This window comes from Haemophilus sp. HMSC061E01 (assembly GCF_001810345.1).
Taxonomy (GTDB): Bacteria; Pseudomonadota; Gammaproteobacteria; order Enterobacterales; family Pasteurellaceae; genus Haemophilus_D.
In genome coordinates this window covers 57672-111259 of the sequence record NZ_KV801021.1, presented here as the reverse complement: position 1 = coordinate 111259, position 53588 = coordinate 57672, and the positions used below count along the sequence as shown (strand labels likewise).

General features: G+C 39.7%; 73 protein-coding genes and 2 pseudogenes (2 of these 75 cut by a window edge). 44 read left to right on the top strand and 31 right to left on the bottom strand.

What is annotated here, in order from left to right; genetic code table 11:
• Together trkA and mscL are read left to right on the top strand one after the other, a co-directional pair.
• A protein-coding gene (gene trkA, locus HMPREF2732_RS09595; RefSeq protein WP_070592738.1) for a Trk system potassium transporter TrkA crosses the window boundary here: on the top strand, positions 1-1183 show its 3' portion. The gene continues 194 nt to the left of window position 1, outside the view; 1183 of the gene's 1377 nt are visible here — the last part of the coding sequence; its start codon lies off the left edge, out of view; it ends in the stop codon at positions 1181-1183.
• A 78-nt stretch (positions 1184-1261) separates the two neighbouring features.
• Complete coding sequence (gene mscL / locus HMPREF2732_RS09590) at positions 1262-1648, top strand: large-conductance mechanosensitive channel protein MscL (protein WP_049364681.1); 387 nt, start codon at positions 1262-1264, stop codon at positions 1646-1648.
• A 58-nt stretch (positions 1649-1706) separates the two neighbouring features.
• On the opposite strand, the gene ispF is transcribed toward mscL, so the two are convergent.
• From ispF to ftsB, 3 genes are read right to left on the bottom strand one after another with little or no spacing between them, the layout of a single operon-like run.
• Positions 1707-2183: a 2-C-methyl-D-erythritol 2,4-cyclodiphosphate synthase gene (gene ispF / locus HMPREF2732_RS09585; RefSeq protein WP_070592734.1), complete on the bottom strand. Its 477-nt coding sequence runs from the start codon at positions 2181-2183 to the stop codon at positions 1707-1709.
• Positions 2180-2863, bottom strand: a complete 684-nt coding sequence (gene ispD, locus HMPREF2732_RS09580) for a 2-C-methyl-D-erythritol 4-phosphate cytidylyltransferase (RefSeq protein WP_070592732.1) — start codon at positions 2861-2863, stop codon at positions 2180-2182. The genes ispF and ispD overlap by 4 nt, the downstream gene beginning before the upstream one ends.
• On the bottom strand, positions 2863-3141 hold the full coding sequence (gene ftsB / locus HMPREF2732_RS09575) for a cell division protein FtsB (protein WP_070592728.1): 279 nt from the start codon (positions 3139-3141) through the stop codon (positions 2863-2865). Before ftsB ends, ispD begins: the two co-directional genes overlap by 1 nt.
• A 250-nt stretch (positions 3142-3391) precedes the next feature.
• Between ftsB and HMPREF2732_RS09570 the strand changes: the two genes are divergently transcribed.
• A complete protein-coding gene (locus HMPREF2732_RS09570) occupies positions 3392-4210 on the top strand; it encodes a 5'-nucleotidase, lipoprotein e(P4) family (protein ID WP_065244050.1) in 819 nt (272 codons plus the stop codon).
• A gap of 67 nt (positions 4211-4277) precedes the next feature.
• On the opposite strand, the gene fabR is transcribed toward HMPREF2732_RS09570, so the two are convergent.
• Both fabR and oxyR read right to left on the bottom strand, forming a co-directional pair.
• Positions 4278-4901 (bottom strand): HTH-type transcriptional repressor FabR, encoded by a 624-nt coding sequence (fabR, locus tag HMPREF2732_RS09565; protein WP_054418423.1) that lies wholly within the window; start codon positions 4899-4901, stop codon positions 4278-4280.
• Positions 4902-4926: 25 nt separating this feature from the next.
• Positions 4927-5832, bottom strand: a complete 906-nt coding sequence (gene oxyR, locus HMPREF2732_RS09560) for a DNA-binding transcriptional regulator OxyR (protein ID WP_065244052.1) — start codon at positions 5830-5832, stop codon at positions 4927-4929.
• A gap of 131 nt (positions 5833-5963) precedes the next feature.
• Between oxyR and pgdx the strand changes: the two genes are divergently transcribed.
• Complete coding sequence (gene pgdx, locus HMPREF2732_RS09555; protein WP_070592724.1) at positions 5964-6689, top strand: hybrid peroxiredoxin PGdx; 726 nt, start codon at positions 5964-5966, stop codon at positions 6687-6689.
• 96 nt (positions 6690-6785) lie between these two features.
• Here the strand turns inward: pgdx and HMPREF2732_RS09550 are convergent, their stop codons facing one another.
• Entirely contained in the window at positions 6786-7103 is a 318-nt protein-coding gene (locus HMPREF2732_RS09550; RefSeq protein ID WP_014064561.1) for a DUF5389 domain-containing protein, read from the bottom strand.
• Positions 7104-7199: 96 nt separating this feature from the next.
• On the opposite strand from HMPREF2732_RS09550, the gene HMPREF2732_RS09545 reads away from it, so the two are divergent.
• Together HMPREF2732_RS09545 and HMPREF2732_RS09540 are read left to right on the top strand one after the other, a co-directional pair.
• Positions 7200-7775: a rhomboid family intramembrane serine protease gene (locus HMPREF2732_RS09545; protein WP_070592743.1), complete on the top strand. Its 576-nt coding sequence runs from the start codon at positions 7200-7202 to the stop codon at positions 7773-7775.
• A 21-nt stretch (positions 7776-7796) separates the two neighbouring features.
• On the top strand, positions 7797-8552 hold the full coding sequence (locus tag HMPREF2732_RS09540; RefSeq protein ID WP_049373094.1) for a DeoR/GlpR family transcriptional regulator: 756 nt from the start codon (positions 7797-7799) through the stop codon (positions 8550-8552).
• A 422-nt stretch (positions 8553-8974) separates the two neighbouring features.
• Here the strand turns inward: HMPREF2732_RS09540 and trmL are convergent, their stop codons facing one another.
• Both trmL and rsmD read right to left on the bottom strand, forming a co-directional pair.
• Positions 8975-9451 carry a tRNA (uridine(34)/cytosine(34)/5-carboxymethylaminomethyluridine(34)-2'-O)-methyltransferase TrmL gene (gene trmL, locus HMPREF2732_RS09535; protein WP_054418431.1) on the bottom strand — a complete coding sequence of 159 codons (477 nt, stop codon included), beginning with the start codon at positions 9449-9451 and terminating at the stop codon, positions 8975-8977.
• A 9-nt stretch (positions 9452-9460) separates the two neighbouring features.
• Complete coding sequence (gene rsmD, locus HMPREF2732_RS09530) at positions 9461-10045, bottom strand: 16S rRNA (guanine(966)-N(2))-methyltransferase RsmD (RefSeq protein ID WP_070592723.1); 585 nt, start codon at positions 10043-10045, stop codon at positions 9461-9463.
• Positions 10046-10143: 98 nt separating this feature from the next.
• Between rsmD and ftsY the strand changes: the two genes are divergently transcribed.
• The 31 genes from ftsY to rplQ all read left to right on the top strand — a co-directional run bounded on the left by ftsY (position 10144) and on the right by rplQ (position 27261).
• Positions 10144-11601: a signal recognition particle-docking protein FtsY gene (gene ftsY, locus HMPREF2732_RS09525; RefSeq protein WP_070592722.1), complete on the top strand. Its 1458-nt coding sequence runs from the start codon at positions 10144-10146 to the stop codon at positions 11599-11601.
• Between the two features lie 14 nt (positions 11602-11615).
• On the top strand, positions 11616-12272 hold the full coding sequence (gene ftsE, locus HMPREF2732_RS09520) for a cell division ATP-binding protein FtsE (RefSeq protein WP_070592721.1): 657 nt from the start codon (positions 11616-11618) through the stop codon (positions 12270-12272).
• A 9-nt stretch (positions 12273-12281) separates the two neighbouring features.
• A complete protein-coding gene (gene ftsX / locus HMPREF2732_RS09515; RefSeq protein ID WP_070592719.1) occupies positions 12282-13214 on the top strand; it encodes a permease-like cell division protein FtsX in 933 nt (310 codons plus the stop codon).
• A 330-nt stretch (positions 13215-13544) separates the two neighbouring features.
• On the top strand, positions 13545-13856 hold the full coding sequence (gene rpsJ, locus HMPREF2732_RS09510; RefSeq protein WP_001181005.1) for a 30S ribosomal protein S10: 312 nt from the start codon (positions 13545-13547) through the stop codon (positions 13854-13856).
• A 16-nt stretch (positions 13857-13872) separates the two neighbouring features.
• On the top strand, positions 13873-14499 hold the full coding sequence (gene rplC / locus HMPREF2732_RS09505; protein WP_005632753.1) for a 50S ribosomal protein L3: 627 nt from the start codon (positions 13873-13875) through the stop codon (positions 14497-14499).
• Between the two features lie 15 nt (positions 14500-14514).
• Positions 14515-15117, top strand: coding sequence for a 50S ribosomal protein L4 (gene rplD / locus HMPREF2732_RS09500; protein WP_005695085.1), 603 nt, complete (start codon positions 14515-14517; stop codon positions 15115-15117).
• Positions 15114-15413, top strand: coding sequence for a 50S ribosomal protein L23 (gene rplW / locus HMPREF2732_RS09495; protein WP_005632756.1), 300 nt, complete (start codon positions 15114-15116; stop codon positions 15411-15413). The genes rplD and rplW overlap by 4 nt, the downstream gene beginning before the upstream one ends.
• A 17-nt stretch (positions 15414-15430) precedes the next feature.
• Positions 15431-16252 carry a 50S ribosomal protein L2 gene (gene rplB, locus HMPREF2732_RS09490; protein ID WP_014064570.1) on the top strand — a complete coding sequence of 274 codons (822 nt, stop codon included), beginning with the start codon at positions 15431-15433 and terminating at the stop codon, positions 16250-16252.
• 24 nt (positions 16253-16276) lie between these two features.
• Positions 16277-16552 carry a 30S ribosomal protein S19 gene (gene rpsS / locus HMPREF2732_RS09485; RefSeq protein ID WP_005539416.1) on the top strand — a complete coding sequence of 92 codons (276 nt, stop codon included), beginning with the start codon at positions 16277-16279 and terminating at the stop codon, positions 16550-16552.
• An 11-nt stretch (positions 16553-16563) separates the two neighbouring features.
• Positions 16564-16896 (top strand): 50S ribosomal protein L22, encoded by a 333-nt coding sequence (rplV, locus tag HMPREF2732_RS09480; RefSeq protein ID WP_005625897.1) that lies wholly within the window; start codon positions 16564-16566, stop codon positions 16894-16896.
• Between the two features lie 17 nt (positions 16897-16913).
• On the top strand, positions 16914-17621 hold the full coding sequence (gene rpsC / locus HMPREF2732_RS09475) for a 30S ribosomal protein S3 (protein WP_005640982.1): 708 nt from the start codon (positions 16914-16916) through the stop codon (positions 17619-17621).
• 13 nt (positions 17622-17634) lie between these two features.
• Entirely contained in the window at positions 17635-18045 is a 411-nt protein-coding gene (gene rplP, locus HMPREF2732_RS09470) for a 50S ribosomal protein L16 (protein ID WP_005695088.1), read from the top strand.
• Complete coding sequence (gene rpmC / locus HMPREF2732_RS09465; RefSeq protein WP_014064571.1) at positions 18045-18236, top strand: 50S ribosomal protein L29; 192 nt, start codon at positions 18045-18047, stop codon at positions 18234-18236. Before rplP ends, rpmC begins: the two co-directional genes overlap by 1 nt.
• Positions 18236-18493: a 30S ribosomal protein S17 gene (rpsQ, locus tag HMPREF2732_RS09460; RefSeq protein ID WP_005695091.1), complete on the top strand. Its 258-nt coding sequence runs from the start codon at positions 18236-18238 to the stop codon at positions 18491-18493. The genes rpmC and rpsQ overlap by 1 nt, the downstream gene beginning before the upstream one ends.
• 238 nt (positions 18494-18731) lie before the next feature.
• Positions 18732-19103, top strand: coding sequence for a 50S ribosomal protein L14 (gene rplN, locus HMPREF2732_RS09455; protein WP_005619403.1), 372 nt, complete (start codon positions 18732-18734; stop codon positions 19101-19103).
• Positions 19104-19116: 13 nt separating this feature from the next.
• Positions 19117-19428, top strand: a complete 312-nt coding sequence (rplX, locus tag HMPREF2732_RS09450) for a 50S ribosomal protein L24 (RefSeq protein ID WP_005695092.1) — start codon at positions 19117-19119, stop codon at positions 19426-19428.
• 17 nt (positions 19429-19445) lie between these two features.
• Complete coding sequence (gene rplE / locus HMPREF2732_RS09445; protein ID WP_018356926.1) at positions 19446-19985, top strand: 50S ribosomal protein L5; 540 nt, start codon at positions 19446-19448, stop codon at positions 19983-19985.
• An 11-nt stretch (positions 19986-19996) separates the two neighbouring features.
• Positions 19997-20302 carry a 30S ribosomal protein S14 gene (gene rpsN / locus HMPREF2732_RS09440; RefSeq protein ID WP_007242504.1) on the top strand — a complete coding sequence of 102 codons (306 nt, stop codon included), beginning with the start codon at positions 19997-19999 and terminating at the stop codon, positions 20300-20302.
• 36 nt (positions 20303-20338) lie between these two features.
• The gene (gene rpsH / locus HMPREF2732_RS09435; protein WP_005625877.1) at positions 20339-20731 is read left to right on the top strand and encodes a 30S ribosomal protein S8; all 393 of its coding nucleotides are present in this window, start codon (positions 20339-20341) and stop codon (positions 20729-20731) included.
• Positions 20732-20746: 15 nt separating this feature from the next.
• Positions 20747-21280 carry a 50S ribosomal protein L6 gene (rplF, locus tag HMPREF2732_RS09430; protein WP_070592717.1) on the top strand — a complete coding sequence of 178 codons (534 nt, stop codon included), beginning with the start codon at positions 20747-20749 and terminating at the stop codon, positions 21278-21280.
• A 13-nt stretch (positions 21281-21293) separates the two neighbouring features.
• Complete coding sequence (gene rplR, locus HMPREF2732_RS09425; RefSeq protein ID WP_005695097.1) at positions 21294-21647, top strand: 50S ribosomal protein L18; 354 nt, start codon at positions 21294-21296, stop codon at positions 21645-21647.
• Positions 21648-21661: 14 nt separating this feature from the next.
• Entirely contained in the window at positions 21662-22162 is a 501-nt protein-coding gene (rpsE, locus tag HMPREF2732_RS09420) for a 30S ribosomal protein S5 (RefSeq protein WP_005695098.1), read from the top strand.
• Between the two features lie 6 nt (positions 22163-22168).
• A complete protein-coding gene (gene rpmD / locus HMPREF2732_RS09415; protein ID WP_046339253.1) occupies positions 22169-22348 on the top strand; it encodes a 50S ribosomal protein L30 in 180 nt (59 codons plus the stop codon).
• A gap of 4 nt (positions 22349-22352) precedes the next feature.
• The gene (rplO, locus tag HMPREF2732_RS09410) at positions 22353-22787 is read left to right on the top strand and encodes a 50S ribosomal protein L15 (RefSeq protein WP_005695100.1); all 435 of its coding nucleotides are present in this window, start codon (positions 22353-22355) and stop codon (positions 22785-22787) included.
• A 7-nt stretch (positions 22788-22794) separates the two neighbouring features.
• Positions 22795-24120 (top strand): preprotein translocase subunit SecY, encoded by a 1326-nt coding sequence (gene secY / locus HMPREF2732_RS09405; protein ID WP_005695101.1) that lies wholly within the window; start codon positions 22795-22797, stop codon positions 24118-24120.
• 28 nt (positions 24121-24148) lie between these two features.
• Entirely contained in the window at positions 24149-24262 is a 114-nt protein-coding gene (gene rpmJ, locus HMPREF2732_RS09400; protein ID WP_005625868.1) for a 50S ribosomal protein L36, read from the top strand.
• A gap of 141 nt (positions 24263-24403) precedes the next feature.
• Complete coding sequence (gene rpsM, locus HMPREF2732_RS09395; RefSeq protein ID WP_005548758.1) at positions 24404-24760, top strand: 30S ribosomal protein S13; 357 nt, start codon at positions 24404-24406, stop codon at positions 24758-24760.
• A gap of 16 nt (positions 24761-24776) precedes the next feature.
• Positions 24777-25166: a 30S ribosomal protein S11 gene (rpsK, locus tag HMPREF2732_RS09390; protein WP_005543603.1), complete on the top strand. Its 390-nt coding sequence runs from the start codon at positions 24777-24779 to the stop codon at positions 25164-25166.
• A 29-nt stretch (positions 25167-25195) separates the two neighbouring features.
• Entirely contained in the window at positions 25196-25816 is a 621-nt protein-coding gene (gene rpsD / locus HMPREF2732_RS09385; protein WP_005625866.1) for a 30S ribosomal protein S4, read from the top strand.
• Positions 25817-25847: 31 nt separating this feature from the next.
• Positions 25848-26837: a DNA-directed RNA polymerase subunit alpha gene (locus HMPREF2732_RS09380; protein ID WP_005695102.1), complete on the top strand. Its 990-nt coding sequence runs from the start codon at positions 25848-25850 to the stop codon at positions 26835-26837.
• 40 nt (positions 26838-26877) lie between these two features.
• The gene (rplQ, locus tag HMPREF2732_RS09375; protein ID WP_005695104.1) at positions 26878-27261 is read left to right on the top strand and encodes a 50S ribosomal protein L17; all 384 of its coding nucleotides are present in this window, start codon (positions 26878-26880) and stop codon (positions 27259-27261) included.
• A gap of 55 nt (positions 27262-27316) precedes the next feature.
• Here the strand turns inward: rplQ and rluA are convergent, their stop codons facing one another.
• Positions 27317-27976, bottom strand: coding sequence for a bifunctional tRNA pseudouridine(32) synthase/23S rRNA pseudouridine(746) synthase RluA (gene rluA / locus HMPREF2732_RS09370; protein WP_070592710.1), 660 nt, complete (start codon positions 27974-27976; stop codon positions 27317-27319).
• Position 27977: 1 nt separating this feature from the next.
• Entirely contained in the window at positions 27978-30740 is a 2763-nt protein-coding gene (gene rapA, locus HMPREF2732_RS09365) for an RNA polymerase-associated protein RapA (RefSeq protein ID WP_070592706.1), read from the bottom strand.
• A 199-nt stretch (positions 30741-30939) separates the two neighbouring features.
• Here rapA and pnuC point away from each other — a divergent pair, with 199 nt between their 5' ends.
• The gene (pnuC, locus tag HMPREF2732_RS09360) at positions 30940-31623 is read left to right on the top strand and encodes a nicotinamide riboside transporter PnuC (RefSeq protein ID WP_070592705.1); all 684 of its coding nucleotides are present in this window, start codon (positions 30940-30942) and stop codon (positions 31621-31623) included.
• 34 nt (positions 31624-31657) lie between these two features.
• Here the strand turns inward: pnuC and HMPREF2732_RS09355 are convergent, their stop codons facing one another.
• Complete coding sequence (locus HMPREF2732_RS09355) at positions 31658-32356, bottom strand: tRNA1(Val) (adenine(37)-N6)-methyltransferase (RefSeq protein ID WP_070592702.1); 699 nt, start codon at positions 32354-32356, stop codon at positions 31658-31660.
• A 70-nt stretch (positions 32357-32426) separates the two neighbouring features.
• Between HMPREF2732_RS09355 and srmB the strand changes: the two genes are divergently transcribed.
• Entirely contained in the window at positions 32427-33755 is a 1329-nt protein-coding gene (gene srmB / locus HMPREF2732_RS09350; protein WP_070592701.1) for an ATP-dependent RNA helicase SrmB, read from the top strand.
• A 43-nt stretch (positions 33756-33798) separates the two neighbouring features.
• Here srmB and HMPREF2732_RS09345 read toward each other — a convergent pair whose 3' ends face one another.
• The 14 genes and pseudogenes from HMPREF2732_RS09345 to nudE form a co-directional block, all read right to left on the bottom strand.
• Positions 33799-34002, bottom strand: a complete 204-nt coding sequence (locus HMPREF2732_RS09345; protein ID WP_049357284.1) for a surface antigen — start codon at positions 34000-34002, stop codon at positions 33799-33801.
• Between the two features lie 129 nt (positions 34003-34131).
• Entirely contained in the window at positions 34132-34452 is a 321-nt protein-coding gene (locus tag HMPREF2732_RS09340; protein ID WP_070592700.1) for a DUF4298 domain-containing protein, read from the bottom strand.
• Between the two features lie 79 nt (positions 34453-34531).
• On the bottom strand, positions 34532-35986 hold the full coding sequence (gene gnd / locus HMPREF2732_RS09335; RefSeq protein WP_070592699.1) for a decarboxylating NADP(+)-dependent phosphogluconate dehydrogenase: 1455 nt from the start codon (positions 35984-35986) through the stop codon (positions 34532-34534).
• Positions 35987-36061: 75 nt separating this feature from the next.
• Positions 36062-36931, bottom strand: a complete 870-nt coding sequence (locus HMPREF2732_RS09330) for an LbetaH domain-containing protein (RefSeq protein ID WP_049364698.1) — start codon at positions 36929-36931, stop codon at positions 36062-36064.
• A gap of 55 nt (positions 36932-36986) precedes the next feature.
• Positions 36987-37147: pseudogene (locus HMPREF2732_RS09995) on the bottom strand (GNAT family N-acetyltransferase); the annotation flags it as partial.
• A gap of 16 nt (positions 37148-37163) precedes the next feature.
• Entirely contained in the window at positions 37164-37496 is a 333-nt protein-coding gene (locus HMPREF2732_RS09325) for an avidin-fold protein (protein WP_049364699.1), read from the bottom strand.
• Between the two features lie 31 nt (positions 37497-37527).
• Positions 37528-37944 (bottom strand): hypothetical protein, encoded by a 417-nt coding sequence (locus HMPREF2732_RS09320; RefSeq protein ID WP_065421611.1) that lies wholly within the window; start codon positions 37942-37944, stop codon positions 37528-37530.
• A gap of 26 nt (positions 37945-37970) precedes the next feature.
• Complete coding sequence (locus tag HMPREF2732_RS09315; RefSeq protein ID WP_049364701.1) at positions 37971-38363, bottom strand: GNAT family N-acetyltransferase; 393 nt, start codon at positions 38361-38363, stop codon at positions 37971-37973.
• Between the two features lie 33 nt (positions 38364-38396).
• Entirely contained in the window at positions 38397-39095 is a 699-nt protein-coding gene (gene pgl / locus HMPREF2732_RS09310; RefSeq protein WP_049364702.1) for a 6-phosphogluconolactonase, read from the bottom strand.
• A 61-nt stretch (positions 39096-39156) separates the two neighbouring features.
• The gene (gene zwf / locus HMPREF2732_RS09305; RefSeq protein ID WP_049364703.1) at positions 39157-40638 is read right to left on the bottom strand and encodes a glucose-6-phosphate dehydrogenase; all 1482 of its coding nucleotides are present in this window, start codon (positions 40636-40638) and stop codon (positions 39157-39159) included.
• Between the two features lie 72 nt (positions 40639-40710).
• Positions 40711-41517, bottom strand: coding sequence for a 3'(2'),5'-bisphosphate nucleotidase CysQ (gene cysQ / locus HMPREF2732_RS09300; protein ID WP_049364704.1), 807 nt, complete (start codon positions 41515-41517; stop codon positions 40711-40713).
• A gap of 9 nt (positions 41518-41526) precedes the next feature.
• Positions 41527-41931, bottom strand: a complete 405-nt coding sequence (locus HMPREF2732_RS09295; protein ID WP_049364705.1) for a hypothetical protein — start codon at positions 41929-41931, stop codon at positions 41527-41529.
• A 50-nt stretch (positions 41932-41981) separates the two neighbouring features.
• Positions 41982-43982 (bottom strand): OPT family oligopeptide transporter, encoded by a 2001-nt coding sequence (locus HMPREF2732_RS09290; RefSeq protein ID WP_080970223.1) that lies wholly within the window; start codon positions 43980-43982, stop codon positions 41982-41984.
• 115 nt (positions 43983-44097) lie between these two features.
• A complete protein-coding gene (gene nudE / locus HMPREF2732_RS09285) occupies positions 44098-44646 on the bottom strand; it encodes an ADP compounds hydrolase NudE (RefSeq protein ID WP_049364706.1) in 549 nt (182 codons plus the stop codon).
• A gap of 64 nt (positions 44647-44710) precedes the next feature.
• Here nudE and hslR point away from each other — a divergent pair, with 64 nt between their 5' ends.
• Positions 44711-45106, top strand: a complete 396-nt coding sequence (gene hslR / locus HMPREF2732_RS09280; RefSeq protein WP_049364707.1) for a ribosome-associated heat shock protein Hsp15 — start codon at positions 44711-44713, stop codon at positions 45104-45106.
• Positions 45107-45144: 38 nt separating this feature from the next.
• Here hslR and HMPREF2732_RS09275 read toward each other — a convergent pair.
• From HMPREF2732_RS09275 to aphA, 3 genes and pseudogenes are all read right to left on the bottom strand, one after another.
• Positions 45145-45702: pseudogene (locus tag HMPREF2732_RS09275) on the bottom strand (TIGR00645 family protein).
• Between the two features lie 82 nt (positions 45703-45784).
• The gene (gene rmuC, locus HMPREF2732_RS09270) at positions 45785-47395 is read right to left on the bottom strand and encodes a DNA recombination protein RmuC (RefSeq protein WP_049364708.1); all 1611 of its coding nucleotides are present in this window, start codon (positions 47393-47395) and stop codon (positions 45785-45787) included.
• Positions 47396-47510: 115 nt separating this feature from the next.
• A complete protein-coding gene (gene aphA, locus HMPREF2732_RS09265) occupies positions 47511-48218 on the bottom strand; it encodes an acid phosphatase AphA (protein ID WP_014064597.1) in 708 nt (235 codons plus the stop codon).
• Between the two features lie 221 nt (positions 48219-48439).
• Between aphA and hslV the strand changes: the two genes are divergently transcribed.
• Complete coding sequence (hslV, locus tag HMPREF2732_RS09260) at positions 48440-48970, top strand: ATP-dependent protease subunit HslV (protein ID WP_049364709.1); 531 nt, start codon at positions 48440-48442, stop codon at positions 48968-48970.
• A gap of 9 nt (positions 48971-48979) precedes the next feature.
• Positions 48980-50314 (top strand): HslU--HslV peptidase ATPase subunit, encoded by a 1335-nt coding sequence (gene hslU, locus HMPREF2732_RS09255; protein WP_049364710.1) that lies wholly within the window; start codon positions 48980-48982, stop codon positions 50312-50314.
• A 78-nt stretch (positions 50315-50392) separates the two neighbouring features.
• Here the strand turns inward: hslU and slyD are convergent, their stop codons facing one another.
• The 3 genes from slyD to rraB all read right to left on the bottom strand — a co-directional run bounded on the left by slyD (position 50393) and on the right by rraB (position 52280).
• Positions 50393-51031, bottom strand: a complete 639-nt coding sequence (slyD, locus tag HMPREF2732_RS09250; protein WP_049364711.1) for a peptidylprolyl isomerase — start codon at positions 51029-51031, stop codon at positions 50393-50395.
• Positions 51032-51075: 44 nt separating this feature from the next.
• Positions 51076-51789 (bottom strand): SIMPL domain-containing protein, encoded by a 714-nt coding sequence (locus HMPREF2732_RS09245; RefSeq protein ID WP_049364712.1) that lies wholly within the window; start codon positions 51787-51789, stop codon positions 51076-51078.
• A gap of 62 nt (positions 51790-51851) precedes the next feature.
• Positions 51852-52280, bottom strand: coding sequence for a ribonuclease E inhibitor RraB (rraB, locus tag HMPREF2732_RS09240; protein WP_070592695.1), 429 nt, complete (start codon positions 52278-52280; stop codon positions 51852-51854).
• A gap of 206 nt (positions 52281-52486) precedes the next feature.
• Between rraB and truD the strand changes: the two genes are divergently transcribed.
• Both truD and surE read left to right on the top strand, forming a co-directional pair.
• On the top strand, positions 52487-53509 hold the full coding sequence (gene truD / locus HMPREF2732_RS09235) for a tRNA pseudouridine(13) synthase TruD (protein ID WP_005699713.1): 1023 nt from the start codon (positions 52487-52489) through the stop codon (positions 53507-53509).
• Positions 53509-53588: the 5' portion of a 5'/3'-nucleotidase SurE gene (gene surE / locus HMPREF2732_RS09230; RefSeq protein WP_049364714.1), read on the top strand. The gene runs 661 nt beyond the window's last position; the window shows 80 of its 741 coding nt (coding positions 1-80); the start codon lies at positions 53509-53511; the stop codon falls past the right edge of the window. The genes truD and surE overlap by 1 nt, the downstream gene beginning before the upstream one ends.

Below are 53588 nucleotides of genomic sequence, written 5' to 3'. Positions count from 1 at the left end.
TGCAGATTTGATGATTGCCGTAACAGCATCAGATGAAATCAATATGATTGCTTGCCAGTTGGGATATACCCTTTTCAATACCCCAACACGTATTGCACGTATTCGTAATGCGGAATATTTGCGCGAGAAAGATAAATTATTTAATAATGAAAACGTGCCTATCGATCATCTGATTTCACCAGAAAATTTAGTTACGGATGAGATTACACGTTTAATTGCTTTTCCAGGTGCGTTGCAAGTGGCGCATTTTGCCAATAATCGAATTAGCATTGTGGTTGTAAAAGCCTATTACGGTGGTCCCTTAGTGGGTTATGCGCTATCTGCTTTTAAAGAGCATATGCCACACATTGATTGCCGAATCATTTCGATTTTACGTAATGATAGATTAATTCGTCCGCAAGGTTCGACCATTATTGAGGCGGGCGATGAAATTACCTTTATTTGTGCGACGGAACACATTAAAGCGGTGATGAGTGAGTTGCAACGCCTTGAGAAAACCTACAAACGTATCATGATCGTTGGCAGCGGGAATATTGCCTCAGGTGTGGCAAAACAGCTAGAAGATAAGTATCAAGTAAAACTCATTGAGCGTGATGGAGAAAAAGCGAAAGTTTTAGCAGAAAGACTCTCTAAAACCCTGGTTTTCCATGGTGATGCTTCTGATCAAAATTTACTTTTTGAAGAGCATATTGAGAGCGTTGATGTCTTTTTATCTCTAAGTGCGGATGATGAAGCCAATATTATGTCGGCGTTACTGGCAAAACGCCTAGGGGCTAAAAAAGCCATGGTGCTTATTCAACGCATGGCATATATCAATTTGATTCAAGGTGGAACCATTGATATTGCGGTTTCACCACAACAGGCAACAATCTCCGCTTTATTAGGACATGTGCGTAAAGGGGATATCAAAAATGTGGCCTCTTTGCGTCATGGTTCTGCAGAAGCCATTGAACTTGTTGTACATGGCGATGCGACAACATCCAATGTGGTAGGAAGACAAATTGGCGATATTAAGCTGCCTGTAGGGGCGATGATTGCGGCAATTTTACGTAAAAATGAAGTAATCATTGCTCGTCGTCAGGTTGTTATTGAAGAAGGCGATAATGTGATTGTTTATATTAATGACAAGAAATCTGTGTCAGAAATTGAAAAATTATTCCAACCAAGTGCATTTTTTATTTAAATAACAGTTTACTTTTTAATCTGAAAACCTATAATACGCACTCTTTTAATTTTTTAAACCAACACAAAAGGAAATTTTATGAGCTTTCTTAAAGAATTCCGCGAATTCGCAATGCGCGGCAACGTAGTAGATATGGCAGTCGGTGTGATCATCGGTGGTGCTTTTGGTAAAATCGTAAGTTCACTTGTCGGTGACGTAGTAATGCCTGTATTAGGTATTTTAACTGGTGGCGTGGATTTCAAAGATTTGAAAATCACGTTAGCTCAAGCTGTAGGTGAAACCCCAGCAGTAACCTTAAACTACGGTGTATTTATTCAAAACGTCTTTGATTTCATCATCATTGCATTCGCAATCTTCATGATGATCAAAGGTATCAACAAAGTGAAAAAACCAGTAGAAGAAGTAAAAGGTCCTTCACAAGAAGAATTACTTACTGAAATTCGCGATTTATTAAAAAAACAATAAGAATTTAATCCAAATAAAAAAGGTTGGTATTTTACCAACCTTTTCTTTTACCTAAAATTTAAGCTTTTAATAATAATGCGACGGCCTCGCAAGCAATGCCTTCACTTCGGCCTGTAAAGCCAAGTTTTTCTGTTGTAGTTGCTTTCACATTGACTTGCTCAATATCACAATGTAAATCTTCCGCAATTTTCGCTCGCATTGCATCGATATGAGGACGCATTTTAGGGGCTTGAGCAATAATGGTTACATCCACATTACCGACCTTATAGCCTTTTGCTTGTACTTGGCGGAATGCTTCTCGTAATAAAACACGACTATCTGCATTTTTATATTGCGTATCGGTATCAGGGAAGAGTTTACCTATATCTCCTAATGCTGCCGCACCTAATAAGGCATCCGTTAAGGCATGTAAGGCGACATCACCATCAGAATGGGCAATAAATCCGGTATGGTAAGGCACTTCAACGCCACCAATAATTAAAGGGCGATCTTCACCAAAGGCATGAACATCAAACCCATGTCCAATTCGTATCATAGAGTTTTCCTTGTTAAATAAAATTCGGCTAAAGCTAAGTCTTCTGGACGCGTTACTTTAATATTATCACTTCGTCCCGCGACTAAGTGCGGTCGAAATCCGGCAAGTTCCATCGCAGAGGCTTCATCTGTAATATTGGCACCTTGAGATAGCCCCTGTTCAAGTGCGTTTCTTAATAGATCGCAACGGAAAAATTGAGGTGTTTGTGCAAGCCAAAGTTCAGTGCGGTCTTCTGTTTTTATGATATCTTGCTGTTTATTCGCGCGTTTAATCGTATCGACCGCTGGAATGGCCAAAATAGCGCCGTGTTCATTATCGATTTGGAGCAATTTATCTAAATCTTGATGTGTTAAACAAGGTCTGGCTGCATCATGCACCAATGCCCAAGCATGGTTATTTTTGATCGCATTTAGTCCATTTAGAACTGACTCGGCTCGTGTTTCACCACCTTCAACGAGGGTGATGTTTTGATGAGGAAATAAAGTCATTTTAGAAAGATAGGGATCATTTTTTCCTACTGCAAGAATAACGTGATTGATTGCAGGGTGGGATAGAATGACAGAGAGAGTATGTTCCAGAATCGTCTTGTCTAGGATTTTCAGATATTGCTTAGGTTTATTTGCCTGCATACGGCTTCCAACACCCGCGGCAGGAATGACGGCAATAATTTCACGGTTCATTATTTATGCTCTTTGACGATGTGATAGAACACCTCGTTTGGTTTGACCATATCGTGGCCCATGCGAGCACGTTCTTCAATGGATTCAAAGCCTTTTGTTAACCCTTGAATTTCAGCTGAAATCATTTGATTTCTTTGTGAGAGCTTTTCATTTTCAGCTTTATTCTCTTTGATTTGAGCTGCGACATCTTTGTAATCAAAATATCCGTTTTTACCAAACCAAAGATCGTACTGAAATAGCACGAGAACACCCACTAAAATTCCAATGAAAAGACGCATAAATTACCTATTATTTCTGAAAACTTGGGATAGTTTACCGTGAAATACAGCGAAATGCGATGAAAAAGTGCGGTTAAAAATAAGATGATTTTTGAAGTGATCTTATTCGGCTTATCAGGTAACTTAAAATTTAAAAATGTGATCTTCCTCACAAATTAGTTATAAAGTTTGACAAACCCATAGTCACCGCCCAAATAGGCTTGTTATACTTTTGCTTGTCATTATGACTTTTTAACAGAAGGAACAATCAATGAAAACAACATTAAAACTTACCGCTATTGCAGCGATGTCAGCATTTATTTTAACTGGTTGTGCGACTCAAGATAAGAGTGCAGAAGCGGATGCGCAGCTTCAACAACAAGCGGTATTAGGTCTTAACTGGATTCAACAATCAGGTGAATACCAAGCCCTTTCTTACCAAGCATACAATGCAGCAAAAGTGGCATTTGATCACGCTAAAGTGAAAAAAGGTAAGAAAAAAGCGGTTGTGGTGGATTTAGATGAAACCATGCTAGATAACAGCCCTTATGCAGGTTGGCAAGTTCAAAACAATAAACCATTTGATGGCAAAGACTGGACTCGTTGGGTAGAAGCTCGTCAATCAGGTGTGGTACCAGGTGCAGTAGAATTCAATAACTATGTAAATACCCATGGCGGTAAAATGTTCTATGTTTCTAATCGTAAAGACAGCAATGAAAAAGCAGGTACGATTGATGACATGAAACGTTTAGGTTTTAATGGTGTTGAAGATTCAGCGTTTTACTTGAAAAAAGATAAATCACCAAAAGCAGCACGTTTTGAAGAAATTGAAAAACAAGGTTATGAAATCGTCGTTTATGTGGGTGATAACCTAGATGACTTCGGTGATGCGATCTACGGTAAACAAAATGCAGAACGTCGTGATTTCGTGGCACAAAACAAAGCGAAATTTGGTAAAACATTCATCGTATTACCTAACCCGAACTACGGTGGCTTTGAAGGCGGCTTAGCAAAAGATTATTTCAAAGGCGATTCAAGCAGCAAAGTAAAAGCACGTTTAGATGCAGTTAAAGCTTGGGATGGTAAATAATTCCCTTCTTGAGATAAACAAACACCCGCAGAGATGCGGGTGTTTTGTTTTAGTCTAAAAGTGCGGTCTATTTTCGCATCATTTTTTCTTTATGAGATGCGAAGTCCGCGCCTTTCGCCAGCATGCGAAGTTGTAAAATAACACGCTCTTTTAGTAAATCTTGTTCAGCTTTTGTCATGTCTAAAGCGTTGGAACCTGCCGTGAATACGATGGTTACCATTCCCTCAGCCTGAACATAAGACACATATTGCGAGTAGTGATTTTTCTTCGCAATATATTCAGCCAATTCATCAACAAAGTGTTTGATTTCACGAGCGGCTGCAGTACGGAAAGCCTGAGATGTGCCCGAACTTTCACGTAAGAGCAAACGGAACACGTTGGTGCTGTGAGTGATAAATTCAAAAAAGGTTTCCACGGATACGCGGATCACACTGCCACCTGCATCAATACGTTTACGCGCTTGGCGCATTAATTGACGGAGGGTTAAACCTGCTTCATCTACCATTTCTAATCCGAGCTCATCCATATCGCTAAAGTGGCGATAGAAAGAAGTTGGTGCAATGCCCGCTTCACGGGCAACTTCACGCAAGCTTAAATTAGAAAAGCTTTTTTCTGCACTCAATTGATTGAATGCAGCGTCAATTAAAGCTCTACGGGTTTTTTCTTTTTGAATTGCTCGAACACCAGCCATTGGGTTTTCCTCAGCTTATGATAAATTATTTTTTATTCGCTAAAATCGATTTAACTTGTTCACTGACCGCACTTGCAACGCGTTCATAGCGATTACGTAATGGTGAACCTGGGCGGTAAACGAGAGCAATAGTACGAGACGGTTCTGGCGAATGACAAGGAATATATTTTACACCTGCACGTGTGCCTTCATTTAATACAGCAAGTTCTGGCATAAAGGTGATGCCTGCATTAGCTGCCACCATATTACGCAACGTTTCAAGGCTAGTGGCTTGGAAGTGAGAGTCTTCTTTAGCACCGGCCGTAAAACAATAATCGAGTGCTTGATTACGTAAGCAATGCCCATCATCCAACATAAGCATTTCTTGCCCTTTTAAGGTATTCATGGCAATTTTACTTTCTGAAGCCCAAGGATGTTGGTCGGATACAGCGAGTAACATTTTTTCATCAAAAATAGGCACTTCGATAAACGCTTCAGTTTCGGGTACGCGAGCCACAATCGCACAATCTAATCGGCCAGTTTCTAATTGTTCTAATAGTTGGTGAGTTTGGGCCTCGTAAAGAAAAACTTCTAAATCTGGGAAAGTTTCTTTCAATGTTGGTACAATATAAGGAAGTAGGTAAGGGCCAACGGTTGGGATTAATCCAATGTGTAATGGACCTGTCATTTCTTTACCTTGATTACTAGCCATTTCTTTGAGTAATTTTACTTCGCGTAATACAGTGCGAGCTTGATCGACAAGTAACATACCAGATTGCGTGAAAAGTACTTTACGGCTAGTACGTTCAAGTAAAATAATGCCTAATTCATCTTCGAGTTTGCGGATTTGGCCACTTAAAGTGGGTTGGCTAACATTGCAAGAATCCGCCGCTCGACGGAAATGTTTAAACTCAGAAAGGGCTACTAAGTATTCTAAATCACGAATATTCATAGGGTTCTCACTTTATAGAATATGTCAATTAAAAGGATAGAATTAATTGATTATGACTATATCACAAAACTTTCTATAATGCCTATCAAGTTTTTAGGATAAATTAATTTAACTCACAGAGGAGACACATTATGTCTAATATGGAAGGAAAAAAAGTTCCACAAGTTACATTCCGCACTCGCCAAGGCGATCAATGGGTTGATGTGACCACATCTGAATTATTTGATAACAAAACAGTTGTTGTTTTCTCATTACCAGGTGCATTCACGCCAACTTGTTCATCTTCTCACTTACCACGTTATAACGAACTTGCGCCAGTGTTCAAAAAACATGGTGTAGATGATATTTTAGTTGTGTCTGTAAACGATACTTTCGTTATGAATGCTTGGAAAGAAGCGGAAGAAGCACACAATGTAAAATTCATTCCAGATGGCAACGGTACTTTCACTGAAGGTATGGGCATGTTAGTTGGAAAAGATGATTTAGGTTTTGGTAAACGTTCTTGGCGCTATTCTATGCTCGTGAAAAATGGTGTAGTGGAAAAAATGTTTATTGAACCAAATGAGCCAGGCGATCCGTTTAAAGTATCTGATGCCGATACCATGTTGAAATACATTGCACCAGATTTCCAAGTGCAAGAATCAATCGCCATCTTCACAAAACCAGGCTGCCCATATTGCGCGAAAGCAAAACAACTTTTACGTGATAAAAGTTTAAGCTTTGAAGAAATCGTATTAGGTCAAGATGCAACTATCGTGAGTGTACGTGCGGTTTCTGGTCGTGCAACTGTGCCACAAGTATTCATCGGTGGTAAACACATCGGCGGTAGCGACGATTTAGAAAAATACTTTGCATAATTGATTGCTAGGTAGGAAATTTTTTTATATTTTTGATTATTAGGAACATAAGTTAAAAGGGAGCGAAAGCTCCCTTTTTATTGTATTGTTATGTTCTTAAGCGTTAAAACCAATGTAGCAAACCGAGATTAAAACGACGTAGAAAATGAGCGCACTTAGCAGTAATAATTTTACGGCAAGTTTAGGTTTGTGCTGATGCAACTTATAAAGTAAACGTGCAATCAAAACCAAAACAAAGGGGTAAACCCAAAAGATAATCGAGAAAAGATCGATCTGAAAATCGCTCAGTGTAGGGTTTTTTACAAAAGAAGTAGAAAGCAAAGAGGCCATAGGCCACAGTAAAATGGGTAAACAAAATGCCGCGATTCCCCAAGCGAAGCCGCTAAATCCTGTCGGCATAGTTTGTTTTTTCATAATGAACCTTATATGATTGACGAAAAATAAAAAGGAATATAACAAATGCCGTCTTTATTTGATAGTGAAACCGATGCGCCAGAAGAGAGAAAAGTATTGAAACGCACATTGGGCGCACAAAAAATCACGTTTATTTTGACCGCACTTTGCGCGGTGATTTATCTCTTGCAGAATGTAGGGTTTGAAGAACCAATTGTGGATTTATTCCATTATCCAGCTTATTCTTGGGAAGATCAGGAAATATGGCGTTATTTCACACATGCTATTATTCATTTGTCGGTACCGCATATTTTATTTAACCTTTCGTGGTTTTGGTTATTTGGTGGCGCGATTGAACGCCGATTTGGTTCTTTCCATTTTTTATTATTGGTCTTAGTGTCTGCCGCAGTGAGTGGCGCCGTACAGAATTATTTTACCGGTCCAGCTTTTTTCGGATTATCTGGCGTCGTGTATGCGGTGTTAGGTTATGTGTTGGTGGTGGACAAATTGCACCCGCATAGCTTTGACTTACCGGAAGGTTTTTTTACAATGTTACTGGTAGGTCTTCTCTTTGGCTTTATTAGTCCGTTGTTTGGTATTAAGATAGGTAACGCAGCTCATATTTCAGGCTTTATCTTAGGATTGGTTTGGGGATTTCTGCAGAGTAAAATTAATATTAAAAAGTTTAGCTAATTCAAATTTATAGGCATTTATATGAAACAATCATTACGCCATCAGAAAATTATTGAGCTTGTAAAGCTAAAAGGGTATGCCAGTACAGAAGAGCTGGTTATCGAACTGGAAGTCAGCCCACAGACCATTAGACGCGATCTTAATATCCTTGCAGAACAAGATTTAATTCGTCGTCATCATGGTGGCGCGGCACCTTCTTCTACCGCAGAAAATTCTGATTATATTGAACGTAAACAATTTTTCCCTTCCCAAAAAAGCGCCATTGCTCGTGAAGTGGCAAAACGTATTCCAAACGGTGCATCCTTATTTATTGATATTGGTACCACGCCTGAAGCTGTAGCAAGTGCTTTATTAAACCATGAACGGTTACGTATTGTGACGAATAATATCAATGCCGCTCATTTATTACGCCAAAATGAAACCTTTGATATTACGATGGCGGGCGGTTCCTTACGTAAGGATGGGGGCATTATTGGTGAGGCAACGGTTAATTTTATTTCGCAATTCCGTTTAGATTTTGGGATTCTCGGGATTAGTGCGATCGACCTTGATGGTTCATTATTAGATTATGATTATCATGAAGTTCAAGTGAAGCGAGCTATTATAGAAAGTTCGCGTCAAACTTTATTAGCGACCGATCATTCGAAATTCTCTCGACAAGCGATTGTGCGATTGGGTGAGCTCAAAGACGTGGATTATCTTTTCACTGATGATGTGCCAAAACAAATTGCGGATTATTTAGAAAATAGCAACACAAAGTTAGTGATTTGCAAATGATAGAAATAGGAAGTGCGGCCAAAATTGACCGCACTTTTTTTTGTAGGCATCCATGCTTAGCCACTGCTGTTTCGACCAATCCAAAATTAACCCCATTCATGCCAACATCCTTATTAATATGAGATAAGGCTAATTTTGCTGCATATTAAATTTTAGGGATAAAAACGGACGACAAATCATTCGACTGCCAATTCTTTATTTAGGACTACGGGGAAGGTTTGCTTGAAGAGTCAAGAAAGACAAGATCTTGATAGATCAAGTGGAGTACATCGAGATCCCTCTCTAAATGTAATTTATTTATACTGCTGTTTTTAAAAAAAGGGAATATTAAAATTACAAATCTGTGATCGAGATCACAATTTAAATGCAAAAAGCAAGCCACTTATTTTTGTTAGAAAATAAGCGGCTATTTTACAGATTTTTTATCGATTTAAATTCACAGCGCCTTCATAACCAAGTTGTCGCCACGCCTCATAAATCGTCACGGCTACCGAGTTAGATAAGTTCATGCTACGGCTATTTGCGGTCATAGGAATCCGGATTTTTTGCTCCATTGGCATGCTATCTAAAATAGACATCGGAATACCACGAGTTTCAGGGCCAAACATCAAGTAATCCCCTAATTCAAATTGTACTTCGCTATGTGCTGGGCCGCCTTTGGTTGTAAGTGCAAAAAGACGTTTCGGTTTTTCACTTTCTAAAAAGGCTTCAAAAGTTTTATGCTTTTTGATTTCGGCAAATTCATGATAATCCAGACCCGAGCGACGTAATTTTTTATCATCCCATGTAAAGCCAAGTGGCTCGATTAAATGAAGGCGAAAGCCAGTGTTCGCACAAAGACGAATAATATTTCCCGTATTTTGTGGAATTTCAGGTTCGTATAACACAATATCTAACATAATAATTTCCTAATCTTTTTGATACAGGCGATAACTCACCATGCCTGCGGTTTTCTCTTTCAGTAATTGCCAATTGTCAGGCACGCTAAGTGGTTTGTCTTTTTCTGTTTCAACATAAATCAATGTATGAGGTAAGAGCCAATTCTTTTCTTCTAAAAGTGCAATCGCTTGTTCTGCTAAACCAAAATGGAAAGGCGGATCTAAAAATACTACATCAAAGTGCGGTTGATTTTGCGCTTGTTTTAAAAATTCTAAACTATTTTGATTGATCACCTGAGCTTGTTCACTCGTTGTTTTTAGTGTGTGCAAATTTTTCTTTAATTGATTTGCTACATTTTTATCTAACTCTAAAAACGTCACCTGTTTCGCTTGGCGAGAAAGAGCTTCAAAACCAAGTGAGCCACTGCCTGCAAAGCAATCAAGACAATGGCTATCCACAATGTAAGGCATCAACCAGTTGAATAAGGTTTCTTTTACGCGATCGCCTGTTGGACGCAAACCTTCAGCATTTAAAACCGGTAATTTTCGTCCACGCCAAAGACCCGCGATGATTCGAACTTCGCCTTTGGCATTTTGAACTTGCATTTTTTTCATAAAGAAACAGATTTTTAGTGAAAATTGTGCTTAGTTTAGACGATTTTTTGCTAGAATAGGCAGTATTTTTTACAGATTTGTGTTTAAGAGAAGAATTTATGTCAGAAGAAAAGAAAAAAGGTGGATTTTGGGCCTCCCTTTTTGGTCGCAATAAAAAGCAAGAAGAACAAAAAATTGAGCCAATTATTGAAGAGCCATCTGTAGAACCTGTCGATGTTTCACCTGAGGAAGAAATTGTTCACGCTGAAGAGAACGTTCAATTAGAACAAGTTGAACAGGAAGAATTACAGGAATTAGCTGAACAACTGCAAGAAGATAAAGCAGAAGAGGTCGTTGTTGAGCATCTTGAACCTATCGTAGAACAAGTGATTTCACCTGAAAGTGCGATCAATATTGAACCTGTTTTAGATACACCGGTGATTGAAACAATTGACGAAGAAACGGTGAAAACAGAAGAAATTTCAATCGCACTTCCTACAGAAGAGCCAGCAGAAAGCATTATTGAACCAGATAATGTCATTGAAGATCTTCCTGTGGTTGAAGCGGAGATTGAATCTGAAATTGTTGAAGATGTTAAAGACGAATTACGTTCAGATATCAATACCGAAACGCAAGAAAAACCAAGTGAAGGTGGCTTTTTCAGCCGTTTAGTTAAAGGCTTGCTCAAAACCAAACAAAATATTGGTGCGGGTTTCCGATCTTTCTTTTTAGGCAAAAAAATTGATGATGATTTGTTTGATGAGTTGGAAGAGCAGCTTTTGATTGCCGATATTGGCGTGCCAACAACCAATAAGATCATTAAGAATTTAACGGAGCACGCAAGTCGTAAACAATTACAAGATGCGGAATTACTTTACCAACAACTTAAAGTTGAAATGGCGGAGATCTTAAAACCTGTCGCGCAGCCGTTAGTTATTGATAGCACTAAAAAACCGTACGTTATTTTAATGGTTGGCGTAAATGGTGTAGGTAAAACAACCACAATTGGTAAGTTAGCTCGTAAATTCCAAAATGAAGGTAAATCAGTCATGTTAGCAGCAGGGGATACTTTCCGTGCCGCAGCAGTAGAACAACTTCAAGTATGGGGTGAGCGAAACAATATTCCGGTGGTGGCACAAAGTACGGGTTCAGATTCTGCGTCGGTGATTTTTGATGCAATGCAATCTGCCGCAGCACGTAACATTGATATTTTAATTGCGGATACGGCAGGACGTTTACAAAATAAAAATAATCTCATGGATGAATTGAAGAAAATTGTTCGTGTCATGAGAAAATACGATGAAACCGCACCGCACGAAATCATGCTTACCTTAGATGCGGGTACAGGGCAGAATGCCATTAGCCAAGCCAAACTCTTTAATGAGGCTGTTGGGTTAACAGGTATTACATTAACCAAATTAGATGGAACAGCAAAAGGTGGGGTAATTTTCGCCATTGCAGATCAGTTTAATTTACCAATTCGTTATATTGGTATGGGTGAAAAAATTGAAGATTTACGCGAATTTAATGCAGAAGAATTTATTGAAGCATTGTTTGTTCACGAAAATGAAGAATAAAAAGGAATAATAAAGTGATTCGATTTTCAAATGTCTCTAAAGCTTATCATGGTGCGACTCAGCCGGCCTTGCAGGGTTTGAATTTTCATCTGCCTGTCGGAAGTATGACTTATCTTGTTGGGCATTCTGGCGCGGGTAAAAGTACCTTGCTTAAATTAATCATGGGAATGGAAAAGGCGAATGCCGGTAATATTTGGTTTAATGGTCATGATATTACGCGTTTGTCTAAATATGAAATCCCATTTTTACGTCGTCAAATCGGTATGGTTCACCAAGATTATCGTTTATTAACGGATCGTAGCGTGGTAGAAAATGTGGCGCTGCCATTGATTATTGCTGGCATGAACCCGAAAGAAGCACATACACGTGCATTGGTTGCATTAGATCGTGTGGGCTTACGTAGTAAAGCGAATTATATGCCGCCACAAATCTCAGGTGGGGAACAACAACGTGTAGATATCGCACGCGCAATCGTACATAAACCGCAACTTTTATTAGCGGATGAGCCGACTGGCAACCTTGATGATGAACTTTCCTTAGGGATTTTTAATCTTTTTGAAGAGTTTAATCGTTTAGGCATGACAGTCTTAATTGCGACACACGATATCAATTTAATTCAACAAAAACCAAAACCATGTCTTGTACTTGAACAAGGCTATTTACGCTATTAAGGATAAAAAATGACAAGACGTATTGATGCTTCTTTTGGCGTGCAAACTGCCTATACCTTGCGTTCTGTTTTGGGCGATTTGGTAAAACGTAAATTTGGTACATTGCTAACAATTTTAGTCATTGCCGTGTCTTTAACGATTCCAACGGTGAGCTATTTGTTATGGAAAAATTTACATTTAGCGACGACTCAATTTTATCCGGAAAGCGAACTCACAATCTACTTACACAAAAATTTAAGTGAAGAAGATGCTAACTTAGTGGTGGAAAAAATCCGTCAACAAGAAGGCGTGGAATCTTTAAATTATGTTTCTCGCCAAGAAAGCTTAAAAGAATTCAAGAGTTGGTCTGGTTTTGGTGAAGAATTAGAGATTTTAGATGATAATCCATTACCGGCTGTCGTGATGGTGAAGCCGTCTAAAGACTTTAATGCATCTGAAAAACGAGCAGAATTACGTACCAATTTAAATAAAATTAAAGGGGTGCAAGAAGTTCGTTTAGATAACGATTGGATGGAAAAATTGACCGCACTTTCGTGGTTATTTGCGCATGTGGCAATTTTCTGTACGGTTTTGATGACTATTGCGGTGTTCCTTGTTATCGGAAATAGTATTCGCTCTGATGTCTATAGTAGTCGAGCAAGTATTGATGTGATGAAACTATTAGGTGCGACAGATCAATTCATTCTTCGTCCTTATCTTTATACCGGTATGATTTATGCGGTGTTGGGCGGATTGGTTGCAGCACTCTTTAGCAGTCTTATTGTCGGGTACTTTACTTCAGCGGTGAAATATGTAACGGATATCTTTGCGGTTACATTTGAGCTCAATGGATTAGGCGTAGGCGAGCTGATCTTCTTATTAGTCAGCTGCTTGATTATGGGGTATGTTGGCGCTTGGATTGCAGCAACAAGACATATTGCAATGTTAGATAACAAACTATAGATTTCATTTATATTAAAGTGCGGTCATTTTTTGTCGTGTTTTCATCTGAAAACATTCGGGAAAATGACCGCACTTTTTTGTATGTGGAAATTAATTGAACAAAAAGCTTGCATAATTAGGTGTTTTTGTGTAATATCCACGGGCTTTCAGATATTGAAAGCCGTTTAATGTAATCATTTATTAAACGAGTATTACGATATGTAATACTAACAATGTTTCCGATTTGGAGACTATATAACAGGTAACTTACACCTCCTTTTCTATTTTGAAGTTAGAATTGTGATTGGTGTTAGTTTTTTATTAGCTAAATTTTATTGGAGCTCTGGTCTAATGCAGAACCAAAGAATCCGTATCCGCTTAAAAGCTTTCGATCACCGTTTGATCGATCAATCTACTGCGGAGATCGTAGAAACAGCTAAACGTACTGGCGCACAAGTTCGTGGTCCAATCCCTTTACCAACTCGTAAAGAGCGTTTCACCGTGTTGATTTCTCCACACGTGAACAAAGACGCGCGTGATCAATACGAAATTCGTACACACAAACGTTTAGTAGATATCGTAGAGCCAACAGAAAAAACTGTTGATGCATTAATGCGTTTAGATTTGGCTGCCGGCGTGGACGTGCAGATCAGCCTAGGTTAATTAAGAGGTTATTACAATGATTGGTTTAGTCGGTCGTAAAGTTGGTATGACCCGTATCTTCAATGAAGACGGTGTTTCTGTACCAGTTACCGTTATCGAAATCGAAGCCAACCGCGTAACTCAAGTTAAAACTCTTGAAAACGATGGCTATACTGCAGTTCAAGTTACTACTGGTTCTAAAAAAGCGAATCGTGTAACTAAACCTGAAGCAGGTCATTTCGTGAAAGCAGGTGTTGAAGCTGGTCGCGGTTTATGGGAATTTCGTACTGAAGGTGAAGAATTCACTTTAGGTCAAGAAATCAATGTTGACATCTTTGCAGATGTTAAAAAAGTAGATGTTACTGGTACTTCTAAAGGTAAAGGTTTCCAAGGTGGTGTTAAACGTTGGAACTTCCGTACTCAAGATGCTACACACGGTAACTCTTTATCACATCGTGTACTTGGTTCTATTGGTCAAAACCAAACTCCAGGTCGTGTGTTTAAAGGTAAAAAAATGGCAGGACATTTAGGTGCTGAGCGTGTAACCGTTCAATCACTTGAAGTTGTTCGTGTAGATGCTGAGCGTAAATTGCTATTAGTAAAAGGTTCTGTACCTGGTGCTATCAATGGCGATGTTATCGTTAAGCCAGCAGTTAAAGCATAAGTCTAGGAGATAGAGATGGAATTACAAGTTGTAGGTGCAAACGCACTAACTGTTTCTGAAACTACCTTCGGACGTGAGTTTAACGAAGCTTTGATTCACCAAGTTGTTGTTGCTTATGCAGCAGGTGCTCGTCAAGGTACTCGTGCGCAAAAAACTCGTGCTGAAGTGTCTGGTTCAGGTAAAAAACCTTGGCGTCAAAAAGGTACAGGTCGTGCTCGTTCTGGTGATATCAAATCACCAATCTGGCGTTCTGGTGGTACAACCTTCGCGGCTAAACCACAAGATCACAGCCAAAAAGTGAACAAGAAAATGTACCGTGGTGCTATCAAAAGCATTCTTTCTGAATTAGTTCGTCAAGACCGTTTGGTTGTTGTTGAAAAATTCGAATTAGATGCACCAAAAACTAAAGTTTTAGTACAAAAATTAAAAGATTTAGCAGTTGAAGATGCGTTAATAATCACAGCAAGTTTAGATGAAAATCTATTCTTAGCGGCACGTAACTTATATAAAGTTGATGTACGTGATGTTCAAGGTATCGATCCAGTTAGCTTAATCGCTTTCGATAAAGTGATTGTTACTGTTGACGCTGTGAAACAAATTGAGGAGATCCTAGCATGAGTCAAGAACGTTTGCTAAGCGTGCTACGTGCACCGCACATCTCTGAAAAAGCAACTAACAATGCTGAAAAATCTAACACTGTTGTACTTAAAGTTGCTTTAGATGCGAACAAAGCTGAAATTGCTGCTGCTGTTGCTCAATTATTTGAAGTAAAAGTTGACTCAGTTCGTACTGTGGTTGTTAAAGGTAAAACTAAACGCCGTGGTAACAAAATGGGTCGTCGCAGCGACTGGAAAAAAGCTTATGTAACTTTAGCCGAAGGCCAAAACTTGGACTTCGTGGACAGTGCAGAGTAATCGGAGGAAATTAGAGAATGGCTATCGTTAAATGTAAGCCGACCTCCGCTGGTCGTCGTCACGTTGTTAAAATCGTGAACCCTGAATTACACAAGGGTAAACCTTACGCGCCTCTTCTAGATACTAAATCTAAAACTGGTGGTCGTAACAATTATGGTCGTATTACCACTCGCCACATCGGTGGTGGTCATAAACAACATTACCGTTTAATCGATTTCAAACGTAACAAGTTAGATATCCCAGCGGTTGTTGAACGTTTAGAATATGATCCAAACCGTTCAGCTAACATTGCTTTAGTGCTTTATAAAGATGGTGAACGCCGTTATATCTTAGCACCTAAAGGTTTGTCAGTTGGCGATCAAATCCAATCTGGCGTTAACTCACCTATTAAAGTAGGTAACTCATTACCAATGCGTAATATCCCAGTTGGTTCAACAGTACATAACGTTGAATTAAAACCAGGTAAAGGCGGTCAAATCGCTCGTTCTGCTGGTGCTTATGTACAAATCATCGCTCGTGAAGGCAACTACGTAACTTTACGTTTACGTTCAGGCGAAATGCGTAAAGTATTAGCTGAATGTGTTGCTACAATCGGTGAAGTTGGTAACTCAGAACATATGCTTCGCGTATTGGGTAAAGCTGGTGCTAATCGCTGGAGAGGCATTCGCCCTACAGTCCGTGGTACTGCAATGAACCCAGTAGATCACCCACACGGTGGTGGTGAAGGTCGTAACTTTGGTAAACACCCAGTAACTCCTTGGGGCGTTCAAACTAAAGGTAAGAAAACTCGTCACAACAAACGTACTGATAAATTCATCGTACGTCGTCGTGGCAAATAATTTAAATTAATAAGAGGATAAGCCATGCCACGTTCTCTCAAGAAAGGTCCTTTCCTTGACCTACACTTGTTGAAGAAGGTAGAGAAGGCGGTGGAAAGCGGGGATAAAAAACCAATCAAAACTTGGTCCCGTCGTTCAATGATCATTCCTTCAATGATAGGATTGACCATCGCAGTCCATAATGGTCGTCAGCACGTTCCTGTTTATGTATCTGATGAAATGATCGGCCATAAATTAGGTGAATTTGCACCGACTCGTACATACCGCGGTCACGCGGCAGATAAGAAAGCTAAGAAATAAGAGGTAAATAGATGGAAACTATCGCAAAACATCGTTACGCTCGCACTTCTGCCCAAAAAGCTCGCTTAGTTGCCGATTTAATTCGTGGTAAAAAAGTTGCGCAAGCATTAGAAATCTTAACTTTTACTAACAAAAAAGCTGCGGCTTTAGTGAAAAAAGTATTAGAGTCTGCTATTGCTAACGCAGAGCATAATGATGGTGCAGATATCGATGATCTTAAAGTTGCTAAAATCTTCGTTGACGAAGGTCCTAGCATGAAACGTGTTATGCCACGTGCTAAAGGTCGTGCAGATCGTATTTTAAAACGTACTAGCCACATCACTGTGGTTGTGTCAGATCGTTAATAAGTAGAGGAATAGCAATGGGTCAAAAAGTAAATCCAAATGGTATTCGCCTAGGTATTGTAAAACCTTGGAACTCTACTTGGTTCGCGAATACACAAGATTTCGCCGACAATCTTGACGGTGACTTCAAAGTACGCAAATTCTTAACTAAAGAATTAGCAAACGCTTCGGTTTCACGTATTACTATTGAGCGTCCAGCGAAAAGTATTCGTGTAACAATTCACACAGCTCGCCCTGGTATCGTTATCGGTAAAAAAGGTGAAGATGTTGAAAAATTACGTAACGCAGTATCTCAAATCGCTGGCGTTCCGGCTCAAATCAACATTGCTGAAGTGAAAAAACCGGAATTAGATGCAAAATTAGTTGCAGACAGCATCGCTTCTCAATTAGAACGTCGTGTAATGTTCCGTCGTGCTATGAAACGTGCGGTACAAAGCGCAATGCGTTTAGGTGCTAAAGGTATCAAAGTTGAAGTTAGCGGTCGTTTAGGTGGTGCAGAAATCGCACGTTCTGAATGGTATCGTGAAGGTCGTGTACCTCTACATACTCTTCGTGCGGACATCGATTATAACACTGCAGAAGCTCATACTACATACGGCGTAATTGGCGTTAAAGTATGGATCTTCAAAGGTGAAATTTTGGGTGGAATGGCTGCAGTTGCGCAATCAGAACAACAACCTGCCGACAAGCCTAAAAAGGCTCCGCGTGGCAAAGGTCGTAAGTAAGGAGAAACGCTAAATGTTGCAACCAAAACGTACAAAATTCCGTAAAGTTCACAAAGGTCGTAACCGTGGTATCGCGGGTGGTACTGAAGTTAGTTTCGGTACATTCGGGTTAAAAGCAGTTGGTCGTGGTCGTTTAACCGCTCGTCAAATTGAAGCGGCTCGTCGTGCAATGACACGTGCAGTTAAACGTCAAGGTAAAATCTGGATCCGTGTTTTCCCAGATAAACCAATTACTGAAAAACCATTAGAAGTCCGTATGGGTAAAGGTAAAGGTAACGTTGAGTACTGGGTAGCCTTAATCCAACCGGGTAAAGTACTTTATGAAATGGATGGTGTGTCTGAAGAGATCGCAAGACAAGCATTTGCATTAGCAGCTGCTAAATTGCCAATCAAGACTACCTTCGTAACTAAGACGGTGATGTAATGAAAGCTCAAGATTTACGTACAAAAAGTGTTGAAGAGCTGAATGATGAATTAGTGAACCTTTTAGGTGAACAATTCAAATTGCGTATGCAAACAGCCACCGGTCAGCTTCAACAAACCCATCAGGCTAAACAAGTGCGTCGTGATATCGCACGTGTTAAAACCATTTTAACTGAGAAGGCGGGTGAGTAATGACTGATAAAATTCGTAGCGTACAAGGTAAAGTTGTTAGCGACAAAATGGAAAAATCTTTCGTTGTTGCTATTGAACGTAAGGTAAAACACCCGTTATACGGTAAATTTATCCGTCGTACAACTAAATTACACGTACACGATGAGAACAACGAAGCCAAATTAGGTGATGTAGTAGAGATTCGCGAATGTCGCCCTCTCTCTAAAACTAAATCTTGGACTTTAGTTCGTGTTGTTGAGAAAGCAGTTATTGCTTAATTAACAAGTTAAAAATAAAAGCCAATGGTTTATACCGTTGGCTTTTTTCTTTCCAAAGTTTGCTAAAAAGTCATAAAAATTTGACCGCACTTTAAGCACTCTGATTTAAGCATAAAATTTTGATTGCGTTTATAGCTTGATTTTGGTAAACTCCGCCACCTATCCGCCATATATCTTTATAAGGCATGGATAGGTTCGTCCCGAAAGGGTGTATTATTAACTTAACGGAGCATAAAATATGATCCAAGAACAGACTATGCTGGATGTTGCCGATAACTCTGGTGCTCGCAGCGTAATGTGTATCAAGGTTCTAGGTGGATCGCACCGTCGTTATGCTGCTATTGGTGATATCATCAAAGTTACTGTGAAAGAAGCAATTCCACGCGGTAAAGTTAAAAAAGGTGATGTATTAAAAGCAGTTGTTGTGCGCACCAAGAAGGGTGTTCGTCGCCCAGACGGATCAGTCATTCGCTTCGATGGTAACGCTTGTGTAATTTTAAACAATAACACAGAGCAACCAATCGGTACTCGTATTTTTGGACCGGTGACTCGTGAACTTCGTTCTGAGAAATTCATGAAGATCATTTCTTTGGCACCAGAAGTACTGTAAGGAGAAGTGAGAAATGGCTGCAAAAATTCGTCAAAACGATGAAGTAATCGTACTTGCCGGTAAAGACAAAGGCAAGCGTGGCAAGGTAACTAAAGTGTTACCAAACGGTAAAGTGTTTGTTGAAGGTATCAACATCATCACTAAACATGAAAAACCAGTTCCTGCTTTAGGACAAGCTGGTGGTTTAGTGAAAAAAGAAGCAGCTATCGATGCTTCTAATGTTGCGATTTTCAATCCAAAAACAAACAAAGCTGACCGTGTAGGTTTTAGATTCGAAGACGGCAAAAAAGTACGTTTCTTCAAATCTAACAATGAAATTATCTAACAAACTGGAGTAATGCGATGGCGAAACTGCATGATTACTACAGAGATCAAGTAGTAAACGAGTTAAAAAATAAATTCGGCTACAAATCTGTCATGCAAGTCCCACGAATCGAAAAGATTACCCTGAATATGGGTGTGGGTGAAGCATTGACCGATAAGAAATTGCTAGACAACGCAGTAGCGGACTTAACAGCAATTAGCGGTCAAAAACCTTTAGTAACTAAAGCTCGTAAATCTGTTGCTGGCTTTAAAATCCGTCAGGGATATCCAATCGGTTGTAAAGTAACACTACGCGGTGAGCGTATGTGGGAGTTCTTTGAACGTTTAATTACAATTGCTGTTCCACGTATTCGTGACTTCCGCGGTTTAAGCGCGAAATCATTTGATGGTCGTGGTAACTACAGCATGGGTGTGCGTGAACAAATCATCTTCCCTGAAATCGATTACGATAAAGTAGATCGTGTACGTGGTTTAGATATCACTATCACAACTACTGCTAAGAATGATGAAGAAGGTCAAGCACTACTTGCTGCCTTTAATTTCCCATTCCGTAAATAAGGCAGGTTATAATGGCAAAACAATCAATGAAAGCACGCGATGTAAAACGCGTTAAATTGGCTGAAAAATTCTTCGCTAAACGTGCAGAATTAAAGAAAATCATTTCTGATGTCAATGCCTCTGACGAAGATCGTTGGAATGCAGTGTTAAAATTACAAACTTTACCACGCGATTCTAGCCCTAGTCGTCAACGTAACCGTTGCCGCCAAACTGGACGTCCTCACGGCGTTTTACGTAAGTTTGGTTTAAGCCGTATTAAGGTTCGTGAAGCGGCTATGCGCGGCGAGATCCCAGGCCTTAAAAAAGCGAGCTGGTAATATACCACTTTATTTTGGAATCGGAGAAAAAGTACAATGAGTATGCAAGATCCAATCGCAGATATGTTGACTCGTATTCGTAACGGTCAAGCTGCGAACAAAGTTGCAATCAATATGCCTTCTTCCAAGCTAAAAGTGGCAATTGCCAACGTATTAGCTGCTGAAGGTTATATCGAAAGCGTTAAAGTTTTAGAAGGTGCAAAACCTGAATTGGAAATTACTTTAAAATATTTCCAAGGCAAACCGGTTGTAGAAAGCATCCAACGTGTAAGCCGTCCTGGTCTTCGTATTTACAAACGTAAAGACGAATTACCAAAAGTTATGGGTGGTTTAGGTGTTGCTGTAATTTCTACATCTAAAGGTGTTATGACTGACCGTGCAGCTCGTCAAGCGGGCTTAGGCGGTGAGATCATCTGTTACGTAGCTTAATAGAGGGGTAGGAAAATGTCTCGTGTTGCAAAGGCACCTGTTAATATTCCTGCCGGCGTTGAAGTTAAACTCGACGGTCAGCTATTAACAGTAAAAGGTAAAAATGGCGAGTTATCTCGCGCAATTCATAACTCAGTTGAAGTTAAACAAGATAATGGTCAATTTACTTTCACTCCACGTGAAGGTTTTGTTGGAGCGAATGCTCAATCGGGTACAGCTCGTGCATTAGTTAATGCAATGGTTATCGGTGTTACTGAAGGCTTCACTAAGAAATTACAACTAGTGGGTGTTGGTTACAGAGCTCAAGTTAAAGGCAACGTAGTTGCATTAAGCTTAGGTTTCTCTCACCCTGTGGAGCACACTTTACCAGCAGGTATTACTGCTGAATGCCCTTCACAAACGGAAATCGTTTTAAAAGGTGCTGACAAGCAGTTAATTGGTCAAGTTGCAGCAGATATTCGCGCTTATCGCCGTCCTGAACCTTATAAAGGTAAAGGTGTACGTTACTCTGATGAAGTAGTACGTATGAAAGAGGCTAAGAAGAAATAATTAAGGTAACACTATGGATAAGAAATCAGCTCGTATCCGTCGTGCAGCTCGTGCACGTCATATGATGAGAGAGCAAGGTGTAACTCGTCTAGTTATTCACCGTACTCCGCGTCATATCTACGCACAAGTTATTGCACCAAACGGTTCAGAAGTGCTTGCCGCTGCTTCAACTGTTGAAAAAGCAATTCGTGAGCAAGTTAAATATACCGGTAATAAAGATGCCGCAGCAGTAGTAGGTAAACTTGTTGCTGAGCGCGCATTAGCAAAAGGCGTTAAAGACGTTGCTTTTGACCGTTCCGGTTTTAAATATCATGGTCGTGTCCAAACTTTAGCGGACGCTGCACGTGAAGCTGGTCTACAGTTCTAATGAGGTAAATTGAGATGTCAAACATCGAAAAACAAGCTGGTGAACTGCAAGAGAAGCTAATCGCAGTAAACCGTGTATCAAAAACTGTAAAAGGTGGTCGTATTATGAGCTTTACTGCTTTAACAGTAGTAGGCGATGGTAACGGTCGCGTAGGTTTTGGTTATGGTAAAGCTCGTGAAGTTCCGGCAGCGATCCAAAAAGCGATGGAAAAAGCACGTCGCAATATGATTAATGTCGCTTTAAATGAAGGTACATTACAACACCCAGTTAAAGGTGTTCACACTGGTTCTCGCGTATTCATGCAACCAGCTAGCGAAGGTACAGGTATCATCGCAGGTGGTGCAATGCGTTCAGTGTTAGAAGTTGCTGGTGTACGTAACGTTCTTTCTAAAGCGTATGGTTCAACCAACCCAATCAACGTTGTTCGTGCAACTATTGATGCATTAGCAAATATGAAATCACCAGAAATGGTTGCTGCTAAACGTGGCAAAACCGTTGATGAAATTTTGGGGTAATTGATAATGGCTAAAACTATTAAAGTAACTCAAGTTCGTAGCGCAATTGCTCGTTTACCGAAGCACAAAGCTACCTTGCGTGGCCTTGGTCTTCGCCATATGCACCATACTGTTGAGTTAATCGATACTCCGGCAGTACGTGGTATGATTAACCAAGTTTCATACATGGTTAAAGTGGAGGAGTAAGAGAATGCGTTTAAATACTCTATCTCCGGCTGAAGGTGCTAAGCATAGTGCAAAACGCCTTGGTCGTGGTATTGGTTCAGGTTTAGGAAAAACTGGTGGTCGTGGTCATAAAGGTCAAAAATCTCGTACTGGCGGCGGTGTTCGTCGTGGTTTCGAGGGTGGTCAAATGCCATTATACCGTCGTTTACCAAAATTTGGTTTCACTTCAATGAAATCAGCTGTAACTGCTGAAGTTCGTTTAAACGAATTAACAAAAGTTGAAGGAAATGTTGTCACTTTAGAAGCATTAAAAGCTGCAAACATTTTAACTAAAGATATTCAATTCGCTAAAGTTATCTTAGCTGGTGAAGTGAAGTCTGCAGTTACTGTACGTGGTTTACGTGTAACTAAAGGTGCAAAAGCAGCAATCGAAGCTGCTGGCGGTTCAGTTGAGGAATAATTAGCAAATGGCTAAACAACCAGGTTATCAAAGCAGAAGTACTAATAGTGGTACTGGTGAACTAAAAAGCAGATTGCTTTTTGTATTAGGTGCACTTATCGTTTATCGTATTGGTTCTTTTATTCCGCTTCCTGGTATTGATGCCGCCGTGTTAGCTCAATTAGTTGAACAACAAAAAGGCACCATCATTGATATGTTAAACATGTTCTCTGGTGGTGCATTGAGCCGAGCATCAATTTTAGCATTAGGTATTATGCCGTATATCTCGGCATCTATCGTGATGCAATTGCTTGCTACGGTTTCACCTGCTTTAGCAGAATTGAAGAAAGAAGGCGCAGCAGGACAAAGAAAAATCACCAAGTATACTCGTTATGCAACGGTGGTTTTTGCTACTATCCAAGCTATCGCAATTTCTACCGGTTTACCGAATATGTTGCCACAGTTAGTGCCAAATATCGGTTTTACTTTTTACTTCACTGCAGTAGTGAGTCTTGTGACCGGAACCATGTTCTTAATGTGGTTAGGTGAGCAAATTACTGAAAGGGGTATTGGTAACGGTATCTCAATTCTTGTTTTTGGTGGTATTGTTGCAGGGTTGCCACATGCAATCATCGAAACAGTTGAGCAAGCTCGTCAAGGACAAATGCATCCTTTAGTTCTTCTACTAATCGCTGCTATTGTTTTTGCAGTAACTTATTTTGTTGTCTTCGTAGAACGTGGACAACGTAGAATTCGTGTTGAATATGCTAAGCGTCAACAAGGACGTCAAATTTTAGGTGGTCATTCAACTCACTTACCATTAAAAGTTAATATGGCAAACGTGATGCCAGCAATTTTTGCTTCAAGCATTATTTTATTCCCAGCTACATTGACACAATGGTTTGGTCAGAATGATAAGTTTGAGTGGTTAAATGACTTATCAATGTTGTTGAATCCTGGACAACCTTTATATCTTCTTGTTTATGCGGTAGCGATTATTTTCTTCAGTTTCTTCTACACTGCAATGCAATATAATCCACGTGATACAGCAGATAATCTAAAAAAATCTGGTGCATTTATCCCAGGAATTAGACCAGGTGAACAAACATCACGTTACATTGATAAAGTAATGACTCGTTTAACATTAATTGGCGGTCTTTATGTAACGTTCGTATGTTTAGTCCCTTACATTATGACATCAGCATGGGATGTTAAATTCTACTTCGGTGGTACTTCCTTATTAATCGTTGTTGTTGTAATTATGGATTTTATCGTGCAAGTTCAGAGTCACTTAATGTCGTCTCAATATGAATCTGCGTTAAAAAAAGCAAACCTTAAAGGTTTTGGACAGTAATTGTTCATTTAAGTAAAAAGGATAAGCAATGAAAGTTCGTGCTTCCGTTAAGAAGATGTGTCGTAACTGTAAAATTGTTAAACGTGAAGGTGTTGTTCGCGTATTATGCAGCGACCCTAAACATAAACAACGTCAAGGTTAATTAACATTTCTTCTTGCAAAGAACCGGTTGAGTAGTTATACTACTCAACTCATTTATGTCCTTGGTATTCTGTTTGAGTATCCTGAAAACGGGCTTTTCAAGATCAGAATGCCAAATTAGTTAAAATAATAGGAGTGCATAGTGGCCCGTATTGCAGGCATTAACATTCCTGATCACAAACACGCTGTAATCGCTTTAACTGCAATTTACGGTATCGGTAAAACTCGTTCTAAAAGCATTTGTGCTGCAGCGGGTATTGCTGAAGATGTTAAGATCAGCGAATTGTCTGAAGAGCAGATTGACAAACTGCGTGACGAAGTTGGTAAATTTACCGTTGAAGGTGACTTACGTCGTGAAGTAACACTAAACATCAAACGTCTTTTAGACTTAGGTTGTTACCGTGGTTTACGTCATCGTCGTAGTTTACCGGTACGTGGTCAACGTACTAAAACTAATGCGCGTACCCGTAAGGGTCCACGTAAGCCGATCAAAAAATAGTCGGGGTAAATAAAGAATGGCTAAAACACCAGTTCGTGCACGTAAACGTGTAAAAAAACAAGTTGTAGATGGCGTAGCACACATTCACGCATCTTTCAATAACACAATCGTTACCATTACTGACCGTCAAGGTAATGCTTTAGCTTGGGCTACAGCAGGTGGTTCAGGTTTCCGTGGTTCTCGTAAATCTACCCCGTTCGCTGCACAAGTTGCTGCAGAACGTTGTGCTGAAATCGTTAAAGAATTCGGCTTAAAGAACTTGGAAGTTATGGTTAAAGGTCCGGGTCCGGGTCGTGAATCAACAATCCGTGCATTAAATGCAGCGGGTTTCCGTATCACGAACATCACAGATGTGACTCCGATCCCTCATAACGGTTGTCGTCCACCGAAAAAACGTCGTGTTTAATGGCGTAATAGGATAGTTGGAGAAAGAAAATGGCAAGATATTTGGGCCCTAAACTCAAGCTCAGCCGTCGTGAAGGCACTGATTTATTCCTTAAATCAGGTGTGCGTGCGATTGATTCAAAATGTAAAATTGATACAGCACCAGGTCAACACGGTGCTCGTAAACCGCGTTTGTCTGACTATGGTAGTCAATTACGTGAAAAACAAAAAGTTCGTCGTATCTATGGTATTTTAGAACGTCAATTCCGTAACTACTATAAAGAAGCAAACCGTTTAAAAGGTAATACTGGTGAAAACTTACTAGTATTATTAGAAGGTAGATTGGATAACGTTGTTTATCGCATGGGATTTGCTGCAACTCGCGCAGAAGCTCGTCAATTAGTGAGCCACAAAGCGATTGTCGTAAATGGTCGTGTTGTAAATATCCCATCTTTCCAAGTTTCTGTAAATGATGTCGTTGCTGTTCGTGAGAAATCTAAAAAACAAGCACGTATTAAAGCATCATTAGAATTAGCAGAACAAAGAGAAAAACCAACTTGGTTAGAAGTTGATTCTGCGAAAATGGAAGGTGTGTTCAAACGTGTTCCTGAACGTTCTGATTTATCAGCAGACATTAACGAACATCTGATCGTTGAGCTTTACTCTAAATAATAGTTAAGCTTAAAAGCAAAGAGAGGATAAAATGCAGGGTTCTGTTACAGAATTTTTAAAACCACGCTTAGTAGATATCGAGCAAATTAGCTCTACTCATGCTAAGGTGATCTTAGAACCGTTAGAGCGTGGCTTTGGTCATACTCTAGGGAATGCATTACGTCGTATCCTTCTGTCTTCAATGCCAGGTTGTGCTGTAACTGAAGTGGAAATTGATGGCGTACTGCACGAATATAGTAGTAAAGAAGGTGTTCAGGAAGATATTCTTGAAGTTCTTTTAAACCTTAAAGGTCTAGCGGTTAAAGTACAGAATAAAGATGATGTTATTCTGACATTAAATAAATCTGGAATTGGCCCTGTTGTTGCAGCTGATATCACCCATGACGGTGATGTTGAGATTGTTAATCCATCACATGTAATCTGTCACTTAACAGACGAAAACGCATCAATTAATATGCGTATTCGTGTTCAACGTGGTAGAGGTTATGTACCTGCATCTGCTCGTACTCATTCACAAAATGAAGATCGTCCAATTGGTCGTTTATTAGTAGACGCTTGTTATAGCCCGGTTGACCGTATTGCTTACAATGTTGAAGCAGCACGTGTTGAACAACGTACTGACTTAGATAAACTAGTTATCGAGTTAGAAACTAACGGGACTATTGATCCGGAAGAAGCAATTCGTCGTGCAGCAACAATTTTAGCAGAGCAACTCGATGCATTCGTTGATTTGCGTGATGTTCGTCAACCTGAAGTCAAGGAAGAAAAACCGGAATTTGATCCGATTTTATTACGTCCTGTTGATGACTTAGAGTTGACAGTTCGTTCTGCTAACTGTTTGAAAGCAGAAACAATTCACTATATCGGTGACTTAGTACAACGTACAGAAGTTGAGTTATTAAAAACGCCTAATCTTGGTAAGAAATCTCTTACTGAAATTAAAGACGTTCTCGCTTCACGTGGCTTGTCACTTGGTATGCGCCTTGAGAATTGGCCACCAGCAAGTATTGCTGAAGACTAGTTTGGTCATAGGTTAAGATTTTTCTGAGAAGGATAAGATCATGCGCCATCGTAAGAGTGGTCGTCAACTAAACCGTAATAGCAGCCATCGCCAAGCGATGTTCCGTAACTTAGCAAGTGCTTTAGTTAGTCATGAAATCATCAAGACTACTTTACCAAAAGCTAAAGAATTACGTCGTGTAGTTGAACCGTTAATTACATTAGCAAAAGAAGATAGCGTTGCAAACCGTCGTTTAGCATTCGCTCGTACTCGTAACATCGAAACTGTTGCGAAATTATTCAATGAATTAGGTCCACGTTTTGCTCAACGTGCAGGTGGTTACACCCGTATCTTAAAATGTGGTTTCCGTGCAGGTGACAACGCTCCAATGGCATACATTGAGTTAGTTGATCGTCCAGAAGTTGCAGAAGCAGCAGCGGAATAATAATTTGTTATAAAATGAAAAGGCTCACTAAGTGAGCCTTTTTTATATTTCATTTCTAGAATTCAGCTTCAGCTCTGAATGTCATTTTTTCACCTGTGATGGGGTGCGTAATCGTAAGTTCTTCTGCATGTAAGCATAGGCGAGGTGACATCGATTTAGCTTGTGGGTGAGAATAAAACTTGTCACCTAAAATAGGATGTCCTAGTGCGAGTGTATGTAAACGTAGTTGATGTGAACGTCCTGTGATTGGTGTCAGTTTAACTCGAGTGCAGTTAGTCGGTAATCTTTCTAAAACTTCATAAAACGTGACCGCTCTTTTGCCGAAAACAAAATCAATGCGTTGGCGTGGGCGATTTTCCCAATCACAAATCATTGGAAGATTAATTTCCCCACTATCTTGTTCTAAGTGTCCCCATACTAAAGCGTGATAATATTTCTTTGGCTCACGTTCACGAAATTGACGTTTCAACTCTTTATCTGCTGCTTTACTTAATGCAAATAGAATAATCCCACTTGTGGCCATATCTAAACGATGTGCAGGTTCACAAAATCCAAATTTCTCTTTTACCCGACTCATTGCACTGTCATAGTATTCTGGCTGATTGCCAGGAACTGAAAGTAAACCGCTCGGTTTGTCTACTACGCAGATATGATTATCTTGGTAGATAATATCTAAATACGGTTCTAAAGGGGGATGGTATTCAATGAGTGCCATATTATTCCTTGTTTGTCACTATTACCCGAAGGCTATCTAATCGCCAGCTTGCTTTACTTAACTCTTCCAGAGAAAGCACACGTTGTTTTTCTAATACATCAATTTCTGCTTGGCGAATATTTTTATTTACTGCTTTCAAGGCGATAAGTCGATTGATTTCAGTGCTCAATGTTTGATCTGCTAATTTACTGGCTTCTCGAATTTGAGCTTGTGCAATTTCAGTTATTTTGTGATCGCCTAGTTTAATTAATTGCTCAATATTTGGACGAGCCATTTTGATCATTTTATTCGCAATGTCTTTGCCTAGCGGTTTAAGTTTATTTTGCAATGTATCAAAATTAACTTGTCCGGCGAGATCATTTCCTTTGCTATCCATCAATAATCGAACTGGTGTAGGCGGAAGAAAACGATTCAGTTGCAAACCTTTTGGTGATTGGCTTTCAATCATATAAATCAATTCAACCAACAGAGTACCAGCAGGCAGCTGTTTATTGACTAATAATGCCATCGATGCTTTGCCAATGTCACCAGAAGCGATTAAATCAATGCCTTGACGTATCATTGGATGATCCCAGGTCAGAAATTCTAATTCTTCACGCGCAAGAGCAAGTTGTCGGTCAAAGGTTACTGTAACACCTTCTTCTTTTAGTCCTGGGAAATCAGGAACAAGCATGGTGCCCGTTGGCGTGATGACAATGCTGTTTTCACCTAAATCATCTTGTTCTACACCAATAATATCAAATAAATTCAGTGCAAAATCGACTAATTGTGGCGAATTATCTGTTTGAGCAATTTCTACCGCAAGTCGTTGTGCCTTTTCTCCACCATTAGAATTTAATTCTAACAAACGATCGCGTCCTTTCTCTAAGGCTAAGCGCAATGCTTTTGCTTGTTTTTGCGTTTGGAGAATAAGTTGCTCAAAATCGGCTTTATTTTCTGACCGCACTTTTAGTAATGATTCATATTGTTCAAACAATGTCATGCCAATAGGGCAAGTTTGTTCAAAAGCATTTAAACCTTCATGATACCAACGTGCTAAATCTTGCTGCTCAGAGTTTGCGAGGCAAGGTATATAAATTTGTACATCTCGCGTTTGTCCAATACGATCTAAACGGCCAATACATTGCTCAAGTAAGTCAGGATTTTCTGGTAAATCGAAGAGTATGAGATGACAAGCAAATTGGAAGTTTCGTCCTTCAGAACCAATGCTAGAACTCAGTAAAACTTGAGCGCCATTATCGGTATCGGCAAAATAAGCCGCCGCGCGATCTCGTTCAATGATTGACATTCTTTCATGGAAAACGGCACTGCGAATAGCTTCTTTTTCTCGTAAAATTTGTTCAAGTTGAATTGCCGTTTGTGCAGTTTTACAAATGACTAAGATTTTTTCATTTCGGTGTGATTTTAGAAAATCAATTAACCAATGAATTTTTTCATCTACTTCAGCCGCATCAATCGTTATTTGATGGTAAACCCGATGCGGGAAACCTTTCACCCCTTGGCGTGTATTGCGAAATAAAATACGGCTTGTACCGTGTCGATCGATGAGATTTTGAATGAGCTCTTGTCGCGCAGTTTGCTTCTCATCATCATTATGACAGGCTAAAGCTTTGAATAATGGTTCGACATCTTGCTCATTGAGTAAATCAGAAATATGATTTTTTTCGACCGCACTTAGCGGCTTCTCAGAGAGTAAAGATTGCACAGCATCGGCCACAGGTTGATAATTTTCCTGCTCTTTTAAGAAGGCTTGGTAATCATAAAAACGTTCAGGATCAAGCAAGCGCAAGCGTGCAAAATGACTTTCCAAACCCAGTTGTTCAGGCGTTGCAGTGAGTAATAAAACGGATGGAATAGCGTTCGCTAATTGTTCCACCAATAAATAAGCAGCACTCGGCGCATTTTCTGACCAAGTCAAATGATGCGCTTCATCGACAATTAAACAGTCAAATTCAGCTTCAATGGCTTGTTGTACGCGATGAGGGTGAGCTTTCAACCAATCTAATGCACAGATAATTAAGTTTTCCGTGCTAAATGGATTGATGGCTTGTTCGGCAAAATCTTCACAACGTTCTTCATCAAATAATGAAAAATGCAAATTAAAACGACGAAGCATTTCGACAAGCCATTGATGCTGCAAGGTTTCCGGTACAATAATTAATACACGTTGTACTTTTTCCGCAAAAAGTTGATTTTGCAAAATCATCCCCGCTTCAATAGTTTTACCTAACCCCACTTCGTCCGCTAAGAGCACGCGAGGATTGATACGATTTCCTACCTCTTGTGCAATATGAAGTTGATGAGGAATTAAACCCGCACGATTGCCTCGTAAGCCTCGCAAAGGCGATTGAAATTGAGCTTGTTGATGCAGAAGGGTTTGATAACGCAAGGCAAAATGTTCACTGCGGTCAATTTGTGATGAAAAGAGACGATCTTTTGCCTGGCTAAAAGAAATTATCGGAGAAAGTTCTTTTTCATTGACGATAATCTCTTCGCCTTGCGCATTTTTGACTAAATAAAATAAGAGACCATTCATTTCTTGAATATCAAGGACTTCACCTTGCCAACCTGCTTGGTGATGAAGTTGTTCTCCTTTATTCAACACAATTCGGGTTAATGGTGGTTGTGCTACCGCATAAATTCGGGTTTCATCTGTGGCAGGAAAGTGAAGGGTAACAGAACGGAAATCTAAGGCGGTAATCATCCCTAATCCGAGGCTATTTTCTGTTTCACTAATCCAGCGTTGACCGATTGCAAATGACATCATCTTCCTCTTAATGAATCTCTTAAAATGGGGCGATATTGTAGTCTGATTATAAGGGAATGCAAGGCGAAGGCGAGTAAAAGCATGAAAAATAAAGTGTGATTTTTCTCACAATAATTAAATTAAATATCACCTAAGCTTTACTTTAAAAAAGTGCAGTGTAAAAATGGCATACTTTTTCATAAAACAGGAGTGTTCCATGAATTGGACAGAACGATTTAAAGAAGAATTTTTATCAGGTTGGAAACCTTTTGAAGTGGCATGGGTAGTTATTTTCCTTGCTGCACAAATTATTGCTTATGTTCTTATGCCGGATAGCCCATTAGGCATGATTTCGGGTATCGCAGGTATTCTCTGTGTAGTATTTGTGAGTAAAGGAAAAATTAGTAACTATTTCTTTGGGCTTATTTTTGCTTATACCTATTTTTATGTCTCCTGGGGAAGCAATTTTCTTGGTGAAATGAATACGGCGCTCTATGTATATATCCCATCACAATTTATCGGGTATTTCATGTGGAAACAAAACATGCAAAACGATGATGGTGGTGAAAGTGTAATTGCCAAAGCCCTGACGCCAAAAGGTTGGGCAATTTTGCTTGTGAGTGTTGCGATTGGTACTCTTTGTTTTGTACAGGCTTTAAAAGCAGCGGGTGGGAGTTCTACAACGCTAGATGGTTTAACCACAATTATCACTGTAGCGGCGCAATTATTGATGATTTTGCGTTATCGTGAGCAATGGTTATTATGGATTGTCTTAAATGTGCTTTCCATTTTGCTTTGGCAAGGGCAGCCAGCGATGTATTTAATGTATAGTGCTTACTTACTTAACTCATTATATGGTTATTACAACTGGACGAAACTTGTCAAAGTGGAAAGCCACTAATCACATCAATAAAAAAGGGCATAGTAATATGCCCTTACATTTTTAAATAAAATGCCTTCGTCAACGCAATAAATGCTTCGGTGTACTGATTGTTTTCGTCATAAATCACCAAGCTATCTTTTACCTGTGGTAAATGCTCTCGGCTAAACGTGAGTAATATTCGTTGTGGTGCTTTTCCTATTTTTGTAATGACATCAGTCTGCTTAATGCAATAAAGTGCGGTTGAATTTATCAATGTTTTCCCCGCCTCATAAGGCAAGACAAAACTGATTTTTCCTTTTTCGGATAAACAACTCGTCGCCCAATTTAACCAATCTAAATGGCTTTGTTGAACATAACGGGCAAGAGCACGCTCATCATTTTTACATTCAACGCCTTGTGCAAAATAAGGCGGATTAGCCACAATTAAATCAAATTGATGCGCTGTTTGTTGGCAATAAGTTTGCACGTCTTGGCGTGTTAAATGAAGACGATTGTGCCATGGCGAAGCCTGGAAGTTTTCTTGTGCTTGTTGTGCTGCAAGGGGATCAAGTTCAACGGCTTCAATTTGGCAATATTCATGACTTCGTTGGGCAAGCATTAGTGCAACCAAGCCTGTGCCAGTTCCCATATCAAGAATACGCTGACAATCAGACACATCCGCCCAAGCACCCAGTAAAATGCCGTCAGTACCGACTTTCATCGCACAATGTTGTTGATTAATATGGAATTGTTTAAAGGTAAAGCTGCTCATAAAATCTTGCGGAAAATGACCGCACTTTCAGGTATAATCAGCCCCAATTTTAACAAATTAACGCAAAATAATGAATTTATCCCCATTTGAAGAATTCGATCTTTCCCCCGAATTATTAAAAGCCTTAGAAAAGAAAGGCTACACTCGCCCAACTGCCATTCAATTAGACGCGATTCCTGCTGCCATGGAAGAGCGTGATGTGCTCGGTTCTGCACCAACAGGTACAGGCAAAACTGCAGCATTCTTATTGCCAGCGATTCAGCATTTATTGGATTATCCGCGTCGTAAACCAGGGGCACCTCGTATTTTAATTTTAACGCCAACTCGTGAGTTAGCGATGCAGGTTGCAGAACAAGCGGAAGAGTTAGCGCAATTCACGCATTTGAAGATTGCAACCATTACCGGTGGTGTGGCGTATCAAAATCATGGGGAAGTATTTAATTCAAATCAGGATATCGTGGTGGCAACACCGGGACGTTTATTGCAATACATCAAAGAAGAAAACTTTGATTGTCGTGCGGTGGAAATGCTGATTTTTGATGAAGCGGATCGTATGTTGCAAATGGGCTTTGGCCAAGATGCAGAGAAAATTGCCGCTGAAACGCGTTGGCGTAAACAAACACTCCTTTTCTCTGCCACATTAGAAGGGGAGTTATTAGTTGATTTTGCAGAACGTTTATTAAATGACCCAGTAAAAATCGATGCAGAGCCAAGTCGTCGTGAGCGTAAGAAAATCAACCAGTGGTATTATCACGCCGATAGTAATGAACATAAAATTAAGTTACTTGCACGTTTTATCGAAACTGAGAAAGTGAGCCGTGGTATTGTATTTGTTCGTCGTCGCGAAGATGTACGAGAACTTTCTGAAACTTTGCGTAAACGTGGCATTCGCTCCACTTATCTAGAAGGCGATATGGCACAAACGCAACGTAATAATGCCATTGATAAGTTGAAATCAGGTGTTGTTACTGTGTTAGTGGCTACTGATGTGGCTGCTCGCGGGATTGATATTGATGATGTCACACACGTCATGAACTTCGATTTACCTTATAGTGCAGATACCTATTTACATCGTATTGGTCGTACGGCTCGTGCAGGAAAAAAAGGCACGGCTGTTTCTTTTGTTGAAGCACATGATTACAAATTGCTCGGTAAAATTAAACGCTATACGGAAGAGCTTTTAAAAGCGCGTATTTTAGAAGGGCTAGAACCTCGTACTAAACCACCGAAAGATGGGGAAGTAAAATCCATGTCTAAAAAGCAAAAAGCACGTATGAAAGAAAAGCGTGAAGAAAAGAAAAAATCAGAGGTGAAGAAGAAAGCCAAATTACGTCATAAAGATACGAAAAATATTGGTAAACGCCGTAAACCAAGCACAGAAAAAACAGATGAGAAATAATAAAAAAATAACCGCCACTTATGAAGTGCGGTTATTTTTTTGACTATTTATTGACTTGGCTACCGATTACGCCACCTAATGCGGCACCACCTAATGTGGTCGCGGTATTACCACCAAGCATATAGCCTGCTGCACCACCAATAGCTGCACCAGCTGTTGTATTTTTTTGTGTACGGTTCATATTTCCACATGCAGCAAGGGAAATAACAGTCATCGCGATAACAAGTGATTTTCCAATTAATTTCATAGGATCTCTCCGTGTTTAACATATAAAACTATCCATATTGATAGTACTCCATAAGACAAACGGATATGAATGAAAGTTCAAAAATATGCGTTTTTCGATGTTTTTTTGAACAATTAAATATATTGAATATTAATCTTTAGCTTGATCTAATACTTTCGCAATCACTTTCAAATATTCAATCGCCAATCCATGGTGTCCTGTACTCGCATTAAATACTAAATCTTCACTTAATACACCACAAGGCATATCCTCTGGGATTTTACCGTCCTCATAAGCTTGATAATCTTCTCGCCAGTCACCATCAAAATAATAGTGTTCTAAGGTTTTCATTTTTGGTAAGAAAGCCTGCCATTTTTCAAGAAATTGTTCTGCGTCGGCTAAGAAACTCTCTGCTTCATTAAGAAGGTTTTCCATTTCTGAAATTTTATCTAAGCGTGATTGAGGTAACATAGGTTTCTCCAAAATAAGGTAAAAATAAACCGCACTTTATGTGAACAAAGTGCGGTGAGTTTATCATACGTTTTTAGACTTACACATCATAAGTAGTAGATGCAGTATTACCGCCGCGACCTGTCCAGTTGGTGTGGAAGAATTCACCACGTGGTTTATCAGTACGCTCATAAGTATGTGCGCCGAAGTAGTCACGTTGTGCTTGCAATAAGTTTGCTGGCAAACGGGCTGAAGTGTAACCGTCTAAGAAGGTAATCGCAGATGCCATACATGGCATTGGAATGCCCACTTCGATAGATTTTGCCACCACTTTACGCCAGTCACTTAATGCGTTTTCTAAAATGCCTTTGAAGTAGCTATCTGAACCCAAGAAGATTAAATCTGGATTTGCTTCATATGCATCACGAATGTTACCTAAGAAACGGCTACGGATAATACAACCTTCACGCCATAATAATGCGGTTGCACCGTAGTTGATGTTCCAGCCAAATTGTTCAGAGGCTTCACGAATCAGCATAAAGCCTTGTGCATAAGAAATGATTTTTGACGCCAATAAGGCTTTACGTACCGCTTCAATCCACACTTTTTTATCGCCTTCAACAGGTTGAATTGTTTTACCAAATAGTTGGTTAGCGGCAACACGTTGATCTTTAAATGAAGATACGCAACGAGCAAAGACAGATTCAGTGATTAAGGTTAATGGAATACCGAAATCTAATGCATTGATACCCGTCCATTTACCTGTCCCTTTTTGGCCAGCTGTATCTAAGATTTTTTCAACTAATGGCTCACCATCGGCATCTTTATAACCAAGAATATCGGTGGTGATATCAATTAAATAGCTATCAAGTTCAGTTTTTTTCCATTCTGCGAAGATAGCTTGCATTTCTTCATAGCTTAAGCCTAAACCTTCTTTTAAGAATTGGTAAGCTTCACAGATTAATTGCATATCGCCATATTCGATACCGTTATGAACCATTTTTACAAAGTGGCCAGCACCTTCGCCACCAACCCAGTCACAGCAAGGTTCACCTTGTTCTGTTTTAGCAGCGATGGCTTGGAAGATTGGTTTAACATATGGCCATGCTTCGTGGTTACCACCCGGCATGATAGAGGGGCCATGACGAGCACCTTCTTCACCACCAGAAACACCCGAACCGATAAAGCGAATGCCTTTTTCAGCCAATGCTTTAACACGACGGTTGGTATCAGGATAGTTTGAGTTACCCCCATCAATAATAATGTCGCCTTCTTCTAGGTGCGGTAATAATGCCTCAATGAATTGATCTACCACATCACCCGCACGTACCATTAACATCACTTTACGTGGTTTTTCTAATTTAGAAGCTAAATCTTCTAAAGAGTATGCACCGATAATATTGGTGCCTTTTGCCGCACCTTGTAAAAATTCATCCACTTTTGAAGTGGTACGGTTATATGCCACAACTTTAAAGCCATGATCATTCATATTTAAAATGAGGTTTTGCCCCATTACGGCTAAGCCGATAACACCGATGTCGCCTTTTACTGACATTGTTTTCTCCTGTTTGTAAGGTACAAGTCTTTGTACCGATTGAATATGTTGGTATAACTAAATTTCACCCTATATTTATTGATATATTTTATCCTCTAAAAGCTCTTGAAAAGATAAAAAGACAGTCATTAAAAAATCAAAGATTATTTTACCTTCAATATTAGAGGTTGCTTTCAGTGTTGAGTTAATATTATCAAGTATACATGCAATATTTTGGTTTTTAACTTCGAATTTCTTATCTAATATTCTTTTTCCATAGTCATATAAAAACTTAAGGAAGTTTTTGCTTTCTAAAATACGAACATGGTTAGGGTAACTTTCTGTTGCTATATAAACATTATCTTCAGTTTTATATGCGGTTAGATTTAGTTTTAAAAAACCAGAGTAGGATATAGAAATTACATCTTTATATGATCGAATGTGAGCATGTTTACCTATATGTCCATTAACAATACTTGAGTTTTCTATAATTGCATCATCAAAGATAATTGAATTTTCAATTGAAGAATCACAAATTTTACTTTTATCTAAGATGTATGAGTTTCCACAAATTGTAGATGTACCTAAAATCATAGCATCTCCGTATACCGAAGAGTTATTTTCAACAGATGAATCTTCACAAACTATAGCATTTCCAGAGGCTGTTGCGTTATGGATGAGCATTGCATTATCACGAACTATAGCATTTTCAGAAACCATCGCATTATCTAGAACTTTACTATTTCCAAGAACCTTTGCGTTATCTTTTATCCAAGCTTTGCCTATATGTGATAAATTATTTTCACTTTCAATATATCCTCCGAGAGAGCCTTCTTCAACAATCGGGGGATCCCAATAGTTATCTTCTTCGTCATCATAGAGGTAAATTGTTATTAGCGCTTCTATTTGATAAAGTGTTCTTCCTTCATAAACAATAGTATTATTTGTTAAACGATATTTTTTCATTATTTAATTTAAAATAGTATGGAAAATACTATCCATAACTCCACGTTTGGTCATCTTAACTCTTCGCCTGCGTACTCATATGCCGCGTAAAAAAACAATATGCGGATAATAATCTACAGCTTGCGGAGCAGATAAAAGCAAGATTTTGGCTTGTGGATGTAAGATTTGTTTAGTGTGTTCAATCAACTGTAAGATGACACCCTGTTTCTGATATTCTATAGCAAAACTTCCTTTAAATTTCTCTAATTAAAGAATTGCCTTGCTCTAACGTGTCTAGCCACTGCCATTTTTCATGACCGACGAGTTTACTTTCTTCTAAAGAAAATGTTGTACAACAACGACCCAGACGATTTTCTAGAGATTGATTTAAATGTTGATACGTAAATTCAATTTGAGTATCGTCAATCCATTTTCCAATTAAAAAGCCTTTTAAAATTTCACCGCCACCATATTCTGCCCAAATCATGTTGCCCTGTTGATGGTAATGAAATTCTGTTTGGCTACTGACCTCACCATTTGCGGTGTTTTCAACAGCAACAAATTTTTTATTATCTAAATTCAACATTAAGTCACTCCGCATCTGATGTATCTATATCTTATTTTTGCATAATGTAATGCATTTCTACATTTTTCGCTTTTGCGGCTTTTTCTAGATCTACTTTATCACTTTGACTATCTCCAACAAGGTATAAAGATACATTCTTACCGACCTTTTCTGCATTATTTAGTCCATACATAGCAACTGCTTTATTCACAGATTGACTGTTCCCTGCAATTCCGATGTGTAAATTATCTGTAGCTAAAAGAGATACGAGTCGTTTTCCTGAAGTACCACCTGCGGTTCTAATCGTTGCTACAAGCATTCCATTTGAAACTGGGTTTCCTGCTTCTGGAACTTGAAGCATTACTGAGCGATTATCTTTTGGCATTTGTGCCGCTAACTGATCTAAAGATGGACCAGATGAACAAGCAAATAAAAAGGTTGAAGTCAGTAGTACAAACAGTTTTTTCATTTTTGTCTCCATATCATTCTAATAAATTAACTCTTCGTCCACGCACTCATATGTTGAGTAAATCCAATATGCGGATAATAATCCACTGCTTGTGGAGCTGATAAAAGCACGATTTTGGCTTGTGGATGTAACGCCTGTTTGGTGTGTTCAATTAACTGCAAGCCGATACCTTGTTTTTGATATTGTTCATCAACCGCTAAATCAGATAAATAACAGCAATAGGCAAAATCCGTCACGGAACGTGCCACACCTACTAATTGTTCACCATCCCAAGCGGTGACTAACAAATCCGCATGATGCAGCATCGCTGCGACACGTTTTTCATCCTCTAACGGACGGCGTGCCCCGAGCGTTGTTTTATTTAGTAATTCAATAAATTGTTTAACTGAAACTGGTTCATTCACTTTGTAGTCTATCATTTTGCAACCCTATGATATTTGATACTCAACTTGTTATAGCAATTTCGCCGCCGCTTTATCCAAATACCATTCCGTCACTCCATTTTTTGCTTTAATTTTTGCTGCGGGATAAGGCAGATTCTCTGCAGGAGTCGTTTGGATTTCTTTTAAAATATCCGCTTTGCTTTCGCCGGTGACCAAATAGGTAATGCGTTTGGCTTGTTCAATGAGTTTGGCTGTTTTAGAAATGCGAATTTGACCACTTTCAGGGTGTTTAGCAATGACAGCTGGGTTTTCATCATCAAAATTAGTTTGATGTGGGAAGAGAGAAGCGGTATGACCGTCAGTTCCCATACCTAAAATGATCCAATCAAAAACACCGTTTGGAATGACCACACTTAATTCTTCTTCGAAGCGTTTTAACTCAAAGTGCGGTTCATTTTCGCCACGAATTCGGTGGATATTTTCTGCGGGAATTTGAATATGATCGAATAAGAGTTTTTGCACTTCACCGTAGTTGCTTTCTGAATCTGTTGGTGGAACCATGCGATCATCACCCCACCAAAAATGCAGATTCTTCCAGTTGATTTGTTCGGTATAAGGCGCTTTGGCTAAAGTTTTGAATAACAGCTTAGGTGTTGAACCGCCAGAAAGAGAAATATGCACAGGGTGACTTAATTGACTATAAATCACAAATTCTTGGGCAATCTTTTCAACAGCGTGTTGAGCCGTTGGGAAGGTAATGGTGTTCATGTTTGTTTCTCTCTATTCGGTGATAAGCCTTCTTCTATTGAAGAAGGCGAGATATTAATGATTAAACCTTTTTCTTCATTTTACCGCTTGGTTTACGCCATACGCGACCACTTTTCGCAATGAGTTTTTCGGCTGCAACAGGTCCCCAAGTGCCCGCTTCATATTCGTAGATTCGACCACCCGATTCTTTGTAATCCAAAATCGGTTGCACAAATTTCCATGCAGCGTGCACCGCATCCGTACGCGCAAAGAGTGTGGCATCGCCTTTCATCGCATCAAGCAATAAGCGTTCATAAGCCGTGAGTACTTGCTCATCGGCCAAATCGGCATAACGGAAATCCATTGAGACTTCTTTCGCTTCAAAGCCCGCACCTGGCTTTTTCAAACCGAAGCGCATTGAAATGGCTTCATCAGGTTGAATACGGATGATCAATTTATTCTCAGGCGCATTTTGACTGAATACCGGATGTGGCGTAGTTTTGAAATGAATCACAATTTCTGTCACACGTGCCGGTAAGCGTTTACCTGTACGCACATAGAAAGGTACGCCAGCCCAACGCCAGTTTTCGATTTCGCAACGTAATGCCATAAAGGTTTCAGTGCGAGAGTTAGCCGGCACGCCTTTTTCTTGTAAATAACCTTTAACTTCTTTGCCATCAATTTCCGCAGCAGTATATTGACCAAGCACTAAGTTGTGCTCAACGTCATCTTGCGTTAATGGACGTAAAGAGTGCATGACTTTGGCCACTTCATCACGCATTGAGTTCGCATTGATGATTGCCGGTGGTTCCATGGCAACCATGGCGAGAACTTGTAATAAGTGGTTTTGGAACATATCACGCATTGCACCAGAGCCATCATAATAGCCACCACGTTCTTCTACGCCAATGGCTTCTGCCCCCGTAATTTCGACATAATCAATGTAATTACGGTTCCAAAGCGGTTCGAATAAGCCATTTGAGAAGCGTAAAACAAGTAGGTTTTGAACGGTTTCTTTACCTAGATAATGGTCGATACGATAGATTTGATGCTCTTCAAAGAAACGATGAATTTGGACGTCGAGTTCTTGTGCGGTTTTTTCATCGTAACCAAAAGGTTTTTCGACAATAATACGTTTCCAACCCTCGTCTTCTGTATTTAAACCATGAGCCGCAAGACATTCTGGAATCACACCATATAAGCTTGGTGGCGTGGACATATAGTAAAGGGTGTTGCCATTCGTTTGATATTTAGTATGTAATTCTTCTAAACGAGGGACTAATTTACCGTAATCGGCCGCATCTGATGTGTTTACCGCTTGGTAATAGAGATGACTACAAAAAGCGTCTAGCGTTTCTGGAGTGGTTTCTTCTGTTTCAAGTAACGCTTCGCGCATTTTTTCACGGAAAGTCTCATCGTTTAATTCTGAACGCGCGACACCTAATACAGAAAATTTGTTTAAACGACCAAATTTGAAGAGATTATAAAGTGCTGGAATGAGTTTACGGTGAGTTAAATCACCGGAAGCACCAAAAATCACGATACAGTTATTATTAGTTTGCATATTATTCCTTATTGTTCCGAGTAGTATTTTTAAATAATGCAATATATTACTGCACTTTACCAATCGAACCAATCAATTAAATTGAAAGACAGATGCCCAATTTTGTGTATTATCTGCCACCATCACAAAGGAGGGATTAATTAAACTTTCACGCTGATTATAGGTGAGCGGTTGATAGTGCGGATCGAAAATCATTCCATTGATTTCAGCTAATAAAATTTCAGCGCCTGCCGTATCCCATTCGCCAGTTTTACCGAGTCGAACATAGCAATCAACAGCTCCCTCAGCAACCAAACCGCTTTTCAAACTGCTCGAACCCACCACCGTAAATTCGCATGCCAAATTCTTTGCTAAAATTGACCGCACTTTTTCTTGTGAGGTAGTGGCGCCTACGGCGATTTTTAGCGGTTTTGTGAGATCGATTTTTTTGGGTTGTAAGATTTTTATTTCTTTGTTGCTTTGCTTGAATGCCCCAAAACCTTTCATTGCGTAATAGGTGATATTCAAAATAGGGAAGTGGATAACACCCAGTACAGGTTGATGGTTTTGTACGAGTGTAATCAATACGGAGAATTGATCTGTGCGATCAATAAATTGTTGCGTGCCATCAAGGGGATCGATTAGCCAATAAGTTTGCCAAGTTTGGCGTTGTTCAAAGGGAATATTGCAGTTTTCCTCTGAAAGAACAGGAATGTCAGGGAAAAGTGCGGTCAGTTTTTTGATTAAAAATTGGCTGACAAATAAATCTGCTTCCGTGACAGGGGTGTTATCCGATTTAGTTTGTATTTTTACATCCTGTTGGTAAAAATGAGCTAAATGTTTTCCCGCTTCATTAGCGAGTGCACGGACTTGATCGAGAAGAGATTGAGATAATTGCATGTTTATTTCCTACTTTGATTTCGGTAATAACAAGGAGAGGAAAATTGTTGTATAGATTGCCAGGATGACAGAACCCTCTAAGACAAATAATACACGGTCAGTCAGATATTGAGTATTTTGTGCGATGAGAAGGTTGCCGATACTCCAATAACAAAAAAGAATGATGAATGAAAAAATGAGAATTTTATTCCACTGATGACGTAGATAGCCGCGGTATTTAGCAAAGTAAGCATTGATTATTGCTGGCACGGTGAGAGGCCAAAATGTTAGAAAGAAACCAAATAATACGGCATCGAAGTTGCCTTCTTTGCAGTAGTCCATTCCGAAAGCGACATAAGCAATAATGCTACCGATTAGCTGTGTAACCAATGGGAAGATGATAATTGCTTTTAGATAAGGGGATTGCGTTGACACCTTAAGCTCCTAGAAAAATAGGCTATCCGAGGACAGCCTATTTAAATCCATTATTTCGATTTCTTCGCACGTAATACACGAGAAACGAAAATAAAGATACCAAAGATAAATACGGCAAGACCAAGTAATTCGCCAATATTATCCCAATTTTCTAATCCTAAGGCTAATGGATCTTCAGAACCACCTGAGGTGACAGATGCCGCAATAATGAAGGCTAAGATGACGCCCATCAAGCTTTCACCCACAATTAAACCCGCAGCGAAAAGTGTGCCGAAACGTTCTGCTTTTTTCTCCACTTCAGTATCGTTAGTGCGTTTTGCATAGTTTTTAATATGACGGGTGATAAACCATGCCATTACCGCACCGACCACAACCGGCATATTGATTGATGGTGGAAGGTAGATACCAATCCCAACCGCTAATACTGGTAAGGCAAAGCGGCTGTCACTGGTTTTACGCATGAATGCATCCACAATGATCAATACAATACCTAAACCAACACCAGTTAAAATGTAGGTCCATTCTAAATGGTCGGTGAAAATACCTTGTGAAATGGTGGTCATAAGGGTTGCTTGTGGTGCTGAAAGCGCTTGTGCTGGATCCATATCTGGACGTGGTAATGCGCCAGTGAAACCATAAGCGTGGTATAAAATTTCTAATACCGGTGCAATCACTAATGCACCAACGAAACAACCGATAATCAATGCAACCTGTTGTCTCCAAGGGGTCGCTTCAACTAGAAGACCGGTTTTTAAGTCTTGTAAGTTATCGTTTGAAATAGTCGCGGTGGTTAAAACGATAGATGCCGTGAATAAGGTCAATGCGGTTAAGAATTTTTGACCGTCCGCTGTTTCAAATAAACCACTGCTTTTACCAATAGTCACTAAAACAAGTGAAATCACGATAACAGAAATAATCCCGATACCAGAAATAGGGCTAGAAGATGAGCCCACAAGTCCAGCCATATAACCCGATGCTGCTGCAACGAAGAAACCAATTAACACCGCAAGTAGCGTACAAACCACCACTAATAATACGGCAAGCTCGGCAGAAATAGGCGCTGCGGCAACGAAGTGATATAAAGAAATCACGATTAACACGACTGTCGCCAATAAAATGTAAATGATGGTTTTTGGTGATAAGTCGATATCAATACGATGTTCTGATTCCTCTTGGGAACCTTTTAACATACGGAAAGAATGAATCATCCCTTCGATCATTGGTTTGAGAAGGATTAATAATGTCCAAATCGCTGCGATACCGATAGTCCCGACACCAATAAAGCGAACTTTGGTTTTCCATTCGGTCATCGCATAGCTCACGATTGACGCATCGGTTGGCATATCGCCTGTTGCAGTGAAATAAGGTACTGCGACACCCCAAGCAAGGAATGTGCCGAATAACATGGCCAGACCGCCCACGATACCAATTAAGTAACCCGCTCCCACTAAGGCAAGAGAGAAGCCCATTGGTAATTGGAAAATCGCTTTACCGTTAGAGAACCATGCGCTCGCGCTATCAGACATGACACGTAATGCATTGGTGAAGAATGCAACGGTTCCTGCAAAAATACCGCCGTAAGCAATATCTTTTACACCGCTGTCGCTTTCGCTATTGTTACCCGCTTTTAAGATTTCAGCCGCAGCCACACCTTCAGGGTAAGGTAAGTCGCTGTTTACCACCATTGCACGACGTAATGGAATGGTAAATAGTACGCCTAGAGTACCACCAGAGGCACAGATAAGCACCGTTTGCCAAAATGGGAATTCTTGCCAGTAGCCCATCATTAATAGGCCTGGAAGCACGAAAATAACAGAAGATAACGTCCCTGCTGATGAAGCTTGGGTTTGTACCATGTTATTTTCTAAGATACTGGAATCCTTGAAGAATTTTAAAATTGCCATTGAAATTACGGCAGCTGGAATGGAGGAGGCGAAAGTCATCCCCACTTTAAGACCTAAATAAACGTTAGATGCAGTGAAGATCACTGTAATTAACGCCCCAAGGAACATTCCTCGGAAGGTCAATTCTTTTAAATTATCATGAGACATAAATTTTCCTATTTATTTTTGAAAAATGACTATACATTCTCAAAAAAAGAATAATTATTCAAGTTTTATTTAAAGTTAATCGTTTGTGATTAGAATTTATCTAAATTTCTTCGATTTATTTACGTTTTTTTAAATAATCTCGTAAGATATAAAGTGCGGTTAAGTTTCTTGCCTCATTAAATTCATCACTCACCAACAGGGCATCAAGTTGAGATAAAGGGTAGCGTACGATTTCTAATGGTTCGGGCTCATCCCCTTCCAGTTGATTTGGGTATAGATCTTCACCTAGTAAAACGTGCATTTTATGACCCATGATTTGTGGATTGATCTTCATGGTGCGTAAAAACGTCCATTTTTTTGCGCCAAAAGCAATTTCTTCCTGCAATTCACGATTTGCACTTTGTTCGGGCGTTTCTCCTGTATCCATTCCACCTTTTACAAAACCTAGTTCATATTGTTCCGTTCCAACAGCATATTCGCGAACCAGGAGAAGATCCTCTCCATCAATTGCAATCACCATGACAGAATCGCGATTAAAAGGGCGGAAACGTTCGTAAGTGCGGTCAATGCCATTAGAGAATTTGAGATCGACGGCTTGAATTTCAAACAAGCGGGATTTTGCCACGGTAGAAAGGGAGAGAATGTGTGGAAGTTGTTTTTTCATAATATTAGCCCTATTATCTTGTTATTGGCTCATCATACGCAAAGTGAGAGAAATAGGAAGAGTTATGGCTGAAAATAATGAAGTACGATTAGATAAATGGCTTTGGGCGGCGCGTTTTTATAAAACCCGTAGCATTGCGAAAGCAATGATTGAAGGGGGTAAAGTCCATTACAACGGCCAACGTACAAAAGTGAGTAAAACCGTCGAAGTTGGTGCGATGATTAAACTTCGCCAAGGTAGCGACGAAAAAGAAATTGAAGTGATTGCTTTAAGTGATCAACGCCGTGGCGCCCCTGAGGCCCAATTACTTTACCAAGAAACGGCACAGAGTGTGAAAAAACGCGAAGAAATGGCATGGGCAAGAAAAAATAATGCACTGTCTATGCCACATCCTGATCGTCGTCCAAACAAAAAAGAACGTCGAGATTTATTGAAATTTAAACACCAAGATGAGTTCTAGAAAATAAAAGTGCGGTCAATTTGACCGCACTTTGTGTATTAATGGTTTTTGTGGCTTGTACTGTAGAGGATTTTGTCGGTATAAGCCATCGCAATCGCTGAAATCAAGAAAGCAAAATGAATAATCACTTCCCACATAATCGTTTTTTCAGGAATTTTTGAGGCATTCACAAAGGTTTGCAATAAGTGAATAGACGAAATGCTGATAATTGACATAGAAAGTTTAACTTTCAGCACGGTCGCATTCACATGGCTCATCCATTCAGGTTGATCCGGATGATTTTTCGTGCGTAGTTTTGAGACGAAAATCTCATAACCGCCTAATGTCACCATCACCAATAAGTTCGCAATCATCACTACATCAATGAGATTGAGTACGGCGAGCATAATGGTGTCTGCATCCATTTCATTAACATTGGTGATGAGATACCACAAGTTTTTCATAAACTTGTAGGCATAGATACCTTGTACGACAATTAAACCTAAGTAAATAGGCACTTGTAGCCAACGACTCGCAAAAATTGTTTTGCTTAGAAAACTGGTTTATTCGTTATATTTTGCACATGGATCCGTGATTTCTTTTTGTTCTGTCGCCATAAAATTCCCCACAAATAAAAAATTTAAATAAAAAAGCGGCAAGAAAATAGCCGCTTTTAAAGAAAAATTCAACAGGGATGCTTTATTTTACCCCGTTCTCGGTAGTGATAAGGGATAGGCGCGTTAAGTCCACGTCATTATTGAGTAATTCAACGTTTGGCATGCTCTTGTTAGCTTTCGCTGACAAGTCTTTAAAGCGTTCCACTTTCCCCACTAAACCTTGTTGCCCCACAAGGGCGGTGACGGTGCTGTTGTATTGATTGCTCACCGTGGAAAGGGTATTCCCCAGTTTGTTTAAACGTTCTGCCACCAGGCAAATCTGGTTGTAAATTTCCCCCGCTTTTTCTGCGATTTCTTTCGCTTCGGCGTTGCCTCGTTCGATACGCCATAAATTCGCCACTGTGCGTAAAATTGGCATGAGGGTCGTGTGCGAAACCATAATCACATTTTTCTCGTAGCCATAATTAAATAGACTTGGATCTAATTTTAAGGCTTCAATATAAGCGGGTTCCACTGCAATGAACATCAAGACAAAATTAGGACTGCGCATGCCAATCAAATTGCTGTAATCCTTGCGGTGCAAGTCATCAATGTGATTTTTCAGGGCTTTAATATGCTCCCTTAGTAAACGCTCACGTTCGAATTCATCCTCAGAATTGACCGCACTTTCGTAAGCATTCAATGACATTTTGCTATCGATGATAATATTTTTCTCATCAGGTAAATTGAGCACAAAATCAGGATAGTTTCGACCGCCTTGTTCATCTTTAAAATGGGCCTGCGCACTGTAATGCACGTTTTCAATGAGTCCCGCAAGTTGAAGTGCGCGTTCAAGTTGCACTTCTCCCCAGTTGCCTAAGGTTTTCTTTTCCCCTTTTAGCGCAGAAGTTAAATTATTGGCCTCTTGCGACATATTTAAGCCAATTTCCAACACCTTTTTAATTTCCGCTTCTAAGCCCGCATTACCTTTCACCGATTCCGAATGGATTTCATTGACCCGTTTTTGAAAGCCTTCGATTTGTTCTCGGAAAGGCTTCAACAAGGTTTCCAATGCCGTTTGATTGGTTTGATTAAAGGATTGGCTTTTTTCTTCCAAAATGCGGTTGGCCAGATTTTGGAATTCTACGCCTAGTTGTTGTTTGGATTGTTCAATATGCTGTTGCTGTTCGGCAAAATGCTTTTCTTTTTCGGAAAGGGTGGTTTTCAACTCCGTTAATTCTTGTGAAAGTGCGGTCAATTTTTCCTGCGTTTTTTGCTGCTCTTGTTCTTTTCTAAGCACATTTTCTTGCGCTTGTTGTAATTGACCTTGTAAGCTTTCGGCTTGTGCTGACGCGATCCCAAAGCGTTCTTTTAATGCGGTAATTTGTCCGCCAATTTGATCGTGTCGGAGCTGTTCTTCATCCAATTCTTTTTCTAAATATTGGATTTTTTCATCACGTTCATTAAGGCGAGTTTGCAATCCTTCCGCATGAGTTTGTGCTTTAACGGCTTGTTGTTCTAATTGATTTTTGACCACACTTAAGGAATCAAAACGCTCAGCCAATTGATTGTAATCGTCGATGGTTTTATTGAGATCTTGTTGTAATTCTTGCGTATCTCGTTTGCTACGGCTTAATAGAAAAAGCATCACAATACTGATAAAAACCAGCACGGCAATGATAATTAAATATTGATTAGACGTGAGTTCTGACATAAATAGGCTCCTAGAAACGCAAAAATTTTAGCATATTCCTAGAAACTTTTTAAAAATTAAGATGGTTAATCAGATAAGAAAAGTGCGGTCAAAATAACCGCACTTTTTAGGAAGATTAGTAGTTTGAGTTAATCAATACTTCTTCACCGTAGCCACCAAGGGTTGGCATTGGTTGATAAGTGGAGTTAGCAGCACGCATTAAACGAATACCACGAATACCCGCTTCTTTTGCTGCGAGGATATCGTCATCGCTGTCACCATAGTGAATACTCACTTTGTGCTCAATAATACCTGGTGTTTTGTTATATTTAGTTGGAAGTTTGCGACCGCCCATGAATTCTACAGGGTGCATGTCTTTAATATTAAAGGCTTTTTGTAGCACTGGTGTCACACCATCTTTATCGCCCGCTGTACGACCGGTAATGAAATAAATTTGGTCACCACGTGCTTGGTGCATATTAATTAAATCCACCGCAATTTGTTTTGGAATAGAATATTGGTCACAACCTGCATTCACTTCATTCCAGAAATCTTGATTTTTTAAATAATCATTTTTACCTGGAGAGTATTTTTCTTGGCCGTGATAGAAACAAGGGCTACTGAAAAGTACAGTATCGTCAATGTCGAAGCTCACATTAATGGGTGCTTTACCTTCCAATTCTTTTTTCAACTGCTCAACAGAGATCCAGTGAATCGGTTTTTGCTCTGTCATTTCACGAGCATTCGTACCTTGTTCAGTGTAAGGTTCTTTGTTTGATGCAAAAGTAGAGACTGCGCTTGCCGCTAAAATTGCAATGGCAGAAAGTTTAAGTAAATTTTTCATGTTTTCCTCATTAAGTAGTTTGTTTTACTTGTAACAAATCATATTCCTTTAAAATAAAGGTGTAAAATAATAGCAATCGTTTGCTATTTAAAAAGGTGATCTTTGTCACATTTTTTTTGAGATGGTTGTTTAATAAAACATCAAAGAAAAATTTCCCCTTGAATTTGGTGGAATCGATCGCCATATAACGAGTAACTTTTCTTAAAAGAAGGATAAAAAGAATGACAACAATTGTAAGCGTACGTCGTAATGGCCAAGTAGTTGTTGGGGGCGATGGACAGGTTTCACTAGGCAATACAGTGATGAAGGGGAATGCCCGCAAAGTACGCCGTTTATATAATGGCAAAGTTCTAGCCGGTTTCGCAGGCGGCACAGCTGATGCGTTCACTTTATTTGAATTATTTGAGCGTAAATTAGAAATGCATCAAGGGCATTTGTTAAAAGCCGCGGTGGAATTAGCCAAAGATTGGCGAACCGATCGTGCGTTACGCAAGTTAGAAGCGATGCTGATTGTGGCGGATGAAAAAGAAAGTTTAATCATTACCGGTATTGGTGATGTGGTACAACCGGAAGAAGATCAAATTCTTGCTATCGGTTCCGGCGGTAATTATGCGTTGTCGGCCGCTCGTGCATTGGTGGAAAATACCGATTTATCAGCACGCGAAATTGTGGAAAAATCTTTAAAAATTGCCGGTGATATTTGCGTGTTTACCAATACAAATTTCACTATTGAAGAATTACCGAATAAATAAGGAAAAATTATGTCTGAAATGACCCCTCGTGAAATTGTTTCCGAATTAGATCAACATATTATCGGCCAAAAAGAGGCGAAAAGAGCAGTTGCGATCGCGTTGCGTAACCGTTGGAGAAGAATGCAGTTGCAAGAACCACTTCGCCATGAAGTCACCCCTAAAAATATTTTAATGATTGGACCAACGGGCGTGGGTAAAACCGAGATTGCGCGTCGTCTTGCAAAATTAGCTAATGCACCATTCATTAAAGTGGAAGCAACCAAGTTCACCGAAGTGGGCTATGTGGGGAAAGAAGTGGATTCCATTATCCGTGATTTAACGGACAGTGCGATGAAATTGGTTCGCCAACAAGAAATTGCGAAAAATCGTGCGAAAGCAGAAGATGCGGCGGAAGATCGTATTTTAGATGCATTATTGCCCCCACCGAAAAATCAATGGGGTGAAGTCGAAAACCACGACACCAACAGCAGCACTCGCCAAGCGTTCCGTAAAAAATTACGTGAAGGACAATTAGACGATAAAGAAATCGAAATTGATGTGTCTGCAGGCGTTTCAATGGGTGTGGAAATCATGGCACCTCCAGGCATGGAAGAAATGACTAATCAGTTGCAATCCATGTTCCAAAGCCTGGGTTCGGATAAAACCAAAAAACGCAAAATGAAAATTAAGGATGCATTAAAAACCTTAATTGACGATGAAGCGGCCAAATTGATTAATCCGGAAGAATTGAAACAAAAAGCCATCGATGCCGTTGAGCAAAATGGTATCGTGTTTATTGATGAGATCGACAAGATCTGTAAAAAAGGCGAATACAGTGGTGCCGATGTTTCTCGTGAAGGTGTGCAACGTGACTTATTGCCATTAGTGGAAGGTTCAACTGTTAATACGAAACACGGGATGGTGAAAACCGATCATATTCTCTTTATTGCATCGGGCGCATTCCAAGTGGCGCGTCCATCGGATTTAATCCCAGAGTTGCAAGGTCGTTTGCCGATTCGTGTTGAATTATCAGCATTAACGGCAGAGGATTTTGAGCGTATTCTAACTGAGCCAAATGCGTCTTTAACGGAGCAATATAAAGCGCTTATGGCGACAGAAGGCGTGAGCATTGAATTTACACAAGATGCCATTAAGAAGATTGCCGAAGCTGCATTCCGAGTGAATGAGAAAACGGAGAATATCGGTGCAAGACGTTTACATACCGTTATGGAACGTTTAATGGATAAAATCTCATTTGATGCGAGCGATATGAACGGACAAACCGTGAATATTGATGCGGCTTATGTGAGTGAGGCATTAGGCGAAGTGATTGAGAATGAAGATTTAAGTCGATTCATTCTGTAATGAAAGTTTAGATAAAGAAAAAGTGCGGTTATTTTTAACCGCACTTTTTCTATCTCTAGTTTTATCTCTAGATTAAGATTAGTGACCGCCGCAACCACAGCCTCCATGACCGTGTCCGTGATCATGATCGTGTTTATGACCACCGCCACAGCAACCACCGTGTCCATGATCGTGATCATGGTGATGATGACCGTGACCGCCGCAACCACAACCGTGACCATCTTCGTCATCATGATGGTGGTGGTGATCATGTGCGCCATGTACGTGACCGTGAGCAATTTCTTCTAATGTTGCTTCACGAGTGCCAACAACTTCCACAGTGAAGTGTAATTCTTGACCCGCTAACATATGGTTACCATCAACTACCACTTCATCGCCATCCACTTCCGTGATCACAACAGGAACCGGGCCAATATCTGTGTCAGCTAAGAAACGCATACCAACAACGACTTCATCAACGCCTTGGAATACATCTTTTGGTACACGTTGAACCATATTTTCATTGTATTCGCCGTAGCCTTCTTCAGGTTGAACACGCACTTCAAATTTGTCGCCAACTTCTTTACCTTCTAAGGCATTTTCAAGACCAATGATTAAGTTATTGTGGCCTTGTAAATATTCTAATGGTTGATTTGCTGGTGCTTCATCAACTAATACACCGTCTTGAGTACGTACTTGGTAAGCAATACTCACAACCGTATTTTTTGCTACTTTCATATTGTTTTCCTTATTAAAAAAATCGTCATTCATTGTATAGAAAATTATTCTTTAAGCAATGCAATTCGCGCATTCACACTGACTTTAATTTTCTCTTTACCACTTTGAGTGTAAGTTTCATCTTTTTCATCCGAGTAAGATAAACTTTTTGCCATCATTGCCCCTGCGGCATAAGGGCGAAAATCATTCGCGGAATCATTGGCAGAAGACACATCAAGGCTTTGTGTGTGATAACCTTTCATCTGCAAAGATTCTTGAATTAATAGGGCTTTATCTTTAACTTTTGCTAAAGCTTCTTTGGTTAATTCTTTTTCTAAGCTATTTAATTTCTCACGTGAAACAGAAGCGCTTACGCGATCAATGGCTAATACGCCATCTAATTCATGTACTAAGGTTGATAATGCTTGAGAATCTTTACTTTCTAAGGTTAATTCTGCACGCGCAATCCAGCCTTGTTGTTTGCCTTTATTGTCATAGCGAATCCAGGTATTGCGAGAATTATCTTTAATTTCAACCGCACTTTGTGCTTTTGCTAACTCAATGGCTTTATTCATTTTTTCTGCCATGGTTTTATTGAGCGCGGATAAATCATTGCCTTCCGCTTGGTAAAAAAGAGACACTTGCAATAAATCGCGTTCTACCTCTCTTTCAGCTTCAACACTAAAGCTGACATCCGTTGGCTGATGAGATACGGGCTCTGCTGCAAAAGAAGTGATAGGCAAGGCAAGTAATGCTAAAGAAAGCGCTTTGAGTTTCATTGTTTCATTCCTATTTGGGTAAGATAAAAATTAAGGGCGGTTTAACGCGCCCTTTGTTATTATTAATGTAAACGTTCGTTGTAGTCTTCGACATCTTCATCGTCAAAAAATTCGCCATCATCGCCGTATTCATCATCTTCCGCATTCGGATCTTCAAAATACGTGCCCCAGCCATCATAAATACCTTTGTATTTTTCCACTAATGGCAAAATTTCTTTTTGTTGTGCATCAATGATTTCAGGTTTTAATTCCACTTCACTGATGATGTCAAAACAGAAAATGACCTTGTCATTTTCATCTTCAAATTCTTCTGCTTCTGACACTTCATAGCCTGCTTTGAAAGCATCCACGGCAATTTTTTCTAAGGTATCAAAATCATAATGGGCGATGTGATGTTCGATAATATAAAGGGCATCCGGATCGCTGCCATCATTTAATAAATCCGTAATGATTTCACGGGTTTCTTCTTGAAGTTCGTTAAAGTTCGTCATAAGGCATTCCTTTTGTCAGAAAAAGTGCGGTCATTGTAGGAGATAAAGATGAAAATGTCGCTAAAAATTTATTCTCATTTCAGTTTGCCTTGAAGGGTCGGAAAGGTTAAAATTCTGCGCGAATAAATTGTGCTTAACATGCCCAGCTGATCACGCTATTTATTGCAGCGAAAAAGTTGGGCTTTCTTATTTTAGAACGAAAAAAAATGGTCAAACATCTCCCTTATTTCACCTTAAAAACACCGCCAAAAACAACCGCACTTTTAAAGCAGGAGTTCGCTGATTTTATTGTGAAAGAAGATCTGGGCTATGAAATGTCAGGTGAAGGCGAATTTGTGGCGGTAAAAATCCGTAAAACGGATTGCAATACATTGTTTGTGGGCGAAAAACTCGCCAAGTTTGCGGGTATTTCTGATCGAAATATGGGTTATGCCGGTTTGAAAGATCGTCATGGTATTACAGAACAATGGTTTTGTTTGCAAATGCCGGGGAAGGAAACGCCAGATTTTAGCCAATTTCAGTTGGAAGGCGTCGAGATTTTAGACGTTACTCGCCACAATCGTAAAATTCGTACCGGTAGTCTTCAAGGAAATACCTTCGAGATTTTATTGCGTGGTGCAAAAGAAAGTGATGAGTTAAACGAACGCTTAAATTTTGTGGCGAAATACGGTTTCCCTAACTACTTCACTGAACAACGTTTTGGGCGTGATGGTCATAATCTGACTCAAGCGATTCGTTGGGCGAAAGGGGAGATTAAGGTCAAAGATCGTAAAAAACGCAGTTTTTATCTTTCAGCAGCTCGCAGCGAAATTTTTAATTTAGTTGTAGCAGAACGAATTGAACAAAATGTGGCAGATCAGGTTCTAAGAGACGATATTGTGCAATTAAACGGATCGCACAGTTGGTTTAAGGCTGATGAAAATGAAGATTTAGTGGTCTTACAGCAACGTTTGAACGAACAAGATATTTTGCTCACTGCACCTTTAATTGGCGAAGAAAATTTATCTGCAAGTGCGGTCGAAAATAAAGTCGTTTTGGAACATCAGATTTTCCAAGAATTAATGAAACAAGAACGAATGAAAGCTGCTCGCCGCCCTTTATTAATGCAGGCAAAAGATTTCCATTGGACGTTTGTTGAAGAAGGATTGAAACTCTCATTTTATTTGCCGGCGGGGAGCTATGCCACTGCATTGGTGCGAGAGTTAGTGAATATTAAGGAAGAAGAATAATGCGAATTTTAGTCAGCAATGATGACGGTTTTCATGCCGAAGGGATTCAAGTTTTAGCAAAAGAATTACGCAAAATTGC

Excerpts from the sequence above, each read along its gene's own strand:
- ispD (WP_070592732.1), bottom strand. The coding sequence starts at position 2,863 with ATGAACCGTGAAATTATTGCCGTCATTCCTGCCGCGGGTGTTGGAAGC.
- oxyR (WP_065244052.1), bottom strand. The coding sequence starts at position 5,832 with ATGAATATTCGTGATTTAGAATACTTAGTAGCCCTTTCTGAGTTTAAA.
- rraB (WP_070592695.1), bottom strand. The coding sequence starts at position 52,280 with ATGACGAACTTTAACGAACTTCAAGAAGAAACCCGTGAAATCATTACG.
- rsmD (WP_070592723.1), bottom strand. The coding sequence starts at position 10,045 with ATGAAAAAAATGCAAGTTCAAAATGCCAAAGGCGAAGTTCGAATCATC.
- secY (WP_005695101.1), top strand. The coding sequence starts at position 22,795 with ATGGCTAAACAACCAGGTTATCAAAGCAGAAGTACTAATAGTGGTACT.
- HMPREF2732_RS09380 (WP_005695102.1), top strand. The coding sequence starts at position 25,848 with ATGCAGGGTTCTGTTACAGAATTTTTAAAACCACGCTTAGTAGATATC.
- rplB (WP_014064570.1), top strand. The coding sequence starts at position 15,431 with ATGGCTATCGTTAAATGTAAGCCGACCTCCGCTGGTCGTCGTCACGTT.
- rpsD (WP_005625866.1), top strand. The coding sequence starts at position 25,196 with ATGGCAAGATATTTGGGCCCTAAACTCAAGCTCAGCCGTCGTGAAGGC.
- rpmJ (WP_005625868.1), top strand. The coding sequence starts at position 24,149 with ATGAAAGTTCGTGCTTCCGTTAAGAAGATGTGTCGTAACTGTAAAATT.
- rapA (WP_070592706.1), bottom strand. The coding sequence starts at position 30,740 with ATGTCATTTGCAATCGGTCAACGCTGGATTAGTGAAACAGAAAATAGC.
- srmB (WP_070592701.1), top strand. The coding sequence starts at position 32,427 with ATGAATTTATCCCCATTTGAAGAATTCGATCTTTCCCCCGAATTATTA.
- hslR (WP_049364707.1), top strand. The coding sequence starts at position 44,711 with ATGGCTGAAAATAATGAAGTACGATTAGATAAATGGCTTTGGGCGGCG.
- rpsC (WP_005640982.1), top strand. The coding sequence starts at position 16,914 with ATGGGTCAAAAAGTAAATCCAAATGGTATTCGCCTAGGTATTGTAAAA.
- rplC (WP_005632753.1), top strand. The coding sequence starts at position 13,873 with ATGATTGGTTTAGTCGGTCGTAAAGTTGGTATGACCCGTATCTTCAAT.
- rpsN (WP_007242504.1), top strand. The coding sequence starts at position 19,997 with ATGGCAAAACAATCAATGAAAGCACGCGATGTAAAACGCGTTAAATTG.
- ftsB (WP_070592728.1), bottom strand. The coding sequence starts at position 3,141 with ATGCGTCTTTTCATTGGAATTTTAGTGGGTGTTCTCGTGCTATTTCAG.
- aphA (WP_014064597.1), bottom strand. The coding sequence starts at position 48,218 with ATGAAAAATTTACTTAAACTTTCTGCCATTGCAATTTTAGCGGCAAGC.
- rplV (WP_005625897.1), top strand. The coding sequence starts at position 16,564 with ATGGAAACTATCGCAAAACATCGTTACGCTCGCACTTCTGCCCAAAAA.
- rplF (WP_070592717.1), top strand. The coding sequence starts at position 20,747 with ATGTCTCGTGTTGCAAAGGCACCTGTTAATATTCCTGCCGGCGTTGAA.
- ftsX (WP_070592719.1), top strand. The coding sequence starts at position 12,282 with ATGACAAGACGTATTGATGCTTCTTTTGGCGTGCAAACTGCCTATACC.
- nudE (WP_049364706.1), bottom strand. The coding sequence starts at position 44,646 with ATGAAAAAACAACTTCCACACATTCTCTCCCTTTCTACCGTGGCAAAA.
- rplQ (WP_005695104.1), top strand. The coding sequence starts at position 26,878 with ATGCGCCATCGTAAGAGTGGTCGTCAACTAAACCGTAATAGCAGCCAT.
- HMPREF2732_RS09290 (WP_080970223.1), bottom strand. The coding sequence starts at position 43,982 with ATGTCTCATGATAATTTAAAAGAATTGACCTTCCGAGGAATGTTCCTT.
- HMPREF2732_RS09570 (WP_065244050.1), top strand. The coding sequence starts at position 3,392 with ATGAAAACAACATTAAAACTTACCGCTATTGCAGCGATGTCAGCATTT.
- HMPREF2732_RS09320 (WP_065421611.1), bottom strand. The coding sequence starts at position 37,944 with ATGAAAAAACTGTTTGTACTACTGACTTCAACCTTTTTATTTGCTTGT.
- rmuC (WP_049364708.1), bottom strand. The coding sequence starts at position 47,395 with ATGTCAGAACTCACGTCTAATCAATATTTAATTATCATTGCCGTGCTG.
- rluA (WP_070592710.1), bottom strand. The coding sequence starts at position 27,976 with ATGGCACTCATTGAATACCATCCCCCTTTAGAACCGTATTTAGATATT.
- HMPREF2732_RS09325 (WP_049364699.1), bottom strand. The coding sequence starts at position 37,496 with ATGTTGAATTTAGATAATAAAAAATTTGTTGCTGTTGAAAACACCGCA.
- rplN (WP_005619403.1), top strand. The coding sequence starts at position 18,732 with ATGATCCAAGAACAGACTATGCTGGATGTTGCCGATAACTCTGGTGCT.
- HMPREF2732_RS09245 (WP_049364712.1), bottom strand. The coding sequence starts at position 51,789 with ATGAAACTCAAAGCGCTTTCTTTAGCATTACTTGCCTTGCCTATCACT.
- pgl (WP_049364702.1), bottom strand. The coding sequence starts at position 39,095 with ATGAACACCATTACCTTCCCAACGGCTCAACACGCTGTTGAAAAGATT.
- rplO (WP_005695100.1), top strand. The coding sequence starts at position 22,353 with ATGCGTTTAAATACTCTATCTCCGGCTGAAGGTGCTAAGCATAGTGCA.
- HMPREF2732_RS09540 (WP_049373094.1), top strand. The coding sequence starts at position 7,797 with ATGAAACAATCATTACGCCATCAGAAAATTATTGAGCTTGTAAAGCTA.
- rpsH (WP_005625877.1), top strand. The coding sequence starts at position 20,339 with ATGAGTATGCAAGATCCAATCGCAGATATGTTGACTCGTATTCGTAAC.
- rpsQ (WP_005695091.1), top strand. The coding sequence starts at position 18,236 with ATGACTGATAAAATTCGTAGCGTACAAGGTAAAGTTGTTAGCGACAAA.
- cysQ (WP_049364704.1), bottom strand. The coding sequence starts at position 41,517 with ATGCAATTATCTCAATCTCTTCTCGATCAAGTCCGTGCACTCGCTAAT.
- slyD (WP_049364711.1), bottom strand. The coding sequence starts at position 51,031 with ATGAAAGTAGCAAAAAATACGGTTGTGAGTATTGCTTACCAAGTACGT.
- HMPREF2732_RS09345 (WP_049357284.1), bottom strand. The coding sequence starts at position 34,002 with ATGAAATTAATTGGAAAATCACTTGTTATCGCGATGACTGTTATTTCC.
- rplP (WP_005695088.1), top strand. The coding sequence starts at position 17,635 with ATGTTGCAACCAAAACGTACAAAATTCCGTAAAGTTCACAAAGGTCGT.
- HMPREF2732_RS09355 (WP_070592702.1), bottom strand. The coding sequence starts at position 32,356 with ATGAGCAGCTTTACCTTTAAACAATTCCATATTAATCAACAACATTGT.
- HMPREF2732_RS09340 (WP_070592700.1), bottom strand. The coding sequence starts at position 34,452 with ATGTTACCTCAATCACGCTTAGATAAAATTTCAGAAATGGAAAACCTT.
- pnuC (WP_070592705.1), top strand. The coding sequence starts at position 30,940 with ATGAATTGGACAGAACGATTTAAAGAAGAATTTTTATCAGGTTGGAAA.
- rpsE (WP_005695098.1), top strand. The coding sequence starts at position 21,662 with ATGTCAAACATCGAAAAACAAGCTGGTGAACTGCAAGAGAAGCTAATC.
- hslV (WP_049364709.1), top strand. The coding sequence starts at position 48,440 with ATGACAACAATTGTAAGCGTACGTCGTAATGGCCAAGTAGTTGTTGGG.
- trmL (WP_054418431.1), bottom strand. The coding sequence starts at position 9,451 with ATGTTAGATATTGTGTTATACGAACCTGAAATTCCACAAAATACGGGA.
- gnd (WP_070592699.1), bottom strand. The coding sequence starts at position 35,986 with ATGTCAGTAAAAGGCGACATCGGTGTTATCGGCTTAGCCGTAATGGGG.
- rpmD (WP_046339253.1), top strand. The coding sequence starts at position 22,169 with ATGGCTAAAACTATTAAAGTAACTCAAGTTCGTAGCGCAATTGCTCGT.
- HMPREF2732_RS09330 (WP_049364698.1), bottom strand. The coding sequence starts at position 36,931 with ATGAAAAAATATCGTTTAACAAATAATACTATTGTTTATGAAGGAAGA.
- rpsS (WP_005539416.1), top strand. The coding sequence starts at position 16,277 with ATGCCACGTTCTCTCAAGAAAGGTCCTTTCCTTGACCTACACTTGTTG.
- ispF (WP_070592734.1), bottom strand. The coding sequence starts at position 2,183 with ATGATACGAATTGGACATGGGTTTGATGTTCATGCCTTTGGTGAAGAT.
- rplX (WP_005695092.1), top strand. The coding sequence starts at position 19,117 with ATGGCTGCAAAAATTCGTCAAAACGATGAAGTAATCGTACTTGCCGGT.
- rpsJ (WP_001181005.1), top strand. The coding sequence starts at position 13,545 with ATGCAGAACCAAAGAATCCGTATCCGCTTAAAAGCTTTCGATCACCGT.
- mscL (WP_049364681.1), top strand. The coding sequence starts at position 1,262 with ATGAGCTTTCTTAAAGAATTCCGCGAATTCGCAATGCGCGGCAACGTA.
- rplD (WP_005695085.1), top strand. The coding sequence starts at position 14,515 with ATGGAATTACAAGTTGTAGGTGCAAACGCACTAACTGTTTCTGAAACT.
- HMPREF2732_RS09315 (WP_049364701.1), bottom strand. The coding sequence starts at position 38,363 with ATGATAGACTACAAAGTGAATGAACCAGTTTCAGTTAAACAATTTATT.
- ftsY (WP_070592722.1), top strand. The coding sequence starts at position 10,144 with ATGTCAGAAGAAAAGAAAAAAGGTGGATTTTGGGCCTCCCTTTTTGGT.
- fabR (WP_054418423.1), bottom strand. The coding sequence starts at position 4,901 with ATGGCTGGTGTTCGAGCAATTCAAAAAGAAAAAACCCGTAGAGCTTTA.
- rplR (WP_005695097.1), top strand. The coding sequence starts at position 21,294 with ATGGATAAGAAATCAGCTCGTATCCGTCGTGCAGCTCGTGCACGTCAT.
- truD (WP_005699713.1), top strand. The coding sequence starts at position 52,487 with ATGGTCAAACATCTCCCTTATTTCACCTTAAAAACACCGCCAAAAACA.
- zwf (WP_049364703.1), bottom strand. The coding sequence starts at position 40,638 with ATGCAAACTAATAATAACTGTATCGTGATTTTTGGTGCTTCCGGTGAT.
- rplE (WP_018356926.1), top strand. The coding sequence starts at position 19,446 with ATGGCGAAACTGCATGATTACTACAGAGATCAAGTAGTAAACGAGTTA.
- hslU (WP_049364710.1), top strand. The coding sequence starts at position 48,980 with ATGTCTGAAATGACCCCTCGTGAAATTGTTTCCGAATTAGATCAACAT.
- rpmC (WP_014064571.1), top strand. The coding sequence starts at position 18,045 with ATGAAAGCTCAAGATTTACGTACAAAAAGTGTTGAAGAGCTGAATGAT.
- HMPREF2732_RS09550 (WP_014064561.1), bottom strand. The coding sequence starts at position 7,103 with ATGAAAAAACAAACTATGCCGACAGGATTTAGCGGCTTCGCTTGGGGA.
- pgdx (WP_070592724.1), top strand. The coding sequence starts at position 5,964 with ATGTCTAATATGGAAGGAAAAAAAGTTCCACAAGTTACATTCCGCACT.
- rplW (WP_005632756.1), top strand. The coding sequence starts at position 15,114 with ATGAGTCAAGAACGTTTGCTAAGCGTGCTACGTGCACCGCACATCTCT.
- rpsK (WP_005543603.1), top strand. The coding sequence starts at position 24,777 with ATGGCTAAAACACCAGTTCGTGCACGTAAACGTGTAAAAAAACAAGTT.